This window comes from Micromonospora sp. S-DT3-3-22 (assembly GCF_015354745.1).
Lineage (GTDB): Bacteria > Actinomycetota > Actinomycetes > Mycobacteriales > Micromonosporaceae > Micromonospora > Micromonospora wenchangensis.
Genome location: NZ_JACGMO010000015.1, coordinates 1 through 55,890, shown reverse-complemented (window position 1 = coordinate 55,890; position 55,890 = coordinate 1). Strand labels below are relative to the sequence as shown.

General features: G+C 73.5%; 56 protein-coding genes, 1 tRNA gene and 2 pseudogenes (1 of these 59 only partly in view). 38 read left to right on the top strand and 21 right to left on the bottom strand.

The genetic code is table 11. The annotated features are described in order from the left end of the window. A protein-coding gene (locus tag H1A17_RS06745) for an ATP-dependent Clp protease ATP-binding subunit (RefSeq protein ID WP_088647575.1) crosses the window boundary here: on the top strand, positions 1–1,242 show its 3' portion. 1,284 nt of this gene lie to the left of the window's left edge; only the last 1,242 of its 2,526 coding nucleotides appear in the window; its start codon lies beyond the left edge, outside the window; it ends in the stop codon at positions 1,240–1,242. Positions 1,243–1,360: 118 nt separating this feature from the next. Here the strand turns inward: H1A17_RS06745 and H1A17_RS06740 are convergent, their stop codons facing one another. Then, positions 1,361–2,266, bottom strand: coding sequence for an A/G-specific adenine glycosylase (locus H1A17_RS06740; RefSeq protein ID WP_194821391.1), 906 nt, complete (start codon positions 2,264–2,266; stop codon positions 1,361–1,363). Between the two features lie 96 nt (positions 2,267–2,362). On the opposite strand from H1A17_RS06740, the gene H1A17_RS06735 reads away from it, so the two are divergent. The 3 genes from H1A17_RS06735 (at position 2,363) to H1A17_RS06725 (ending at position 4,494) form a co-directional block, all read left to right on the top strand. After that, complete coding sequence (locus tag H1A17_RS06735) at positions 2,363–2,875, top strand: glycine cleavage system protein R (protein ID WP_145922080.1); 513 nt, start codon at positions 2,363–2,365, stop codon at positions 2,873–2,875. Between the two features lie 175 nt (positions 2,876–3,050). Beyond that, a complete protein-coding gene (locus tag H1A17_RS06730) occupies positions 3,051–3,614 on the top strand; it encodes a peptide deformylase (protein WP_145922079.1) in 564 nt (187 codons plus the stop codon). 148 nt (positions 3,615–3,762) lie between these two features. Beyond that, positions 3,763–4,494: a hypothetical protein gene (locus H1A17_RS06725; protein WP_145922078.1), complete on the top strand. Its 732-nt coding sequence runs from the start codon at positions 3,763–3,765 to the stop codon at positions 4,492–4,494. Positions 4,495–4,505: 11 nt separating this feature from the next. Here the strand turns inward: H1A17_RS06725 and disA are convergent, their stop codons facing one another. The 4 genes from disA to H1A17_RS06705 form a co-directional block, all read right to left on the bottom strand. Then, entirely contained in the window at positions 4,506–5,687 is a 1,182-nt protein-coding gene (disA, locus tag H1A17_RS06720; RefSeq protein ID WP_145922077.1) for a DNA integrity scanning diadenylate cyclase DisA, read from the bottom strand. A 142-nt stretch (positions 5,688–5,829) separates the two neighbouring features. Continuing rightward, positions 5,830–7,281: a DNA repair protein RadA gene (gene radA / locus H1A17_RS06715; protein ID WP_194821390.1), complete on the bottom strand. Its 1,452-nt coding sequence runs from the start codon at positions 7,279–7,281 to the stop codon at positions 5,830–5,832. Positions 7,282–7,373: 92 nt separating this feature from the next. Next, on the bottom strand, positions 7,374–8,153 hold the full coding sequence (locus tag H1A17_RS06710) for a copper chaperone PCu(A)C (protein WP_145922075.1): 780 nt from the start codon (positions 8,151–8,153) through the stop codon (positions 7,374–7,376). Between the two features lie 142 nt (positions 8,154–8,295). Then, positions 8,296–9,138 (bottom strand): UbiA family prenyltransferase, encoded by an 843-nt coding sequence (locus H1A17_RS06705; RefSeq protein WP_194821389.1) that lies wholly within the window; start codon positions 9,136–9,138, stop codon positions 8,296–8,298. Between the two features lie 46 nt (positions 9,139–9,184). On the opposite strand from H1A17_RS06705, the gene H1A17_RS06700 reads away from it, so the two are divergent. The 4 genes from H1A17_RS06700 to H1A17_RS06685 all read left to right on the top strand — a co-directional run bounded on the left by H1A17_RS06700 (position 9,185) and on the right by H1A17_RS06685 (position 13,020). Next, positions 9,185–9,943: a bifunctional 2-polyprenyl-6-hydroxyphenol methylase/3-demethylubiquinol 3-O-methyltransferase UbiG gene (locus H1A17_RS06700; RefSeq protein ID WP_194821388.1), complete on the top strand. Its 759-nt coding sequence runs from the start codon at positions 9,185–9,187 to the stop codon at positions 9,941–9,943. A gap of 43 nt (positions 9,944–9,986) precedes the next feature. Further along, on the top strand, positions 9,987–11,153 hold the full coding sequence (locus H1A17_RS06695) for an acyl-CoA dehydrogenase family protein (RefSeq protein ID WP_194821387.1): 1,167 nt from the start codon (positions 9,987–9,989) through the stop codon (positions 11,151–11,153). 57 nt (positions 11,154–11,210) lie between these two features. Continuing rightward, positions 11,211–12,272 (top strand): type III polyketide synthase, encoded by a 1,062-nt coding sequence (locus H1A17_RS06690; RefSeq protein ID WP_194821386.1) that lies wholly within the window; start codon positions 11,211–11,213, stop codon positions 12,270–12,272. A gap of 184 nt (positions 12,273–12,456) precedes the next feature. Then, positions 12,457–13,020 (top strand): hypothetical protein, encoded by a 564-nt coding sequence (locus H1A17_RS06685; protein ID WP_145922070.1) that lies wholly within the window; start codon positions 12,457–12,459, stop codon positions 13,018–13,020. A 75-nt stretch (positions 13,021–13,095) separates the two neighbouring features. On the opposite strand, the gene H1A17_RS06680 is transcribed toward H1A17_RS06685, so the two are convergent. Continuing rightward, the gene (locus H1A17_RS06680; protein ID WP_145922069.1) at positions 13,096–13,827 is read right to left on the bottom strand and encodes a hypothetical protein; all 732 of its coding nucleotides are present in this window, start codon (positions 13,825–13,827) and stop codon (positions 13,096–13,098) included. A 328-nt stretch (positions 13,828–14,155) separates the two neighbouring features. Between H1A17_RS06680 and H1A17_RS06675 the strand changes: the two genes are divergently transcribed. The 5 genes and pseudogenes from H1A17_RS06675 to H1A17_RS35505 all read left to right on the top strand — a co-directional run. Then, entirely contained in the window at positions 14,156–14,641 is a 486-nt protein-coding gene (locus H1A17_RS06675; protein WP_007073334.1) for a CarD family transcriptional regulator, read from the top strand. 54 nt (positions 14,642–14,695) lie between these two features. Then, positions 14,696–15,391 (top strand): 2-C-methyl-D-erythritol 4-phosphate cytidylyltransferase, encoded by a 696-nt coding sequence (gene ispD / locus H1A17_RS06670; protein ID WP_145922068.1) that lies wholly within the window; start codon positions 14,696–14,698, stop codon positions 15,389–15,391. A 16-nt stretch (positions 15,392–15,407) separates the two neighbouring features. After that, a complete protein-coding gene (ispF, locus tag H1A17_RS06665) occupies positions 15,408–15,890 on the top strand; it encodes a 2-C-methyl-D-erythritol 2,4-cyclodiphosphate synthase (protein WP_088643252.1) in 483 nt (160 codons plus the stop codon). A gap of 7 nt (positions 15,891–15,897) precedes the next feature. After that, positions 15,898–16,086: pseudogene (locus H1A17_RS34250) on the top strand (tetratricopeptide repeat protein); the annotation flags it as partial. A 528-nt stretch (positions 16,087–16,614) separates the two neighbouring features. Further along, positions 16,615–17,451: pseudogene (locus H1A17_RS35505) on the top strand (hypothetical protein); the annotation flags it as partial. A 24-nt stretch (positions 17,452–17,475) separates the two neighbouring features. Here H1A17_RS35505 and H1A17_RS06655 read toward each other — a convergent pair. Then, positions 17,476–18,657, bottom strand: a complete 1,182-nt coding sequence (locus tag H1A17_RS06655; protein ID WP_194821385.1) for a homogentisate 1,2-dioxygenase — start codon at positions 18,655–18,657, stop codon at positions 17,476–17,478. A 95-nt stretch (positions 18,658–18,752) separates the two neighbouring features. Between H1A17_RS06655 and H1A17_RS06650 the strand changes: the two genes are divergently transcribed. The 5 genes from H1A17_RS06650 (at position 18,753) to H1A17_RS06630 (ending at position 23,112) form a co-directional block, all read left to right on the top strand. Continuing rightward, the gene (locus H1A17_RS06650; RefSeq protein WP_194821384.1) at positions 18,753–19,604 is read left to right on the top strand and encodes a hypothetical protein; all 852 of its coding nucleotides are present in this window, start codon (positions 18,753–18,755) and stop codon (positions 19,602–19,604) included. Then, positions 19,601–20,797 (top strand): fumarylacetoacetase, encoded by a 1,197-nt coding sequence (gene fahA, locus H1A17_RS06645; RefSeq protein ID WP_194821383.1) that lies wholly within the window; start codon positions 19,601–19,603, stop codon positions 20,795–20,797. The genes H1A17_RS06650 and fahA overlap by 4 nt, the downstream gene beginning before the upstream one ends. 156 nt (positions 20,798–20,953) lie before the next feature. Beyond that, positions 20,954–21,163 carry a DUF397 domain-containing protein gene (locus H1A17_RS06640; protein WP_145922064.1) on the top strand — a complete coding sequence of 70 codons (210 nt, stop codon included), beginning with the start codon at positions 20,954–20,956 and terminating at the stop codon, positions 21,161–21,163. 108 nt (positions 21,164–21,271) lie between these two features. Beyond that, complete coding sequence (locus tag H1A17_RS06635; RefSeq protein ID WP_145922063.1) at positions 21,272–21,754, top strand: SRPBCC family protein; 483 nt, start codon at positions 21,272–21,274, stop codon at positions 21,752–21,754. A 110-nt stretch (positions 21,755–21,864) separates the two neighbouring features. Further along, the gene (locus H1A17_RS06630) at positions 21,865–23,112 is read left to right on the top strand and encodes a PQQ-binding-like beta-propeller repeat protein (protein ID WP_194821382.1); all 1,248 of its coding nucleotides are present in this window, start codon (positions 21,865–21,867) and stop codon (positions 23,110–23,112) included. A gap of 53 nt (positions 23,113–23,165) precedes the next feature. Here H1A17_RS06630 and hisC read toward each other — a convergent pair whose 3' ends face one another. The 4 genes from hisC to hppD are packed head-to-tail and all read right to left on the bottom strand — an operon-like array spanning position 23,166 to position 27,280. Continuing rightward, positions 23,166–24,269: a histidinol-phosphate transaminase gene (gene hisC, locus H1A17_RS06625; RefSeq protein WP_145922061.1), complete on the bottom strand. Its 1,104-nt coding sequence runs from the start codon at positions 24,267–24,269 to the stop codon at positions 23,166–23,168. Next, positions 24,266–25,294 (bottom strand): RDD family protein, encoded by a 1,029-nt coding sequence (locus H1A17_RS06620; protein ID WP_145922060.1) that lies wholly within the window; start codon positions 25,292–25,294, stop codon positions 24,266–24,268. The genes hisC and H1A17_RS06620 overlap by 4 nt, the downstream gene beginning before the upstream one ends. Positions 25,295–25,334: 40 nt before the next feature. Further along, complete coding sequence (locus tag H1A17_RS06615) at positions 25,335–26,063, bottom strand: RDD family protein (protein WP_145922059.1); 729 nt, start codon at positions 26,061–26,063, stop codon at positions 25,335–25,337. Between the two features lie 11 nt (positions 26,064–26,074). Continuing rightward, positions 26,075–27,280 (bottom strand): 4-hydroxyphenylpyruvate dioxygenase, encoded by a 1,206-nt coding sequence (hppD, locus tag H1A17_RS06610; protein ID WP_145922058.1) that lies wholly within the window; start codon positions 27,278–27,280, stop codon positions 26,075–26,077. Positions 27,281–27,419: 139 nt separating this feature from the next. On the opposite strand from hppD, the gene H1A17_RS06605 reads away from it, so the two are divergent. The 5 genes from H1A17_RS06605 to H1A17_RS06585 all read left to right on the top strand — a co-directional run bounded on the left by H1A17_RS06605 (position 27,420) and on the right by H1A17_RS06585 (position 33,466). Beyond that, on the top strand, positions 27,420–27,908 hold the full coding sequence (locus tag H1A17_RS06605; protein WP_145922057.1) for an Lrp/AsnC family transcriptional regulator: 489 nt from the start codon (positions 27,420–27,422) through the stop codon (positions 27,906–27,908). A gap of 202 nt (positions 27,909–28,110) precedes the next feature. Beyond that, positions 28,111–29,523, top strand: a complete 1,413-nt coding sequence (locus tag H1A17_RS06600) for a PQQ-binding-like beta-propeller repeat protein (RefSeq protein WP_228543036.1) — start codon at positions 28,111–28,113, stop codon at positions 29,521–29,523. 67 nt (positions 29,524–29,590) lie between these two features. Next, positions 29,591–31,258: a fumarate hydratase gene (locus tag H1A17_RS06595; RefSeq protein WP_194821381.1), complete on the top strand. Its 1,668-nt coding sequence runs from the start codon at positions 29,591–29,593 to the stop codon at positions 31,256–31,258. Positions 31,259–31,296: 38 nt separating this feature from the next. Then, positions 31,297–31,908: a GNAT family N-acetyltransferase gene (locus H1A17_RS06590; RefSeq protein ID WP_145922054.1), complete on the top strand. Its 612-nt coding sequence runs from the start codon at positions 31,297–31,299 to the stop codon at positions 31,906–31,908. Positions 31,909–32,065: 157 nt separating this feature from the next. Beyond that, positions 32,066–33,466, top strand: coding sequence for a class II fumarate hydratase (locus H1A17_RS06585; protein ID WP_145922053.1), 1,401 nt, complete (start codon positions 32,066–32,068; stop codon positions 33,464–33,466). Positions 33,467–33,564: 98 nt separating this feature from the next. On the opposite strand, the gene H1A17_RS06580 is transcribed toward H1A17_RS06585, so the two are convergent. After that, positions 33,565–33,807 carry a hypothetical protein gene (locus H1A17_RS06580; RefSeq protein ID WP_145923081.1) on the bottom strand — a complete coding sequence of 81 codons (243 nt, stop codon included), beginning with the start codon at positions 33,805–33,807 and terminating at the stop codon, positions 33,565–33,567. A 617-nt stretch (positions 33,808–34,424) separates the two neighbouring features. On the opposite strand from H1A17_RS06580, the gene H1A17_RS06575 reads away from it, so the two are divergent. The 3 genes from H1A17_RS06575 (at position 34,425) to H1A17_RS06565 (ending at position 36,054) form a co-directional block, all read left to right on the top strand. Then, positions 34,425–35,237, top strand: coding sequence for a helix-turn-helix transcriptional regulator (locus H1A17_RS06575; RefSeq protein ID WP_194821379.1), 813 nt, complete (start codon positions 34,425–34,427; stop codon positions 35,235–35,237). After that, positions 35,228–35,407, top strand: coding sequence for a DUF397 domain-containing protein (locus H1A17_RS06570; RefSeq protein ID WP_194821378.1), 180 nt, complete (start codon positions 35,228–35,230; stop codon positions 35,405–35,407). The genes H1A17_RS06575 and H1A17_RS06570 overlap by 10 nt, the downstream gene beginning before the upstream one ends. A gap of 65 nt (positions 35,408–35,472) precedes the next feature. Further along, positions 35,473–36,054 carry a GNAT family N-acetyltransferase gene (locus H1A17_RS06565; protein ID WP_309236713.1) on the top strand — a complete coding sequence of 194 codons (582 nt, stop codon included), beginning with the start codon at positions 35,473–35,475 and terminating at the stop codon, positions 36,052–36,054. Here the strand turns inward: H1A17_RS06565 and H1A17_RS06560 are convergent. Continuing rightward, positions 36,011–36,574 carry a CGNR zinc finger domain-containing protein gene (locus H1A17_RS06560; RefSeq protein WP_145922050.1) on the bottom strand — a complete coding sequence of 188 codons (564 nt, stop codon included), beginning with the start codon at positions 36,572–36,574 and terminating at the stop codon, positions 36,011–36,013. The genes H1A17_RS06565 and H1A17_RS06560 overlap by 44 nt on opposite strands. Before the next feature lie 61 nt (positions 36,575–36,635). Here H1A17_RS06560 and H1A17_RS06555 point away from each other — a divergent pair, with 61 nt between their 5' ends. The 3 genes from H1A17_RS06555 to H1A17_RS06545 all read left to right on the top strand — a co-directional run bounded on the left by H1A17_RS06555 (position 36,636) and on the right by H1A17_RS06545 (position 40,156). Further along, entirely contained in the window at positions 36,636–37,598 is a 963-nt protein-coding gene (locus H1A17_RS06555) for a DMT family transporter (protein ID WP_194821376.1), read from the top strand. Between the two features lie 87 nt (positions 37,599–37,685). Continuing rightward, positions 37,686–38,375, top strand: a complete 690-nt coding sequence (locus H1A17_RS06550) for an HAD family hydrolase (RefSeq protein ID WP_145922048.1) — start codon at positions 37,686–37,688, stop codon at positions 38,373–38,375. A gap of 89 nt (positions 38,376–38,464) precedes the next feature. Beyond that, positions 38,465–40,156, top strand: a complete 1,692-nt coding sequence (locus H1A17_RS06545) for a S8 family serine peptidase (protein WP_168222572.1) — start codon at positions 38,465–38,467, stop codon at positions 40,154–40,156. A 197-nt stretch (positions 40,157–40,353) separates the two neighbouring features. Here H1A17_RS06545 and H1A17_RS06540 read toward each other — a convergent pair whose 3' ends face one another. From H1A17_RS06540 to H1A17_RS06530, 3 genes are all read right to left on the bottom strand, one after another. Then, entirely contained in the window at positions 40,354–40,890 is a 537-nt protein-coding gene (locus H1A17_RS06540; RefSeq protein ID WP_194821375.1) for an endonuclease domain-containing protein, read from the bottom strand. Between the two features lie 347 nt (positions 40,891–41,237). Then, positions 41,238–41,648, bottom strand: coding sequence for a hypothetical protein (locus H1A17_RS06535; RefSeq protein WP_194821374.1), 411 nt, complete (start codon positions 41,646–41,648; stop codon positions 41,238–41,240). Between the two features lie 289 nt (positions 41,649–41,937). Continuing rightward, a complete protein-coding gene (locus tag H1A17_RS06530; RefSeq protein ID WP_240762436.1) occupies positions 41,938–42,615 on the bottom strand; it encodes an IclR family transcriptional regulator in 678 nt (225 codons plus the stop codon). Between the two features lie 63 nt (positions 42,616–42,678). Here H1A17_RS06530 and cysS point away from each other — a divergent pair, with 63 nt between their 5' ends. After that, a complete protein-coding gene (gene cysS / locus H1A17_RS06525; RefSeq protein WP_145922045.1) occupies positions 42,679–44,094 on the top strand; it encodes a cysteine--tRNA ligase in 1,416 nt (471 codons plus the stop codon). Beyond that, the gene (gene rlmB / locus H1A17_RS06520; protein ID WP_194821373.1) at positions 44,094–45,239 is read left to right on the top strand and encodes a 23S rRNA (guanosine(2251)-2'-O)-methyltransferase RlmB; all 1,146 of its coding nucleotides are present in this window, start codon (positions 44,094–44,096) and stop codon (positions 45,237–45,239) included. Before cysS ends, rlmB begins: the two co-directional genes overlap by 1 nt. Positions 45,240–45,325: 86 nt before the next feature. Here the strand turns inward: rlmB and H1A17_RS06515 are convergent, their stop codons facing one another. Further along, a complete protein-coding gene (locus H1A17_RS06515; RefSeq protein WP_088643228.1) occupies positions 45,326–46,417 on the bottom strand; it encodes an ABC transporter ATP-binding protein in 1,092 nt (363 codons plus the stop codon). Positions 46,418–46,784: 367 nt separating this feature from the next. Between H1A17_RS06515 and H1A17_RS06510 the strand changes: the two genes are divergently transcribed. The 5 genes from H1A17_RS06510 (at position 46,785) to H1A17_RS06490 (ending at position 49,318) form a co-directional block, all read left to right on the top strand. After that, positions 46,785–46,861: transfer RNA gene (locus H1A17_RS06510), tRNA-Thr, on the top strand. A 331-nt stretch (positions 46,862–47,192) separates the two neighbouring features. After that, entirely contained in the window at positions 47,193–47,927 is a 735-nt protein-coding gene (locus tag H1A17_RS06505) for a hypothetical protein (protein ID WP_194821372.1), read from the top strand. 38 nt (positions 47,928–47,965) lie between these two features. After that, positions 47,966–48,370 carry a helix-turn-helix domain-containing protein gene (locus H1A17_RS06500; protein ID WP_194821371.1) on the top strand — a complete coding sequence of 135 codons (405 nt, stop codon included), beginning with the start codon at positions 47,966–47,968 and terminating at the stop codon, positions 48,368–48,370. A gap of 35 nt (positions 48,371–48,405) precedes the next feature. After that, positions 48,406–48,825 (top strand): VOC family protein, encoded by a 420-nt coding sequence (locus tag H1A17_RS06495; protein ID WP_145922041.1) that lies wholly within the window; start codon positions 48,406–48,408, stop codon positions 48,823–48,825. Positions 48,826–48,883: 58 nt separating this feature from the next. Then, a complete protein-coding gene (locus H1A17_RS06490) occupies positions 48,884–49,318 on the top strand; it encodes an ASCH domain-containing protein (protein ID WP_205789281.1) in 435 nt (144 codons plus the stop codon). A 20-nt stretch (positions 49,319–49,338) separates the two neighbouring features. Here the strand turns inward: H1A17_RS06490 and H1A17_RS06485 are convergent, their stop codons facing one another. Then, positions 49,339–49,968 (bottom strand): hypothetical protein, encoded by a 630-nt coding sequence (locus H1A17_RS06485; protein ID WP_194821370.1) that lies wholly within the window; start codon positions 49,966–49,968, stop codon positions 49,339–49,341. Positions 49,969–50,098: 130 nt separating this feature from the next. Continuing rightward, positions 50,099–50,632 (bottom strand): hypothetical protein, encoded by a 534-nt coding sequence (locus H1A17_RS06480; RefSeq protein WP_194821369.1) that lies wholly within the window; start codon positions 50,630–50,632, stop codon positions 50,099–50,101. 168 nt (positions 50,633–50,800) lie between these two features. On the opposite strand from H1A17_RS06480, the gene H1A17_RS06475 reads away from it, so the two are divergent. Next, positions 50,801–53,188, top strand: a complete 2,388-nt coding sequence (locus H1A17_RS06475) for a M4 family metallopeptidase (protein ID WP_194821368.1) — start codon at positions 50,801–50,803, stop codon at positions 53,186–53,188. A 105-nt stretch (positions 53,189–53,293) separates the two neighbouring features. Further along, the gene (locus H1A17_RS06470) at positions 53,294–54,058 is read left to right on the top strand and encodes an enoyl-CoA hydratase/isomerase family protein (RefSeq protein ID WP_194821367.1); all 765 of its coding nucleotides are present in this window, start codon (positions 53,294–53,296) and stop codon (positions 54,056–54,058) included. 149 nt (positions 54,059–54,207) lie between these two features. On the opposite strand, the gene H1A17_RS06465 is transcribed toward H1A17_RS06470, so the two are convergent. Both H1A17_RS06465 and H1A17_RS06460 read right to left on the bottom strand, forming a co-directional pair. Beyond that, complete coding sequence (locus tag H1A17_RS06465; RefSeq protein ID WP_145922035.1) at positions 54,208–54,651, bottom strand: HNH endonuclease; 444 nt, start codon at positions 54,649–54,651, stop codon at positions 54,208–54,210. A 423-nt stretch (positions 54,652–55,074) separates the two neighbouring features. Beyond that, entirely contained in the window at positions 55,075–55,713 is a 639-nt protein-coding gene (locus tag H1A17_RS06460; protein WP_194821366.1) for a hypothetical protein, read from the bottom strand. Between the last annotated feature and the right edge of the window lie 177 nt (positions 55,714–55,890).

Sequence of the window (55,890 nt, the reverse complement as noted above, 5' to 3'; positions counted from 1 at the left end):
CGCCGCGACAAGGAGTCCGCGATCGACGCGCAGGACTTCGAGCGGGCCGCCCAGCTGCGGGACAAGGAGAAGCAGCTGCTGGGTCAGAAGGCCCAGCGGGAGAAGGAGTGGAAGGCCGGTGACCTGGACGTCGTCAGCGAGGTCGACGACGAGCAGATCGCCGAGGTGCTCGGCAACTGGACCGGCATCCCCGTCTACAAGCTGACCGAGGAGGAGACCTCCCGGCTGCTGCGGATGGAGGACGAGCTGCACAAGCGCGTCATCGGCCAGGAGGACGCGGTCAAGGCGGTGTCGAAGGCGATCCGGCGTACCCGGGCCGGCCTGAAGGACCCGAAGCGGCCGTCCGGCTCGTTCATCTTCGCCGGCCCGTCCGGTGTCGGTAAGACCGAGCTGTCCAAGGCGCTCGCCGAGTTCCTGTTCGGCAGCGAGGACGCGCTCATCCAGTTGGACATGTCCGAGTTCCACGACCGCTACACGGTGTCCCGCCTGGTCGGTGCCCCGCCCGGTTACGTCGGTTACGACGAGGGTGGCCAGCTGACCGAGAAGGTCCGTCGTCGCCCGTTCTCGGTGGTGCTCTTCGACGAGATCGAGAAGGCCCACCCGGACGTGTTCAACACGCTGCTCCAGATCCTGGAGGACGGCCGGTTGACCGACGGTCAGGGTCGGATCGTGGACTTCAAGAACACGGTCATCATCCTGACCACCAACCTGGGCACCCGGGACGTCGCCAAGGCGGTGTCGTTGGGCTTCCAGCAGTCGGAGGACTCCGAGTCCACCTACGACCGGATGAAGCAGAAGGTCAACGACGAGCTGAAGCAGCACTTCCGGCCCGAGTTCCTCAACCGGATCGACGACACCATCGTCTTCCACCAGCTGCGGCAGAACGAGATCCTCTCGATCGTGGACATCATGATCCAGCGGATCGAGGGCCAGCTCCGCAACAAGGACATGGGTCTGGAGCTGACCGACAACGCCAAGAAGTACCTGTCCAAGAAGGGCTTCGACCCGGTGCTGGGCGCCCGTCCGCTGCGTCGGACGATCCAGCGCGACATCGAGGACAACCTCTCCGAGCGGATCCTGTTCAACGAGCTGACCCCCGGTCAGATCGTGGTGGTGGACTGCGAGGGGGACCCGGAGGACATCGACAAGTCGAAGCTGGTCTTCCACGGCTCCGACCGTCCGGCCGCAGTGCCGGACGCCGTCCCGGCCGACCTGGGTGGCGCCGCCACCACGGGCGAGTAGGCCCCGACGGGTCGGTAGGACATCGAGCACGAGGGCGGCGGCCCGGTGGCGTGAGCCACCGGGCCGCCGCCCTGTCTGTCGAGTCGGGCGCGGCCGGGCCGGCCGGATGCGGCCCCCGTCAGCCGGGAAGGGGCTGGGTGGCGGGGCCGTCCCCGATGAGCCGGAAGTGACCCTCGCCGACCGGCTCCACCATGCCGTCCTTGACCAGCGCGGCGAGTGCCCGGGCCCGCTGAACGTCGTCGTGCCACACCTGGTCGAGCCGCTGGTGCGGCACCGGGCCGGTGGCGTCCCGGAGCACCCCGAGCAGCAGCCCGCGTACCTGACGGTCGGTGCCGGCGTACCGCTGGATCTTGCGGGTCGGGCCGGCGGGTGCCACCTGGCCGGAGGCACGCCAGGCGCAGATCGACTCGACCGGACAACTCGTGCAGCGCGGCGAGCGGGCGGTGCAGACGATCGCCCCGAGTTCCATGAAGGCGGCGCTGGCCAGCGCGGCGGCGGCCGGCTGCACCGGCAGCAGCTCCGCGCAGGCGACCAGATCGGCGGGGGTGGTGGCCGGGCCCGCATCCGGTGCACCGGCGACGGCCCGGGAGACGACCCGCCGGACGTTCGTGTCGACCACCGGGTGCCGCTGGCCGTAGGCGAACGCGGCGACGGCCCGCGCCGTGTACGTCCCGATGCCGGGCAGCGCCAGCAACTGGTCCAGCTGGTCGGGCACCCGGCCGCCGTGCCGTTCCACGATCGCCACCGCGCACTCGCGCAGCCGTACCGCGCGGCGGGGATAGCCGAGCCGTCCCCACATCCGGATCGCCTCGGCCGGGGTGTCGGCGGCGAGGGCGGCGGGATCGGGCCAGCGGGCGAGCCAGGCGTGCCAGGCGGGCAGGACGCGTACCACCGGGGTCTGCTGGAGCATGACCTCGCTGACCAGGATCGGCCAGGCCCCGGTGCCGGGCACCCGCCAGGGCAGGTCGCGGGCGTTCTGCTCGTACCACCGGCTGACCAGGGTGGTGAAGGTGGGTTCAGTCATCGCGCCGACGATGATGTCACGCGATGCCTTCCCGCTGGTTGGGCGGGCCGGGCGGGGCGTCGCCGGGTCGCCGGGCGGATCGGGCAGAATGCCCGGATGAGCGAGCTCGCGATCACCGTCATCGGTCGGGACCGGCCCGGCATCGTGGCCGACGTCGCCGAGGTGCTCGCCGGGCTCGGCGCGAACCTCACCGACTCCACGATGACCCGGCTGCGTGGTCACTTCGCCATGACCCTGATCTGTGTCGGCCCCGCCGCCGCCGAGGTCGAGGCCGCCCTGACGCCGCTGGCCGCCGACGGACAACTCCTGGCCACCGTACGCGCGGTCACCCCGGACGGTACGGCGACGCCGGCTGGTGAGCCGTACGTGCTGGCGGTGCACGGGGCGGACCGGATGGGCATCGTGGCGGCGATGACCCGGGTGATCGCCGAGATGGGTGGCAACGTGACGGATCTGAGCACCCGGTTGGCCGGCACGCTCTACGTGGTGGTGGCCGAGGTGGACCTACCTGCGGGCCGCGCCGACGAGCTGGCCGGCCGGCTCTCCCGAACGGCCGCCGACCTGGGGGTCGGGGTCTCCCTGCGCCCCGCCGACCCGGACCTCCTGTGAGCGCGAGGAGTGAGCCGGGTTTGCGAGCCCCGCAGTCGCGAGCCGGGGTGGGGTCTGTGGGCGCGAGGAGTGAGCCGGGTTTGCGAGCCCCGCAGTCGCGAGCCGGGGTGGGGTCTGTGAGCGCGAGGAGTGAGCCGGGTTTGCGAGCCCCGCAGTCGCGAACCGAGGTAGGCCCGTGAGCGCGGAACCGTACGTCGGGCTCGGTGGCTGGACCCCGGCGGACCTGGGCGTACCGGGGGAGGTGCGCCGGGTGGTCTGTGCCCCCGAGGCGGTGCTGAGCCGGCCGGGGCCGGAGGTGGACCCGACCGCCGAGGAGACCGTCCGGCTCGCCGCCGACCTGGTCGCCACGATGCGGGTGTCGCCCGGCTGTGTGGGGTTGGCGGCGCCGCAGGTCGGGGTCGGTGCGCAGGTGTTCGCGGTGGACGTGACCGGGCATCCGAAGGCGGTGACGGTGCACGGCACCTTCGTGCTCTGCAACGCCCGGGTGGTGGAGGCGAGCCGGTGGAAGCCGGGTCGGGAGGGCTGCATGTCGGTGCCCGACCTGACCGGCGACGTGAAGCGGGCCAGCCGGTTGGTGGTGGAGGGGGTGCTGCCCGGCAGCGGTACGCCGGTCCGGCTGGTCACCGACGGGTTCGAGGCGCGGGCCCTGCAACACGAGATCGACCACTGTGCCGGGCTGCTGTTCCTGGACCGGGTGGCCGGCGCGCACGCGGTCTACCAACGCAAGGTCTACCTGTGACCGGGCCGGTCGGAACGTCGGCGACGCGGATTCCCGCCGGATCGGTCCGGCCGACTGTCGTCAGTGGAACGTCGTTCGCCGCCCGGTGGCCGATGCCCGGCGAGTCGTGGCCGGTCCACGTGCGCCGCGCCGCTACGGTGGGGGCATCATGCGTCTGACGGTCGGTCCCCTGCCTTCCGCCGTGTACTGGCGGCGTCGCGCCGTCGTACTCGGAGCGGGGCTTCTGCTCCTGGTTGTTCTGCTCTACTCGTGTGCCCGATCGGGGGACACCGGCACCACACCGGGTGCCGGGGCCTCGTCGTCGGCCCCCGCGCCGGGCGCGACCACACCGACGGCCGCCTCGCCGCCTGCCGGGTCCGCGTCCCCGTCGGGTGGGTCCGACGCGGCGGGCCCGCCGGCCGGGCCGACCGCCGATCCGGGTGCGAGCAACGTCCCGGCCGCCGATCCGCCCGCCCCGCCGACCAACCAGGCCCGGGTCGACGACGGCACCTGCACCGACAGCGAGATCGTGGTGACTCCGGTGGCGCTCCCCGCCGAGGTGGGCAGCGGTGCCCCGGTCGATCTCAGCCTCAAGATCAGGAACAAGTCACAGCGGACCTGCAACCGGGACGTCGGCGCGGACGCCCAGGAGCTGTTCATCAAGTCCGGGGCGGAGAAGGTCTGGTCGTCGGACACCTGCGGCACCGGCAGGGGGTCCGACGTGCAGACGTTCACCCCCGGCTTCGAGCGCTCCTACCAGCTCACCTGGAACGGCATGGACGCCAGCCGGTGCAAGCAGGGGGTGGCTGCGGGCCCCAACCCGCCGGCCGGCAACTACCAGGTCTTCGCCCGGGTGGGCACCAAGCTGAGCGAGCCGGTCAAGCTGGTCGTCACCGGCTGACCGGCCCCCGGTCAGACGTAACGTTCCAGGATGGACGCCTCGGCCAGCCGGGACAGCCCCTCGCGGACGCCCCGGGCCCGTGCGTCGCCGACGCCCTCGACGGCCTGGAGGTCCTCCACGGTCGCCCCGAGCAGCCGCTGGAGGCTGCCGAAGTGCAGCACCAGCCGGTCGACGATGGCCACCGGCAGCCGGGGCACCTTGGCCAGCAGCCGGAACCCGCGCGGGCTGACCGCCGCGTCGAGCGCGTCGGAGGCGGCCGGGTAGCCGATCGCCTTGGCGACCGCGACCAGGTCGATCAGCTCGGTCGCGCCGAGCAGGTCCAACTCGACCAGGGCCTCGTCGAGGGTGCGTGACTTGCGGCCGGCGGGCAGGTAGTCCCGGATGACCAGGGTACGGTCGGCGTCGACACCGGCCATCAGCTCGTCGAGTTGCAGGGCGAGCAGGCGGCCGTCGGTGCCCAGCTCGACCACGTACCCGGCGATCTCGTCGGCGATCCGGCGGACCATCTCCAGCCGCTGCACCACGGCGACCGCGTCGCGGACGGTGACCAGATCCTCGATCTCCAGCGCGGACAGGGTGCCGGAAACCTCGTCGAGGCGCAGCTTGTACCGCTCCAGGGTGGCCAGGGCCTGGTTGGCCCGGGAGAGGATCGCGGCCGAGTCGTCGAGCACGTGCCGCTGCCCGTTGACGTAGAGGCTGATGATCCGCATCGACTGGCTGACCGAGATGACCGGGTAGCCGGTCTGCCGGGCCACCCGCTCGGCGGTGCGGTGCCGGGTGCCGGACTCCTCCGTCGGGATGGACGGGTCGGGCATCAGGTGCACACCTGCCTGGACGATCCGGGTGCCGTCGCTGGAGAGCACCACCGCGCCGTCCATCTTGCACAGTTCACGGACCCGGGTCGCGGAGAACTCGACGTCCATCGGGAAGCCGCCGGTGCAGATCCCGTCGACGACCTTGTCGTAGCCGAGGACGATCAGCGCGCCCGTCCGACCGCGCAGGATGCGTTCGAGCCCGTCGCGCAACGCGGTGCCGGGCGCCATCAGGGCGAGGTTGGCCCGCAGCGGATCACCGGCGCTGCCGGTGGTCCCGGCCACGCTCACGCTGATCGGACGGGTGGGCGAGCCCACGGCGGCGGCGCGGGTGTGGGGCGTCGCGCCGGCAGGCTTGGCGGCGTCGCGGTCGGTCGGCACGCGCACAGTCTACGGACTGCCCTGCGGTGGGTGCTCTCGTGGTTACTGTGATGTGTCACGGCGTCGGATTCTTACCACCCGCCGGACCTGCCGGACGTCGACCGGTATGGCCCGACCGGTACCCCGCCGTCGCCACCCTCGGTCACTCCGCGGATGCGCGGGCGACCGCCTGGAGCGCCGACCGGACGTCCGTGACCTCGGTCACCCGCATGTTCTCCGGGCCGGCGCCGGTGCTCTCGGGGCCGCACCCGGGCGGCACCAGGGCCATCCGGAAGCCGAGCCGGGCCGCCTCGGCGAGCCGGCGGGGGACCGCGCCGACCCGGCGTACCTCCCCGGTCAGCCCGACCTCGCCGATCGCCACCAGGTGCGGCGCGATGGCCAGGTTGAGCCCGCCGGAGGCGACCGCCAGCGCGACCGCGAGGTCGGCGGCCGGCTCGACCACCCGGATGCCGCCGACGGTGGCCGCGAAGACCTCCCGGTCGTGCAGGGTCAGCCGTTCGGTACGGCGTTGCAGCACCGCCAGCACCATGGCCAGCCGGGCCCCGTCGAGCCCCGAGACGGTACGCCGGGGCGACCCGGCCACCGTCGCGCCGATCAGCGCCTGCACCTCGGTCAACAGCGCCCGCCGCCCCTCCATCGCCACGGTGACGCAGGTGCCCGGGACCGGCTCGGAGTATCGGGTGAGGAAGAGCCCGGACGGGTCGGCCAGGCTGCTGATGCCCCCCTCGTGCATTTCGAAGCAGCCGACCTCGTCGGCCGCGCCGAACCGGTTCTTGACCCCCCGGACCATCCGCAGCGAGGAGTGCTTGTCCCCCTCGAAGTGCAGCACCACGTCGACCAGGTGTTCCAGCACCCGGGGGCCGGCGACCTGACCGTCCTTGGTGACGTGACCGACCAGCACGGTGGCGATGCCGCGCTCCTTGGCGACCGCGACCAGGGCGGCGGTGACGGCCCGTACCTGGGTGACCCCGCCCTGCACCCCCTCGGCGCCGGTGGTGGAGATGGTCTGCACCGAGTCGAGGACGAGCAGGCCCGGCTTGACCGCGTCGAGGTGCCCGAGCACGGCGCTCAGGTCGCTCTCGGCGGCCAGCCAGAGCTGTTCGTGCAGGGCACCCATCCGCTCGGCGCGCAACCGGACCTGGCTGACCGACTCCTCGCCGCTGACCACCAGCGACGGGCTGCCGGCGGTGGCCGCCCACTGCTGTGCCACGTCGAGCAGCAGGGTGGACTTGCCGACCCCCGGCTCGCCGGCCAGCAGGACCACCGCGCCGGGGACCAGGCCGCCGCCGAGGACCCGGTCGAGTTCGCTGACCCCGGTGGGGCGGGCGCGGGCCGGTGCGGCGCTGATCGTGGCGATCGGCCGGGCCGGCTCGGCCGGCATCCGGGAGCTGACCACCCGGCCGGAGACGACCGGCCCGGTGACGGTGGACTCGACCACCGAACCCCACTCGCCGCACTCCGGGCACCGCCCGACCCACTTGGGCGGCTGGTGGCCGCAGGCGTCGCACTCGTAGGCGGGGCGGGGCTCACGGGCGGCCCGGCCCCGGGACGCGCCGGAGCCGCTCCGGGCGGGGGTCGATCGGGAGGTGGTCACCCCAGGACGCTAACCCCCACCGGTGACGAAAACACCGCCGGCGTGGTGGTCACCACGCCGACGGTGTCGTCGGTGTCTTCTGGTCCGGCCGGTCAGCCGCCGTGGCCGGAGGTGCCCTCCTGGCCGCTCTCCTCGCCACCCTCGCGGTGCACGATCGGGGAGGGCCGGGCGGCCGGGCTCAGCGGCACGCCGACCGGGACCGGGGTGCTGACGGTACGGCCGTCGCCGAAGTCGAAGGTCAGGTTGACCTGCTGACCGGTGCGCAGCGCCTCGTTCAGCCCGACGAGCTGGAGGTGCTGGCCGTTCTGCACGTTGAGCTGCACGTAACCGAGGGCCGGGATCTCGATCCGGGCCGGCTGACCGGCCGGCGCGGACGGGCTGGCCGACGGCGACGCCCCCTCGGACGGGGAGGCGCCCTCCGACGGCGAAGTGCCCTCGGAGGGGGATGCCCCCTCGGCCGGGGAGGCACTGCCCGAGGGCGACGCGCTCTCGGACGGCGACGCGCTCTCCGACGGGGAGGCGGAGCCGGAGGGGCTGGCCGAGCCGGCGGCCCCGGTGAGCACGATCTGCCGGGCGCTGTCGGTGGTGACGGTGACGGTGACCGGGTCCCGGGTGTCGTTGTAGATCACGGCGTTGAGCGCGGCGTTCGCCCCGGCGGTGAGACCGTCCGCGCCCGGGTAGTCGACGTAGAGGCCACGCACCTTGTACGCGTTGTCCGGCGTCTGGACGTTGACCCCCTGGACCGACGGCTGCTTGTTGGCGGTCTCGGAAACCTGGCCCGCCCCGCAGCCCGTCGCCAGCAGGGCGGTCGCCCCCGCCAGGCCGGACAGCAGCAGGGTGGCCCGCCGGGAACCCCTGATCGAGCGCGTCACGTCGGTCCTCCTCGTCACGATCCCCACCCGGTGCGTGCCCCGGGCGTGGGGTGGTCATACCCGCGCAGACCGCGCTCCAGGGTAGTTGGGGCTGATCGAGGGCCGCACGCGGACCCGGTGCCGCCACCCGGGCGGGTGCCGGTCAGACCACCCGACCGCTCGCCACCAGCAGCAGCACATCGATCAGGGCCACCACCAGCACCGCCCGGAAGGCGGCCACCGAACGGCCGTCGCCCCGGGCGGTGACGCGGCGGCCCGCGTACCAGCCGGCGGTGGGCACCGCGACGGCCGCCGCCACCGCCGACCAGCCGACCCACGACGGTGGCCCGGGTGGCCCGAGGACGAGGGCGACGGTCGCGGCGAGCAGCAGCCCGGCGGCGGCCAGCCGGCTGCCGGTGGCACCGAGCCGGTGCGGCAGCCCGCGTACCCCCGTCCGGGCGTCGTCGGCCAGGTCGGGCAGCACGTTGGCGAAGTGCGCCCCCGCGCCCAGGCAGGCCGCCGCGACGACCAGCCAGACCGGCGGCGCGGGCGCCCCCGGCAGGGCGAGCACCACGAAGGCGGGCAGCGAGCCGAAGGAGACCGCGTACGGCAGCACCGAGACCGGGGTGGACTTCAGCGGCCAGTCGTAGAGCAGCGCCGAGACCAGGCCGACGGTGTAGCAGAGCGCGGCGACCGGGTTGGTGGTCAGCGCCAGCAGCGGGGTGGCGACCGCGGCCAGCACGGCGGCCACCACCACCGTCCGGCGGCCCACCGCCCCGGCGGCGACCGGCTTGTCGGTACGTCCCACCGTGGCGTCCCGCCCGGCGTCCACCGCGTCGTTGGTCCAGCCGACGGCGAGCTGGCTGGACAGCACGGTGAGCACCACGGCGACCGTCCCGGCCGGACGGTGACCGACGGCGACGGCGAGCAGCCCGGCCACCGTGGTCACGGCCAGGCCCGGTTCCGGATGACTCGCTTTGACCAGCCCTAACACCGTCCGCGACATAAGGGAAGTCTGGTCGTTACCGGCCGGTCGTGCCACGCTCGATGCCATGGGTGACGGTCCGGTGTCCAACGGTGTACGGGTGCTGCCCCCCAACGACCCCCGCCAGTACGACGACCTGGCCGGCGAGTGGTGGCGGCCCGACGGCGCGTTCGCGATGCTGCACTGGCTGGCCCGGGCCCGCGCCGCCCTGGTGCCACCGGCGTCCCGGCCCGACGCGGTCCTGGTCGACCTCGGCTGCGGCGCCGGGCTGATGGCCCCCCACCTGGCCGGCAAGGGTTACCGGCACGTGGGGGTGGACCTCACCCGGTCGGCGCTGGAGCAGGCGGCGGCGCACGGCGTCACCGCGCTGGCCGGTGACGCCACGGCGGTGCCGCTCGCCGACGGGTGCGCCGACGTGGTGGCGGCCGGCGAGGTGCTGGAGCACGTGCCCGACTGGCGGGCGGCGGTCGCCGAGGCGTGCCGGCTGCTGCGCCCCGGCGGGCTGCTCGTGCTGGACACCCTCAACGACACGGTGCTCGCCCGGCTGATCGCGGTGGAGTTGGGCGAACGGCTGCCCACCGTGCCCCGGGGCATCCACGACCCACGGTTGTTCGTGGACGACCGGGCCCTGGTCGTCGAGTGCGCCCGGCACGGCGTCGCCCTGCGGGTACGGGGTGTCCGGCCGGCGCTGCGGGCGACGCTGGGCTGGCTGGTGCGCCGTACCCGTGGGGGTGCCGCCCGCGACGCGCCCGACGGCGGGCCCGCGATCCGTCCGACCTGGTCGACGGCGGTGCTCTACCAGGGCCGGGGGGTCCGGCACGGGTAGCCGCCCCGGTTCGGGGTACCAGGAACACCCAGGAAGGGGACCTATGACTGTGGACGCACCGGCGGTGGCCCGCCGGTTGGCACCGAGGTTCGCCGCACGGGCCGCCGGGCACGACCGGGACGGCACGTTCCCGGTCGACGACTTCGCCGACCTGCGGGAGTCCGGGCTCTTCGGGCTGATGGTCCCGGCCGCGCTGGGCGGCGCGGAAGCCTCCTTCGCCCGGTACGCGGCGGTCGCCACCGAACTGGCCCGGGGCAACGGCGCGACCGCGCTGGTGTTCAACATGCACGCCTCGGTCACCGGCGCGCTCGGCGCGGTCACCGAGGAGTTGGCCGAGGCGCTGGGCGTACCGGACGAGGCGCTGGCCGCCCGGGACCGGCTGCTGCGCGCGGCGGCCGAGGGCGCCTGGTACGCGGTGGCGATGAGCGAACGCGGCGCCGGGGCCCGGTTGTCCCGGCTCAGCACGGTCTACGAACCGGTCGACGGCGGCTGGCGGATCAAGGGGAGCAAGACCTTCTGCTCCGGGGCCGGGCACGCCGACGGCTACCTGGTGGCCGCCCGCAGCGCCGCCGACCCCTCGCTGGTCTCCCAGTTCCTGGTGCCCGCCGGTGCGGGGGTGACCGTGGAGCCGACCTGGGACGCCCTGGGCATGCGGGCCACCTCGTCGCACGACCTGCACCTGGACGTGACGGTGCCGGCGGACCGGCTGCTCGGTGGCGTGGAGGGGCTGGCCCTGGTGGTCGCCCAGCTGATGCCGCACTGGCTGGTGGCCAGCTACGCCGCCGTCTACGTGGGGGTCGCCCGGGCGGCGGTGGACGCCGCCGCCGAGCACCTCACCGCGCGGGACCTCGGCGGCCTGCCGGCGGTGCGGGCCCGGCTCGGCCGGGCGGACGCGGCGGTGGCGGCGGCGGAGCTGGTGGTGGCCGAGGCGGCCCGCCGGGTCGACGACGCCCCCGGCGACGCCGGGACGAACCGGTGGGTGTGGCGGGCCAAGCTGCTCGCCGGCACCACGGCGGCGGAGGTGGCGGCGTCCATGCTGGAGGCGGCCGGGACGTCGGCGACCCGCCGGGGGCATCCGCTGGAACGGCTCTACCGGGACGCCCGCTGCGGCTCGCTGCATCCGGCGACCTCGGACGTGTGCGCCGACTGGCTCGGGGTGGCGGTGCTCGGGGGTGACCCGGACCGCGACGGAACGGCCCCTCGTTGGTGAGGGTGACGGGGGTCGGGGCGACCGCCGGACGGGCAGTGCGGACGAGAGGTGGGACAGATGGCCGTGCCGTTGATCGCGGGTCTGGGGGCGGCACACCCGCCCGGCGCCGCCCAGGACGAACTCTGGACGGGCTACTTCGCGAAGCACTTCTCGGGGGCCACCCGGGCGCTCGCCGAGCGGATCTTCGCCAACTCGGGGGTGTCCCACCGGCAGGCGGCGGTCAACCCGCTGCTGGAGGACGTCTCCGACTGGCCGACCGACCGGCGGATGCGGCGCTACCAGGTGGAGGCGCTGCCGCTGGGCAAGGAGGCGATCGGCCGGGCGTTGACCGCCGCCGGCCTGGACGCCGGTGACCTCGGGCTGTTCGTGGTCTGCTCCTGCACCGGTTACGCCACCCCCGGGCTGGACATCCTCCTCGCCCGCGACCTGGGCATGGCCCCGGACTGCCAGCGGATGTTCGTCGGGCACATGGGCTGTTACGCGGCCCTGCCGGGGTTGGGCGCGGCGGGTGACTTCGTGACCGCGCGAGACCGGCCGGCGCTGCTGCTCTGCGCCGAGCTGACCAGCCTGCACATCCAGCCGTCCTCGGCCCGGATGGACACCCAGCAGATCATCTCGCACGCCCTCTTCTCCGATGCCGCGGTCGCCACCGTGCTGGTCCCCGGGACCGGCACCACCGGCCGGGGGTACGCGCTGCGTGAGGTCGCCTCGGTGACCGACACCTCCACCGCCGACCACATGACCTGGGACGTCACCGACACCGGTTTCCGGATGGGCCTGTCGCCGAAGGTGCCGCAGGTGCTCTCGGCGCACGTCCGGGGGCTGGTGGACGACCTGCTGGCCCGGCACGGCACGACGGTCGCCGAGGTGGACGGCTGGGCGGTGCACCCGGGCGGGCCGCGCATCCTCAACGTGGTGGAGCGGGAACTGGCCCTGCCCGCCGACGCGCTGGCGGCCTCCCGGGCGGTGCTGGACGCGCACGGCAACTGTTCGTCGCCCACGGTGCTGCTGATCCTGGAGCGGCTGCTGCGGGCGGTGGCACCGCCCCGCCGGATCGTGCTGCTCGCCTTCGGCCCGGGACTGACCCTCTACGCCGCGCTCCTCGAACGCCGCTCCTGAGCCGCCCGCCGGTCCACCCGCCACCGCACCCCGGCCCGAAACCGGGTCCGGCCCGGAATCCGGCCGGCCCGGACCCGTCGCCGGCCGGTCGGGAGCGCTCGGAGTGAGGTAGACGACCTGGTCAGGGTGGGTGGGGTCGGCGCTGCGCCGAGCGCAGCCGTCGGCTGCTGGTTACCCTCGCCGGGTGGGGATCGAGAGGGGCGGCGGTGATCGGCTGCGCGGTGCGGTGCTGGCCGGCGCGGCCCTGCTCGCCCTGGTCGGGGGCGGCTGGTGGTGGTCGGCCACCGCCCCGGCGGTCGACCCGGTCGGCTCGGCGGCGACGGTGTCACCGCAGCCGTCGGTCGGCACGGAGGCGACCCGGCGGGTGGTGGTGATCGACGCCCGTACCGGGCGGCTGCTGAGCGCGACCGAGCTGCCCGGGACCTCCGGTGACCCGGACGTGGGGCTGCCGACGTTCACCGACACCACCTGGCGGGAGCGGATGACGCTGGTGTCCGGCCGGCCGCCGGTGCGCCGGGAGTCGGCCCCGGACGGCGCACGCCACCTGTTCCAGTACCGCTGCTCGGGCGACGGGACGCTGCTGATCTCGGTGCTGCACGACGATCCGCCGCAGCACCGGCGGACGGCCTGCGACGGCGAACTGGTCGCCTGGGAGTTGCGCGGCCCGGACGGTGGCACCCGGTTGGAGTTCTCGGTGGTGGGGCCGGGCTCGGTCGAGCTGGAGGCGCAGGTCGTCGCGGTGCCCTGAGCGACCCGGTCGGTCAGCCGGGTCCGCGACCCGGACCGGTCGGACGGGCCGGCGGCAGCGACACCCCGGCCGGGGTCAGCCGGCGAGCCGGATCAGGTCGCCCCGGTAGTCGGCGGCGGCACCCAGCTCGGGCAGCACCCGGACGACCGTGCCGGCCCGGTCCACCAGCAGTGCCGGGGCGGCACCGGCCTGGGCGGGCAGGTGCACCGCGGCGCGTAGTTCACCGGCGGGGTCGGCGAGGGCGCGGACCGGTCCGCCGACCGGTGGCGCGGGGGTGACCTCCCGTCCGGCGGCGACGCTGACCACCTGCACCCCGTCGGGGGCGGCGCTGGCGGCGGCGGCCACCTGCTCGGCGCAGGCGCAGCCGTCGACCAGGATGATCATCGCGGGCAGCAGGCCGCGCAGCGGGACCGGCCGCTGGTCGACGTCGACCAGGTCCAGCGCGGGCAGCGACCGCCCGACCAGCGGCACCGGCGTGCCCGTCTGCGGCAGGACGGTGGGTCGTTCGGTGCCCCGGGACGACCGGGGCCAGGTGACGGTCACCAACCCGACGGTGGTGGCGAGCACCGCCACCAGGAGCATCAGCAGGGGCAGGCCGAGCGGTGGCCGCCCGTCGGGGCGGGCGGTCAACCCCCACCGGCGTCGCCACCGGCCGGACCGGGCCTGCCGGCGCAGCTCACGGCGGAGCTGGGCGGCCTCGTCGGCGAGTGCGGACGCGTCGTCCGGCACCACCACCCGCCCCCACTCCGGTGGCAGGTCGGGCAGTCCGTCGGTCGGACCGTGTCCCTCGGCGTCGGGCATGCCCATCGGACCCCCCGGTAAGCGGTGCGGCGAGCGGTGTGTGGTACCCCTCCAGCGTCCCGCACGGACCCTCCTGCCGCTAGACCTGGGCGGCCGGGACGCCGCCGGGCTACCATGGGAGAAGCGCACAGCTGGAGAAATCCGCGCTCCGATCACCCGTACCGGGTTGTCATCCGCTGCTCACGGAGCGTGTTTGAACCACTGGTTTGGCCGCCTGTCAAGCCGAAGCAACGCCTCTCACAGGGCCCCTGAGCTGCGCCAACGGTCAGGACGGCAGCGGGACATTGGTGCCTGAGCGTGTTACCCTAGACACAGCGAAAGGGGTTTCGAACCTATGGTTTTCAGCGTCGGCGAGACCGTTGTTTACCCCCACCACGGGGCCGCACTCATCGAGGCAATCGAGACTCGGGTCATCAAGGGCGAACCCAAGCAGTACCTCGTCCTGAGGGTCGCGCAGGGTGACCTGACGGTCCGGGTGCCGGCCGAGAACGCCGAGATCGTGGGTGTGCGTGAGGTGGTCGGCGAAGAGGGCCTGGGAAAGGTCTTCGACGTGCTCCGTGCACCGCACACCGAAGAGCCGACCAACTGGTCGCGGCGTTACAAGGCGAATCTGGAGAAGCTGGCCTCCGGCAACCCGCTGAAGGTCGCCGAGGTCGTCCGCGACCTGTGGCGTCGGGAGCGGGAGCGGGGCCTGTCCGCGGGTGAGAAGCGCATGCTCGCCAAGGCCCGCGACATTCTCGTCGGCGAGGTCGCGCTGGCTGAGAAGAGCACCAAGGACGAGGCGGAGACGCTGCTCGACAAGGTCCTCACCGAGGCCTGATCCCACCGCATCGTCGTACCCACCCCGCAGCGAAGAATTCCCGAGGACCGCGACGTGACCGCGCAGCTCAATCCGCGCGGTGACGTCGCGGTCCTCGTTCCTGCGGCCGGTGCCGGCGTACGTCTCGGACCGGGCGGTCCCAAGGCGCTCCGGCTCCTCGGCGGCGAGCCCCTGCTGGTGCACGTGGTACGCCGGATCGCCGCCGCCCCGTCGGTGCACACCGTCGTCGTCGCCGCCCCGGCCGCCGGGGTCGACGCCGTCCGGCAGCTGCTGACCCCGGTCGCCCCGGTCCTGGTGGTGGCGGGCGGTGCCGAACGCCAGGCGTCGGTGGCGAACGCGCTGGCGGCGGTGCCACCCGGCCCCGGCATCGTGCTGGTGCACGACGCCGCCCGGGCGCTCACCCCGCCCGCACTCGTCGAGGCGGTGGCGGCGGCCGTCCGGGCCGGCCACGACGCGGTGGTCCCGGTGCTCCCCGTCAGCGACACGATCAAGCGGGTGGACGCTGCCGGCGTCGTCCTCGCCACCGTCGACCGGTCCGCCCTGCGGGCCGTGCAGACCCCGCAGGGTTTCCGCCGGGAGGTGCTCGCCGCCGCGCACGCCGCCGCCGGTGACCCGCTCACCGACGACGCCGGCCTGGTCGAGCAGCAGGGGGTGCCGGTGTTCTGCGTCCCCGGCTCGGAGTACGCGCTGAAGGTCACCCGCCCGTTCGACCTGACCCTGGCCGAGCACCTGCTGGCCGCCGGGCACTGACGCGTACCCTCGATCCATGATCGTTCCCAGGGTCGCCGTCGGCACCGACATCCACGCCTTCGCGGCCGGCCGGCCGTGCTGGCTGGCTGGCCTGCACTGGCCGGGCGAGGACGGCCTGGCCGGACACTCCGACGCCGACGTGGTCGCCCACGCCGCCTGCAACGCGCTGCTCTCCGCCGCCGGGCTCGGTGATCTCGGGGCGAACTTCGGGGTGGACCAGCCGGAGTGGGCCGCCGCCTCCGGGGTCACGCTGCTCACCGAGTCCGCCCGCCGGGTCCGCGCGGCCGGGTACGCGATCGGCAACGTCTCGGTGCAGGTCGTCGGCAACCGGCCCCGGATCGGGCCGCGTCGCGACGAGGCGCAGCAGGTGCTCTCCGCAGCGGTCGGCGCACCGGTCACCGTCACCGCCGCCACCAGCGACGGCCTCGGTTTCACCGGGCGGGGCGAGGGCCTCGCCGGCATCGCGGTGGCCCTGGTCTACGACGCGTCGGCCGGGTAGGGCCGCGATGACCGACGACGAGTCGCCCCTGGACGGCTACCGGCAGCGGGCCCAGCTGCTGGCCGAGTTGGGCCGCCACGACGAGGCCACCGAGGAACTGGGCTTCGCGCTGGCCCTGGCCCCCACCGACCCGGCCGCGCTGACGCTGCTGGCCCGGCTGCACCTCGCCGCCGGCCGCCCCGGCGAGGCGCTCGCCGCCGCCGACGCGGCGATCACCCCACCCCGCCCCGGCGCCCCGCCGCTCCCCGCCCCGCCGCACCCGGCTGTGCCCCCGGAGCCGCCCACTCCCCCGGGATCGACTGTGCCCCCGGGATCGACTGTGCCTCCAGGGTCGCCGGTGCCGCCGGGAGCGGCGGTCGGCGGGGCGACCCCGGGCGCGGCGGGGTCGCCCTCGACGTCCCCGGACGTCGCCGGACCTCCGGCACCCCCGGGGGCGTCGGCGGCACCCGGATCACCGGCTGTGCCGTACCCGGCCGACCCGTCGGGTGCGCCGGCACCGGCCGGCCCTCCGGGACCATGGGCAGCGCCGGAACAGGCGGGCCCGCCGACGCCGCCCGGCCCGCCCGGATCGCCGCCGGAGTGGCCCGCACCGCCGGTCGACCCCGGCCGGCCGGGGACGCCCGCCTTCTCCGGCCCGGCCGGCGTGCCCGGCCCCTCCGGCCCCTCCGGCCCCTCCGGCCCCTCCGGCCCCTCCGGCCCCTCCGGCCCCTCCGGCCCCTCCGGCCCGGCCGGGGGAGCCGGTGCAGCTGGCACGGCCGGGGCGAGGGTGCCGACCGCCGCGCTGGTCGTCCGGGCGATCGCCCTCGCCGACCTGGGGGAGTACGCCGAGTCGGCGCGTACCGCCGATCGGATCCTGGCGGCCGGGCCGGGTGACGCGTACGCACAGCGGAGCGCCGCGGCGATCCTGGCCGAGGCGCGCAACGGCCAGCCGGCGCTGAACGCGGCCTGGCGCGGGGTGGAGTTGGCCCCCGAGGAGCCGCAGGCGCACCTGGTGCTGGCCCTGGTCGCCGGCCGGCTGGAGCTGTTCGACCTGGCCGAGCGGGCCTACCGGGAGGCGCTGCGGCTCGACCCGGAGCTGGCCGAGGCGCGGCACGACCCGGGGGTGCTGCGGCTGGAGCGGCGGCGCTGGGTGCTGGCGCTGGAACAGGTGGCCGCGTTGGCGCCGGTGCAGCCGGCCCGGGCCGAGAAACTGCCGCTCTGGGCCGGACTGCGCCGGCTCGTCCTGATCGGCAGCGGCTGGTCGCTGGTCGCCAGCCTGCTGCTCGCGTTCCTGGCGGCGGGTGGGGCGGGGGCGGGCCGGGTGGTGGCGGTGCTGGCGGCGGCCGGTGGCGCGCTGCTGGCCTGGCGGCTGTCCCGGCAGGTGCCCGAGCTGGGCCGGGTGGTCCTGCCGGCGCTGCGCCGGGAGGACCGGGCGTTGGCGTTCGCCGTGTACGCCGTCCCGGCCGGCCCGGCCCTGCTGCTGCTGTTCGCCCTGGTGGGCAGCCCGTGGCCGCTGGTGCTCGCGATCGCCGTCGCGGTGCCGTCGACCCTGATCGCCGCCACCCGCGCGGGCGTCTCCTAGCCTCCGGGCCGGTGGCCGGGTGTGTCAGGGGTGGCGGGACCAGGTCCAGGCGTAGCCCGGGTCCTCGCACTCGACGGCGGCGTCGCAGAGGTCGAGGGGGCGGAAGGTGTCGACCATGACGGCCAGCTCGTCGAAGAAGTCGACGCCGATCGAGCGTTCCGCCGCGCCGGGCTGCGGGCCGTGGGTGAAGCCGGACGGGTGCAGCGAGATCGAGCCCTGCCCGATGCCGGAGCCGCGCCGGGCCTCGTAGTTGCCGCCGGTGTAGAAGAGCATCTCGTCGGAGTCGACGTTGTGGTGGTGGTACGGCACCGGGATGGCGTCCGGGTGGTAGTCGACCTTGCGGGGCACGAACGAGCAGATCACGAAGTTGGGGCCCTGGAAGGTCTGGTGCACCGGTGGCGGCTGGTGCAGGCGGCCGGTGATCGGCTCGAAGTCGTGGATGGAGAACGCCCACGGGTACTGGTGCCCGTCCCAGCCGACCACGTCGAACGGGTGGTGGGCGTAGACGTGCCGGGTCCAGGCGGTGCCGGTGGCCCGGGACCGGTGGCGGACCAGCACCTCGACGTCGGTGCCGTCGACGAGCAGGGGCGCGTCCGGCCCCCGGACGTCCCGCTCGCAGTAGGGGGAGTGCTCCAGGAACTGGCCGCGTACGGACAGGTAGCGCTTGGGTGGGCCGATGTGCCCGGTGGCCTCGATGGTCAGCAGCCGGACCGGGGTGTCACCGGTGGGGACCAGCCGGTGGACCGTCGAGGTGGGGATCACCGCGTAGTCGCCGGCGACCAGGTCGAGCGCGCCGAAGGTGGACTCCAGCCGCAGCGTGCCCGCCTCGACGTAGAGGCACTCGTCGCCGGTGGCGTTGCGGTAAAGCGGGGACGGCCGGTCGGCCAGCACGTACCCGATCCGGACGTCGTCGTTGGCGAGCAGCTGACGCCGGCCGAGCACCGGGTCGGCCCCCGCGCCGTCGAGCTTGTGGGTCTGCAGGTGGCGCGGCTTGAGCGGGTGGTTCGGCAGCCGGGTGTACCCGGGCGGGGTGAACTCCTCGGCGGCGACGATCGCGGTCGGCGGGTGCCGGTGGTAGAGCAGGGACGAGTCGGCGGAGAACCCCTCCTGGCCCATCAGCTCCTCGGTGTAGAGGCTGCCGTCGGGCTGGCGGAACTGGGTGTGCCGCTTGCGGGGCACCTCGCCGACGCTGCGGTAGTACGGCATGTCGCCTCCCGTATTGTCCCGATATCCGGCCGGTGGCGTCCGATAACCGGACGTCGCTGTCCGTTCCTTGACAGCGTCCCGTAGATTCTTGTCTCGTGTCAACGCAGGTCCCCCGCCTCCTCGCCGGACTCGTCGACGACGCCGCCGTCTTCCCGCCCGGCAGCGCGTCGCTGCCCGACGCGATCGCGGCACACCGCGAACACCGCACCTCCTGGTACGCCGACCTGGTCGGCCCGCTGCTGGTGCCCGCCTCCGCCGTCGGCGAGCTGGACGGCCTGCCCGACGGCACGGTGACCGGGCTGATCGGCGACACCGGCGTCGCCGGGCTGCCCGCCGCGCTGGCCCGGCTCGCCACCGCCGGCATCACCGTCCGGCAGGTCGAGGTCGCCGTCGCCCGACGCGGCGAGGACCCCCAACCCGGCCTGGCCGCGCTGCGCGGCGTGCTCACCCGGCACCGTGACCTCGACTGGTACGCCGAACTGCCGCTGACCTTCGGGCTGACCGCCGCGCTGGACACCCTCGCCGAGGCCCGCGCGGCCGGCGAACCGGTCGCCGCGAAGTTCCGCACCGGCGGGCTGGCCGCCGAACTCTTCCCCACCCCCGTCGAACTGGCCGCGGTGATCTGCGCCTGCCGGGACAGGGCGCTGCCGTTCAAGCTGACCGCCGGGCTGCACCACGCGCTGCGCCAGATCGACCCGGAGACCGGCTTCACCCACCACGGCTTCGGCAACGTGCTGGCCGCCACCCTCGCCGCCGCAGGCGGTGCCGAGGTGGACGCCGTCGCCGCGCTGCTCGCCGACACCGATCCGCTGCGGGTGGTCGAGCCGGCCCGGGCGGCCCGGGACGACGACCGTCCGCTGTGGATCGGGTTCGGCTCGTGCAGCGTGCGGGAACCACTTACCGATCTGATCCGGCTGGGGCTGGTGAACGGGGGATTCGACCGATGAGCTGGGTGACGGGCGCGGACGGCTCGCCGTACGGGGTGACCAACCTGCCGTACGGGGTGTTCCGGCACGACGGGCGGCCACCCCGGATCGGCGTACGCGTCGCCGACCTGGTGTTCGACCTGGCGGCGGCGGAGGAGGCCGGGCTGGTGCTCGCCGCCGGGGCGTTGCGCCGGCCGACCCTCAACGACTTCATGGCGCTGGGCCGCCCGCAGTGGGCCTCGGTCCGGCAGCGCATCGTCGAGCTGCTCACCGACCCGGCGCACCGGGGGACCGTCGAGCCGCTGCTGCTGCCGCTGGCCGCGGTCGAGCTGCTGCTGCCGTTCGAGGTGGCCGACTACGTCGACTTCTACTCCTCCGAACACCACGCCGGCAACGTCGGGCAGATCTTCCGCCCCGGCCAGCCGCCGCTGCTGCCGAACTGGAAGCACCTGCCGATCGGCTACCACGGCCGGGCCGGCACGGTGGTGGTCTCCGGCACCCCGGTCGTCCGCCCGAGCGGGCAGCGCGCCACCGGCCAGGGCCCGACCGTCGGCCCGTCGGTACGCCTCGACATCGAGGCCGAGGTGGGCTTCGTGGTCGGCGTGCCGAGCGCGCTCGGCGACCGGGTGCCCACCGCCGACTTCGCCGACCACGTCTTCGGGGTGGTGCTGGTCAACGACTGGTCGGCCCGGGACATCCAGGCATGGGAGTACCAGCCGCTGGGGCCGTTCCTCGGCAAGTCCTTCGCCACCTCCGTCTCCGCCTGGGTGACCCCGCTGGACGCCCTGGCCGACGCGTTCGTGCCGGCCCCGCAGCAGGACCCGCCGGTGCAGGACTACCTGCGCCAGACCCCGCACCTGGGCCTCGACCTGCGGCTTGTGGTCGAGTGGAACGGTGAGCGGGTCACCGAGCCGCCGTTCGCCGGCATGTACTGGACCCCCGCCCAACAGTTGGCCCACCTCACCGTCAACGGCGCGTCCCTGCGTACCGGCGACCTGTACGCCTCGGGCACGGTCTCCGGCCCCGAACGCGGCCAGGTGGGCTCGTTCCTGGAACTGACCTGGGGCGGGGCCGAACCCGTCACCGTCGGCGGGGACACCCGCACGTTCCTCGCCGACGGCGACACCGTCACCCTGCGGGCCACCGCGCCCGGCCCGGACGGCTCCACCGTCGCCCTCGGCGAGGTCACCGGGCGCATCCTGCCCGCCCGCTGAGCCCGACGTCGGACGGTCGCACCCGCTGTCCGACCGCGCGACGCTCCTGCCGCGTTTCTCCCACCGGATTCCGCCGTACGCCCCGCGCCGCCGTCTCCCGTCGGCGGCGCGGGGCGCGTCGGCGTGGCACGTCCCAGTGGAGAGGGAGGTACGAGCATGAACGATCTCGTCGGCGCGGTGTGGCGCACCAGTAGCCGCTCGAACGACCAGGGGCTCTGTGTGGAGGTGGCGGACAACCTCGTCCGTACCCGGGCCGTGGTCGGGGTACGCGACTCCAAGGACCCGTCGGGCCCGGCCCTGGTCATCGGCCCACCGGGTTGGACGGCGTTCGTCGGCGCCGTCCGGCAGGGGGCCTTCCGCCCCTGACCCCCCCGTCACCGGCGTCCCACCCCGGGACGCCGGTGACGGAAATTTCACCGTACGGCCCCCCGTTGGTCGCTCACCCGCCGTACGGTGGACGACACGGGAGGTGCCATGTCGACGGTTGCGGTCACCGATGTCATCGAGGCGTCGGCCGTCGACGTGTGGGAACTCCTGACCGACCTGCCCGTCCGGGTCGACTGGCTCTGCACGGTCAGCGCCGCCGAGCTGCTCACCCCCGGGCCGTTCGGTCCGGGCACCGCGTGGCGGGAGACCCGTACCCGCCCGGACGGCGGCGACCAGGCGGAAGAGTTCCTCGTGCTGGCCGCCGAGCCACCGCACCGGCTGGTGCTCGCCTCCCCGGGCATCGGGGTGGACTACCGGATCACCTGGACCCTGCGCGCCGTGCACCGGCGTCGTCGCGCCTGCACCGCCGTCACGGTCGAACACCGGGCCCTGCCGACCGCCCCGTACGGGCGGGTGATGGCGCTGCTCTTCGGCGGCCTGGCCGCCCGGACGGTCGAGGGTGCGATCCGGCACGACCTGACCGCGCTGGCCGCCACCGTGCGCAGCACCGGCCGGGCCACCGCCGCCTGATCCGCGTCCGGGCACCGGCGACCCGCGGCCCAACTTCCTTCGCGCGACGCGACACGACCTGACCGGTCCCGAGGGGGGACGCCTGGGTAGGGTGCCGGGCGGAGGTGGGCATGGGATTCCCGAAGGGACGGCGACGACTCGTGGTCGCGGTCACCACGCTGCTCACCCTCGCGGCGGTCGCCGGCATCGGCTACCGGGTGCTCGCCCCCGCCGAGGTCGTCACGCCCGCCCGCGCCGCACCGCCGCCCGTCGGCACCCCGGCGATCGGGGTGGTGGGTCGGCTGCCGGTCGCGCCGCTGGTGGTGGCGGGGCGGCTGCGGGTCTACGCCGCCGAGCGTCAGCTCTACGCCGACCAGCCCGCCGACGGCCGCAACCGGGTCACCCCGTTCTGGTCGTACCGGCGCTGGCCGGCCACCCTCGACGGGGTGCTGGCGGCCGGTACGACGGTGCTCAGCCGCTGGTCGGACGGGAAGCTGGTCGCCCTGGACGCGCTCACCGGCACGGTCGCCTGGCGGGCCGACGGGCCGACGCCGTACGCCGTGGCCGCGGCCCGACGCACCGGGGCGGCCACCGTCTGGGACCCGCGCGGCATCTCCGTCGCCCCCGCCCCCGGGAGCCGGACGGTGCTGGTCGTCTCCGGCCGGGACGGTCTGCGCGGCTACGACCTCGCCGACGGGCGGGAGCTGTGGCGGGTCGACGGCGGTGGGGACTGCCGTACCGACCTGGGCACCACCGCCGCCGGGCAGGTCTTCTCCGTCGACTCCTGCGCCGGCCCGACGACGGTCGAGTTCCGCGCCGTCGCCACCGGCTCGGTGGACACCCGCTGGCGGCCCCCGGACGCACCCGAGCGGTTCACCGTCACCCCGGTCGGCTGCCTCACCCCCCGCTCGCAGTGCCGGGGGCTGCGTACCGACGGCGGTTCCGGTGGCCGGGGCTGGCAGGTCGGCCCGGGTGCGCCGATGGCCGCCCCCGCCCTGGACGCCGCCGACACCACCCTGGTCGGCGAGCTGGCCGTCGGCGACGACGGCGGGGTGCTCAAGGGCCGGGAGGCGCGCAGCGGCAAGGACCGCTGGCAGCGCGGTGACCTGGGGCCGGTGACGGTCCTCGCCACCGAGGCCGGCCGGCTCTACGTGCTGACCGAACGCCGGGAACTGGTCACCCTCGACCCGGTCACCGGCGCGCAGCGGTCCCGTTTCCCGATGACCCCCGGCCGGGACGGCATCGGCTGGAAACCCGGCCGGGCGTACGCGGCCGGCGGCTATGTCGCGGTGGAGCGGCTGCGGGAGCGCGCCGACCCGGACGACGACGACCAGGCGTACTTCCTGATGGCCGAGCCGGTGGTGCTCGCCGCGACCTGACCGGGCGTCCGGCCGCCCCGGCCGGTGGGCCGGGGTGGGGGCCGGGCGGTGGTTCAGGACAGGGCGGCCTCCGCCACGGCCAGGAAGGCGTCGTTCTCGGCCGGGGTGCCGATGGTGACCCGCACGCCGTCGCCGGGGAACGGGCGGACGATCACGCCGCGCGCCTCGCAGGCCCGGCCGAACTCCACGGACCGCTCGCCCAGCGGCAGCCAGACGAAGTTGGCCTGGCTGGACGGCACGTCGGGGACGAACTTGCGCAGCGCCGAGGTGACCCGCTCCCGTTCCGCCACGACCAGCGCGCAGCGGCGTTCGACCTCGTCGGCCTGGGCGAGCGCGGCCAGCGCCCCCGCCTGCGCCGCCATGCTGGTGGAGAACGGGGTGACCACCTTGCGCACCGCGGCGGCGACCTCCGGGGCGCCGACCAGCCAGCCGATCCGCAGCCCGGCCAGGCCCCACGCCTTGGACAGGGTGCGCAGCACCACCACGTTGGGCCGGTCGAGGTAGGTCAGGCCGTCGGGCACCTGCGGGTCGGTGACGAACTCCCGGTACGCCTCGTCGATGACGACCAGCACGTCGTCGCCGACGGCGTCGAGGAAGCGGTCCAGTTCCGGCTTGTGCACGGCCGTGCCGGTGGGGTTGTTGGGGTTGCAGACCAGCACCATCCGGGTCCGGTCGGTCACCGCCGCGGCCATCGCCGCCAGGTCGTGCCCGTGCCCGGCGTCGTTGGGCACCCGCACGCTGCTCGCGCCGCTGGTCGCCGCGATGATCGGGTACGCCTCGAACGAGCGCCACGAGTAGAGCAGCTCGTCGCCGGGCAGGCAGGTGGCCCGGACCAGGTGCTCGGCCAGCGCCACCGACCCGCAGCCGGTGGCGATCCGGTCCGGGTCCACGCCGTACCGCTCGGCGAGCGCGGCGCGCAGCGCCACCACGCCCATGTCCGGGTAGCGGTGCGAACCGGCGACCGCCTCGGTGACCGCCTCGACCACCCCGGGCAGCGGCCCGTACGGCACCTCGTTGCTGGCCAGCTTGATCGCCTCGGCCAGGCCCAGTTCGCGGGCCAGGTCGGCCGGGCTGCGTCCGGGGACGTAGTTCGGCAGGGCGTCCAGGTCGGCGCGGGTCAGTCGCAGCGGGGGCTGGTGCCGTCCGGTGTCGGTCATGGGGTGTCTCCCGGGGGCTCGGGGTCGGTGCGGTCGGTGGCGGTGCCGGGGTCGTCGGTGGGGGTGTCGGGGCGGTCGGTGCGTGGCACCTGCACCACGACCGTCTGGGCCCGCTTGTCGTGCAGCGCCTGCCGCAGCGGGTGGTCGAACAGCGCGGAGACCGCGTCGACGAACTGGAGCAGCAGGCCGAAGCCGCAGCAGAACCAGAGCAGGGTGGGCATGCCCATGGTGCTCCACCGCCGGGTGGCCCGGCCGAAGCCGAGCGGCTGGTCGGCGTCGACGGGCACCGCCCGGATGCGCAGCAGCCGCTTGCCGAGGGTCTGCCCGCCGGAGGCCATCGTCGGCACCTCGTAGGCGAACCAGAGCGCGGTCGCGATGACCAGGATGGCGATCTGGAGGCCGCTGGCCTGCTCACCGATGGTCGGCAGACCCTCCTGGGAGGAGTCGCCGGCCATCGCCCGACGGACCGCCTCGCGCAGGTAGGGTGCGGTCTCCTCGAAGTACCGCCAGACGAACCAGCCGTTGACCACCGCGTTGAGCGCGAAGACGACCCCGAAGTCGATCAGCCGGGCGAGCAGCCGGGCACCGTAGCCGGCCAGCGGCACGCCGTGCGGCCGGGGTTCCGGCGGACGCCCCGGCCAGGTCGGGTAGGGCCACCCGGGCGGCGGCCCGCCGGGCTGGCCCACCCCCGGCTGACCGGCCCAGGGCTGCCCTGCCGCCCCGGGCTGTCCTGCGCCCGGCTGGCCTGCCCCGGGTTGCCCGGCCCACGGCTGGCCGGCCCAGGGTGGGCCGGACGCGTCCGGCGTACCGGGAGTGGCCGGCGGGTGCGGGGCGGACGCCGTGGTGGCCCCGGCGGGGGAGGTCGGGGCGGGCGGCTCGGCGGCGGGCTCCGGCTCGGGCGGGGGCGGGCCGTCGGGTGGGGTGGCGTCGACGGGGATCGGGGCACCGATCCAGCCCTCGCCGTCCCACCACCGTCGGGTGGTCGGCTCGGCCGGGTCGACGTACCAACCTGGTTGTACGCTCACGGTCTCGCCCTGCGCTGTCCGGTGCGGTCGCTCTGCTGGCTCACCCGGCAACCTTAACGACGATGGTGCCGGCGAACTTGTCGTGGAGGCACTGCTGCCACGGCTTGTCCCAGAGCTGCCACAGCCCGTCGAGGTAGCTGAAGAGGGGAATCACCGCCCCGCCGATCTGGTAGGCGGCCCACCGCTTGGCCGCCGCCGTGCGGGTCAGCGTGGTGGCCGGGTCGAGCGGCACCACCTGGATCTTCATCGCCCGCTTGCCGATGGTCTGCCCGGTCTTGAACATCATCTCGACCTGGTAGACGTAGCTGAGGGCGAACGCCACCACGAAGATCACGCCCTGCAACACCAGCATCGGAATCAGGAAGTTGGTGAACGGGTCGGAGGTGGGCCGGCCGTTCGCGCCGGTGGTCAGGTCCGGCAGGACCATCTGGAAGAAGACGATGAAGGCCGGCACGATGAAGACCATGCTGGCCGCGGTGAGCACCGCCCCGTCGATGAGCAGGGCGAGCAGCCGGTCACCGAAGCTGGCCAACGGCAGCCCACGCGGCGACATCCCGGGCGGCGGCATGCCGGGGGCCGGCGGCGGGTACCCGGGCAGCCCGGCGTACGGGCCGGGCTGCCGGTACCCGCCGGGCGGGGCGGCGTAGGGGCCGGGTTGCGGCGGCACGGCGTACCCCTGCGGGTGTGGGCCGGCGGGCGGGGCGAAGCCGCCGGCGGCGGGCCTGGGCCCACCCGCCGGCGGTGTCGGGTAGCTCGGAGGTTGCGTCACGCGAGACAGTGTTACAAATTGCCGCGCGCTTCCTGCTCACGCTCGATGGCTTCGAACAGCGCCTTGAAGTTGCCCTTGCCGAAACCGAGCGAGCCGTGCCGCTCGATCAGCTCGAAGAAGACCGTCGGCCGGTCCTGCACGGGCTTGGTGAAGATCTGGAGCAGGTAGCCGTCCTCGTCCCGGTCGACCAGGATCTTGCGGGACTTCAGCTCCTCGATCGGCACCCGCACGTTGCCGATCCGGGCCCGCAGCTCCGGGTCGTCGTAGTACGAGTCGGGCGTGTCGAGGAACTCGACGCCGGCCGCCCGCATCGCGTCGACGCTGGCCAGGATGTCGTTGGTGGCGACCGCGATGTGCTGCGCGCCAGGGCCCTGGTAGAACTCCAGGTACTCGTCGATCTGCGACTTCTTGCGGGCCACCGCCGGCTCGTTGAGCGGGAACTTCACCTTCCGGGTGCCGCTGGCGACGACCTTGCTCATCAGTGCCGAGTAGTCGGTGGCGATGTCGTCGCCGATGAACTCCGCCATGTTGGAGAAGCCCATCACCCGCTTGTAGAACTCCACCCACTCGTCCATCCGGCCCAGCTCCACGTTGCCGACCACGTGGTCGACGGCCTGGAAGAAGCGCTTCGGCTGGAGGCCGGCGGCGATCATCGGCTGCCGGTCGACGATCGGGCCCCGGGCCACGAAGCCGGGCAGGAACGGGCCGCTGTAGCGGGACCGGTCGACCAGGCTGTGCCGGGTGTCGCCGTACGCGGCGATGGTGGCCAGCCGGACGGTGCCGTACGCGTCGGTCACGTCGTGCGGCTCGACCAGGCCGGTCGCGCCCTGGGCCACGGCGTGCGCGTACGCGGCGTCGACGTCCGGCACCTCCAGCGCGATGTCACTGACCCCGTCGGAGTGCTTCGCGACGTGGTCGGTGCCGGCCGCGTCGGGGCGGACCGCGCCGGTCAGCACGAACCGGGCCGAACCGCTGGTCAGCACGTACTCGGCGTGGTCCCGGTAGCCCTGCTCGGGCCCCCGGTAGGCCACGCAGGTCATGCCGAACGCGGTGGAGTAGTAGTGCGCGGCCTGCTTGGCGTTGCCGACCAGGAAGTGCACGTGGTCGAGGCCCTTGACCGGGAACGGGTCACGGGTGATGTCGTGGTCGACTGCGCCGACGAGCGTGTCGACGTCGATGTCCTCGGTCGACTGGGGTCGGTCGATCGCCTGGGTCACGGTGGCCTCCCTCGGTTGCGGCCGGCGTCGTGGGCCGGTGGTCCGTCAGCTCTTGCAGGCAGCATCGCGGGGGCCGGTCGACTGGGCAACACTCACGTTTTCCCCTGGTCAGGTTGCGCAATCGGTAGGGTGTCCAGCCATGAACGCTGGACAGGGTGTACAGCTCGACGAGCTGGACGGCAGGCTGGTCCAACTCCTCGCCGACGAACCCCGGATCGGGGTGCTGGAATGCTCCCGCCGGCTCGGGGTGGCCCGGGGCACCGTGCAGGCCCGGCTGGACAAGCTGGTCGACCGGGGGGTGATCGGCGGGTTCGGGCCGGAGATCCGCCCGGCGGCGATCGGGTTCGCGGTGACCAGCTTCGTCACCCTGGAGATCAGCCAGCGGCACGGCCACGACACGGTCACCGCCCACCTGGCGGCGATCCCCGAGGTGCTGGAGGCGCACACCATCACCGGGGCGAGTGACCTGCTCTGCCGGATCGTGGCCCGTTCCAACACCGACCTGCAACGGGTGATCGACCAGATCGTCTCGTCGGAGGCGATCCGCCGGGCCTCGACGATCATCGCGCTCGCCGAGCAGATCCCGTACCGCACGCTGCCGTTGCTGCGGTCCGCCGCCGGGTCGTGATCAATCCAATTGGGCTGATATAGCGGCATCCGAAGGCTCTGTTGGCGCTATACCGGCGATGTCGCGGCACGTCCGATCTGCCCGACGGATGCGCCGCCCGCCAGGGAGAAAGCGGGGCGACACTCCGGCGCGGGGGCTGGGCGGGGAGGTGATCGTCGCTACGGTGTCCGGTGTGAAGGGCCTTGGCGGGGTGCGGGGAGGGCTGCTGCTCGGGCTCGTCATCGTGATCGCGCTCGCCGTCACCGGAGTGTGGAACCCCTTCCCCGGGGTGTGGGACTGGGTCGACCGCAGCGAGCCGATCTCCGAACCGGACGTGCTGTGGCAGCAGCGGGTCGGCGGCACCCCGAAGAGCGTCACGATCGTCGGCGACACCGTCGTGGTCGAGCAGCGTACCCGCACGGAGGTGCGCAGCCTCGCCACCGGCGCGCCGCTGTGGGAACGCAAGGCGGACTGGTCGGCGGTGGCCGGCGGCGACCGCGACGCCGTCGTCGCCGTGGGCAAGCTCCTGGTCAAGGGGTACGAGGTGCTCGACCCCACCACCGGGGCGGTACGTCGACGCGACGGCGACGCGGTGGCCGTCTGGACGTACCGGAACATGCTGCTGGACGCCCGGTGCGTGGCCGCCACCGACTGCACGCTGAGCGCCTGGGACCCGCGCGGCACCAGCCCACTGTGGACGGCCTTCCTGCCCGGCGTCAGCAGCGGGCTGTTCGCCGACAACCCGGGACTGCTCGGCACCCGGCGGCTCACCGCGCAGCGGATCGACGAGGGGGTGGCCGGGCCGGAGGCGGTGCCGCCGCTGCTCGGCTTCCCCGTCGACGGCCGGGTGCACGTGGTGGACACCGCCACCGGCCGGGTGGTGCAGGACGTCGAACCGGGGCAGGACGAGCGGTTGTCGGTGGTCGGCGGCCGGATGCTCAAGATCCGCGCGGTGTCGGTCGACGGCAGCTGCCAGTACGCCGTCTCGGCCCGCGACCCGGCCACCGGGCAGGAGGTGTGGCGGCGCAGCGGGTTCAACCTGCGGACCGCCGACAGCGCCGGATGCGCGCAGCGGGAGGACCCGCAGGGGGCGCGCAGCGTGCTGATCGGCGTGGCCCCCGACGGGCGGGAGGCCGTCCTCGACGGCTACGACGGCCGGCTGCTCCTGGTGGACGCCGAGGGCGAGAAGCTGCTCGCCGTCGACGACAGGTACGCCCTGGTCCGCAGCGCCGACAGGGATTCGGTGATCGCCCGGGACCTGGGCACCGGCAAGGCCCGCTGGAACCGGCCGGCCGGTGCGAAGGCGGGCGCGGCGCTCACCCCGTACGCGGCGGTGCTGACCGGGGACAAGCCGAACCGGCTGGTCGCCGTCGACCCGCGTACCGGTCGGGAACTGGTGGTGTTGCGGACCAGCGCGAACGCGCTCGCCGTCGGGCCCAACGGGATGGTCGTCGGCGAGGGGCGGGAGATCGGGTACGTCCGGTTCGGCGCGGGTGCCGGTGCGCCCCCGCCCGCCGCGCCCCCGGCCGGGTCGGACGACGACGCCGGCCCCGGCCCGGGGCGGACCGGCGGCGCGCCGGAGCCCGAGAACAGCTGCGGGCCGAAACGGGAACTCTGCGCCAACGGCAACGGGTGAGAGCGGCGTCCCACGACCCACCCGGCGGGTGTCACCGATCGCCCGGTCTGCCCTAGGCTTTTCGGTCATGAGCAGTGCCGCCGCGTTCTCGTACGCCCCCTTGCTGCCGACCGGTCCGGATCAGACCGAATACCGCCTGGTCACCGACGAGGGCGTCGACGTCGTCCACGGCCCGGGGGGCCGCCGTTTCCTGACCGTGGAGCCGGCCGCGCTGACCGCGCTGACCGCCGAGGCGATGCACGACATCGCCCACTTCCTGCGCCCGGCGCACCTGGCCCAGCTCCGGTCGATCATCGACGATCCGGCGGCCTCGCCGAACGACCGGTTCGTCGCGCTGGACCTGCTGCGCAACGCCAACATCGCCGCCGGTGGCGTGCTGCCGATGTGCCAGGACACCGGCACCGCCATCGTGATGGGCAAGCGCGGCCGGCACGTGCTCACCGACGGCTCCGACGCCGAGGCGATCTCGCGCGGGGTCTACCAGGCGTACACGAAACTGAACCTGCGGTACTCGCAGCTCGCCCCGCTGACCATGTGGGACGAGCGGAACACCGGCAGCAACCTGCCCGCCCAGGTGGAGCTGTACGCCGAGGACCCGGACGGCCACCCGGACGCGTACAAGTTCCTGTTCATGGCCAAGGGCGGCGGCTCGGCCAACAAGTCGTACCTCTACCAGGAGACCAAGGCGCTGCTGAACCCGACCCGGATGATGCAGTTCCTGGAGGAGAAGCTGCGGCTGATCGGCACGTCGGCCTGCCCGCCGTACCACCTGGCGATCGTCATCGGCGGCACCTCCGCCGAGTACGCCCTCAAGACCGCCAAGTACGCCTCCGCGAAGTACCTCGACGCGCTGCCCACTTCGGGCTCGATGACCGCGCACGGCTTCCGTGACCTGGAGCTGGAGGCCGAGGTGCTGGAGCTGACCCGCAACTTCGGCATCGGCGCGCAGTTCGGCGGACGCTACTTCTGCCACGACGTACGGGTGGTCCGGCTGCCCCGGCACGGGGCGTCCTGCCCGGTGGCTATCGCCGTCTCCTGCTCGGCCGACCGGCAGGCGGTCGCCAAGATCACCCCGTCGGGGGTGTGGCTGGAGCGACTGGAGACCGACCCGGCGCGCTACCTGCCCGACGTCACCGACGAGACGCTCGACGCCGAGGAGGTCGTGCGCGTCGACCTCAACCGGCCGATGGACGAGATCCGGGCCGAGCTGTCGAAGTACCCGGTGAAGACCCGGCTGTCGCTGACCGGCCCGCTGGTCGTCGCCCGGGACATCGCCCACGCCAAGATCGCCGAGCGGCTCGACGCCGGTGAGCCGATGCCGCAATATCTGCGCGACCACGCCGTCTACTACGCCGGCCCGGCCAAGACCCCCGAGGGGTACGCCTCCGGCTCGTTCGGCCCGACCACCGCCGGCCGGATGGACGCGTACGTGGCGAAGTTCCAGGCGGCCGGCGGCTCCCAGGTGATGCTGGCCAAGGGGAACCGGTCCGGCCAGGTGACCCGCTCCTGCCAGCAGCACGGCGGGTTCTACCTCGGCTCGATCGGCGGCCCGGCGGCCCGGCTCGCCCAGGACTGCATCAAGCACGTCGAGGTCCTGGAGTACCCGGAGCTGGGCATGGAGGCGGTCTGGAAGATCGAGGTGGAGGACTTCCCGGCCTTCATCGTCGTCGACGACAAGGGCAACGACTTCTTCGCCGAGGTCACCAAGCCGGTGCTGACCGTGGGCCGCCGCTGAACAGCCAGTTCGCCACGCACACGCCTTAACATCGCTGGATGTTTCGACCGACGTACCCGATTCGCACTGCACGGCTCACCTTGCGCCCGGTCACGCTGGATGACCTCGATCATGTGTGCTCGTGGCAGCGCCGACCGGACGTCTTCCGCTGGACGCTCAGCGAGCCGCGTACTCGCGAGGAGTCGCGAACGTCGGTGATCGCCATGGCGGGTGAGGACGCGCTACGCGCTGAGGGAGACTGCTTGACTTTGGCTGTAGCCACCGACGCCGAGGTCATCGGGACGGTGGAGCTGGTCTGGCGCAGCCAGACCGACCGCACAGCTGAACTCGGGTACGTCTTCCATCCCGGCCATGGCGGGCGCGGGTTGGCTACGGAAGCCGCCACGGCGCTGATGGACTGGGGGTTCACCGAGTTCGGTCTGCACCGGATCTACGCCCGGTGTCACGGTCGCAATGCTGCGTCTGCCCGCCTGATGGCCCGACTCGGCATGCGTCAGGAGGCGCGCCACGTCGAAAGCTATCTGTTCAGGGGAGAGTGGGCCGACCAACTCGTCTTCGCCATCCTGGCCCGCGAATGGGCTACCACGGCATCCAGCCTTCATGACCAGCCGGACGGTGCCACCCCTCGCCCCCGAGCCGGCCGATCGTGATCTCGCGCTCACGCCCACCATGGGACCACCGCGTGGTGCCCGGCGTGGGCTGGCACGTCCCGGCCGGTGACCGGGGAGTCCTCACGCCTGAGCGATCTGTCCCACCTGAGCCGACGATCATCTGCGGGCCGGCGGTGAGCGGGGCAGGATGGGACGGGTGACGACTCCAGAGGCAGCGGGCTACCGGATCGAACGCGACTCGATGGGCGAGGTGGAGGTGCCCGCCGAGGCGTTGTGGCGGGCGCAGACCCAGCGCGCGGTGCAGAACTTCCCGATCTCGGGCCGGGGCATCGAACCGGCCCAGATCAAGGCGCTGGCCCAGATCAAGGGGGCCGCCGCGCTGGTCAACGGCGAGCTGGGGGTGATCGGCGCGGACGTCGCGGAGGCGATCGCCACCGCCGCCGCGCACGTGGCCGACGGCGGGTACGACGACCAGTTCCCGATCGACGTGTTCCAGACCGGCTCGGGCACCTCGTCGAACATGAACACCAACGAGGTGATCGCCACCCTGGCCACCCGGGAGTTGGGCCGGGACGTGCACCCGAACGACGACGTGAACGCCTCGCAGTCCAGCAACGACGTCTTCCCGTCCTCGATCCACCTGGCCGCCACCCAGTTCGTGGTGGAGGACCTGCTGCCGTCGCTGCGGCACCTGGCGGAGGCGTTGGAGGCGAAGGCGGCCGAGTTTGAGACGGTGGTCAAGGCGGGGCGTACCCACCTGATGGACGCCACGCCGGTCACCCTGGGGCAGGAGTTCGGCGGGTACGCCGCGCAGGTCCGCTACGGCGTCGAGCGGTTGGAGTCGGCGCTGCCCCGGCTGGCCGAGCTGCCGTTGGGCGGCACCGCCGTGGGCACCGGCATCAACACGCCGCTGGGCTTCGCCGGCAAGGTGATCGAGAAGCTGCGCGCCTCGACCGGGCTGCCGTTGACCGAGGCCCGCAACCACTTCGAGGCGCAGGGGGCGCGGGACGCGTTGGTCGAGACGTCCGGCCAGCTGCGTACCGTCGCGGTCGGGCTCTACAAGATCGCCAACGACGTACGGTGGATGGGGTCCGGCCCCCGGGCGGGCCTGCGGGAGCTGCGCATCCCCGACCTCCAGCCCGGCTCGTCGATCATGCCGGGCAAGGTGAACCCGGTGGTCGCCGAGGCGGTGCGGCAGGTCTGCGCGCAGGTGATCGGCAACGACGCGGCGGTCGCGTTCGCCGGCAGTCAGGGTGACTTCGAGCTGAACGTGATGCTCCCGGTGATGGGCCGCAACCTGCTCGAATCGATCAAGCTGCTCTCCGCGTCCAGCCGGCTCTTCGCCGACCGCCTGGTGGCCGGCCTGGTCGCGGACGCCGAGGTCTGCCTGGCGTACGCGGAAGGGTCGCCGTCGATCGTCACCCCGCTCAACCGCCACCTCGGGTACGACGAGGCCGCCTCGATCGCCAAGGAGGCGCTGGCGAAGCAGGTCAGCATCCGTGAGGTGGTGATCTCCCGGGGGCACGTCGACTCCGGCAAGCTCACCGAGACCCAGCTCGACGAGGCCCTCGACCTGCTCCGGATGACCCACCCCTGACCCGCCGCCCCGGCCCGCCCGGCTCGATCGACTCCTGTGGGCCGATGTAGCGGTGTCGGACCTGAGTCGATACCGCTACATCGGCCCACGGGAGTGGATCATTCGGGTGGGCGGGTGCGGGGGACCCAGGCGAGGAAGCGGGCGAAGAGGGCCGCCGGGTCGGGGCCGGTGTCGGGATGGAGCCGGTACAGGTCGGCGGCGGCGTCGTGCAGCACCGTACAGAGGTAGATGTTGAGCGCGACCCGATCGTGGGCGTACTCGGAGACGAGGGTGAGTCGGGCGGCCCCGCAGGGCCACGGCGCGGCGCACACCCGGCACAGCCAGAGCGGGCGCAGCGGCAGGTGCGGGCGCGGATTCGTCGGGCCCGGCCCACCGCGGCCGCCCGGGTCGGGTGGCCCACCGGTGCGGCGCGGCCCGTCCGAACCGGCCGCCGCGCTCACCGGCGTCCCCGGTTGGCGCGCCACTCCTGGGCCAACGTGAGCCAACCGACCCGCCCCACCCGGGGAAACGACACGGTGGTGTCCTCCCACCCGGGCGGCGTCGGTCCGGTACCCGGCCCGCCGGCCGGGGACGCCGCCGCTCCCGTGGCCGGGTGGGCGGTCTTTCCGGTGGACGGGGGAACGGGCTGGGCGGGTTCGGCCGCTGCGGGGAGCCGGGCCGGTCGGAATCTGCGGGCAAGCCGGTGTCGCCAGGTGAGCCGGGGCATCGCGTCGCCTCCATGGTGGGTCGGCTGGTCGTCTCCCCCGGCGGTGGGACCGCCGGCCGGGGAGCGGGCTGTCCCACCGCGACACCGGCACGCCCGGAGGGAGGGCGGTCGATGTCGCACTTCACAGTCTGCTGATGAAACCACTACCGTGTGAAGGGTTGTTGTCGGCTTCCGGTCTTGTCCTGTGTTTGCGGCGTCCCTGGTCGGCGTGGTGTCGGAGTCGATCGTCGGCGCGGTGGAGGGCGACTGGAGATGACGGACGGGCGGATGACGGCGGCGGCCTTCCTCGTCGCCGAGCTACGGCGGGCGCGGACCCGGCGGGGCTGGAGCCAGGACGATCTCGCCAAGACGGTCAACTACTCGGCGTCGATGGTCAGCGCGATCGAGCTGGGCCAGCAGCCGCCCACCGCGAAGTACCTCGAACTGGTCGACAAGGCCCTCGACACCGGCGGCATCTTCAGCCGGATGCTCATCCAACTGGTCGCGCTCGACCGGGCGCAGGTGTGGCTTCGTGGTTGGCGCGCGATTCTCGCGGACGCGTGGGCACTGCGGTGGTTCGACCCGCTCCATGTCCCAGGGCTGCTCCAGACCGAGGCATACGCGCGAGCGGTCTTCGAGTCTGATCCGATGCTCGATCCGGAAGAGGTCGAGCGCCGGCTGGCCGACAGGATGGACAGCCAACAGACGCTCTACACCGAACGACCCCCACGTCTCGTGGCGGTCCTGGACGAGGCCGTCCTGCACCGGCGGGTCGGTGGCCGCAAGGTCATGTGTGACCAGGCTCTGCACCTCGCGCGCATCGCCACGGAGCATCCGCAAATCCGACTACACGTGGTCCCTTCGTCGGCCGACGAGTATCCGGGCCTGAACGGGCCGTTCATCCTGGCGAGTCTGCCGGGCGACGTTGAGTTGGCGTTTCTCGGCGGTCAGATCGGCGGGCAGGAACTGGACGATCCGGCTGACCTCCGGCGTCTTCAGCGCACCTGGGAAGCTACCCTCGGCGTGGCCTTGCCACCGCAGGAGTCGATCGAGCGGCTAAGGGAATTGTCTGAGTCATGGAGTTGACCGGGGCTTGTTGGCGAAAGAGCCGCCGGAGTGGTTCTAACGATCAATGTGTCGAGGTGGCGAATCTGGGCGGGGTGGTCGGGGTGCGGGACAGCAAGGACCCGGCGGGCCCGGTGCTCACCTTTCCGGCGTACTCCTGGCGGGTCTTCCTGGCCGCGCCGCCGCGCTGACGGGACCGGCCGGCGGCGGGATAACCGGTCGACCGGACGGTCGGCGGCCCGGCATGATCCGGGGCGTGACCGGCTCGGACGAGGTGCTGCTGACGACGGCCCGGCTGCGGCTGCGCCGCTTCACCGGCGACGACGTGCCGCGACTGGTCGAGTTGGACGGTGACCCGGAGGTGATGCGGTTTCTCACCGGCGGGCGGCCGACCCCGCCGGCCACCGTGCGGGACGAGCAGCTGCCCCGGATTCTCGCCGGCTACGACCGCTACCCGGGGCTGGGCCGGTGGGCGGCCGAGGATGCCGTCGGCGGCACCTTCCTGGGGTGGTTCGCGCTCGATCCGTCGGACGACGGTGCCGGGCCGGAGCTGGGTTACCGGCTGCGCCGGGCGGCCTGGGGGCGGGGCCTGGCCACCGAGGGCGCCCGCGCGCTGGTCGGGCACGCCTTCACCCTGGCGGGGGTACGCCGGGTGTGGGCGCAGACGATGGCGGTGAACGTGCGTTCCCGGGCGGTGCTGGCGAAGGCCGGCCTGCGGTACGTCCGTACCTTCCACCTCGACTGGGCCGATCCGATCGCCGGATCGGAGCACGGCGAGGTGGAGTACGAGCTGCTCAGGGGCGACTACCGGCCGCCTTCCGGGCCCGGTAGGCGTTGACCGCGACCCGGTTGCCGCAGCCGGCGTCGCAGAACCGGCGGGACCGGTTCCTGGACAGGTCCACCAGCACGTTGTCGCACTCCGGGTGGGCGCAGTGCCGCAGCCGCCCCAACTCGTCGCCCCGGACCAGGTCGGCGACGGCCATCGCCGCCTCGACGGCCATCCGGGTGGCCAGCGGGGCGTCCCGGGGCACCGCGTGCACGTGGTACGGCTCGTCGTCGTGCCGGATGAGCTGCGGCAGCGCCCGGCCCTCCCGGAGCAGGTCGTTGACCACGGTGACGACGGTGTCGGGGTCGTCGTCCCAGAGCCGGCGCAGCCGGGGGCGCAGGGCCCGGACGGCGCGCAGCTCGGCCTCGGTGCGTTCGTGCCGGCCGGTCCACCGGTTCGCGGCGACGAAGCGGTCCAGCGCGGCGATGTCGGCCAGCCCCTCGCCGTCCCGGCCTTCGGTGTTGACCAGTGCGGCGGCGGCGGTCAGCCCGCACTCCGTGTCATGGGCGAAAAGCAACTTGACCCCTGTCATCCTCGGCCGCTAGCGTCACCGGCGTAATGCTACTTTGCTGATGTCACGCCGGAGGAACCCGATGCCGCACCGATCCACCGCCGGCACCGGCCTGGCACTCGCCCTGCTCTCCGCCGTCACGTTCGCCACCTCCGGCACCTTCGCCCGGTCGTTGATCGAGGCCGGCTGGTCGGCCGAGGCCGTCGTGGTCGCCCGGGTCGGCCTGGCCGCCCTGGTGCTGGCCGTCCCCGCCGTGCTCGCGCTGCGCGGCCGGGCCGGGGTGCTACGCCGCAATCTCGGCCCGGTCACCGTCTTCGGCCTGCTCGGCGTCGCCACCGCCCAGGCCTGCTTCTTCAACGCCGTCCGCTACCTGCCGGTCGGGGTGGCCCTGCTGCTGGAATACCTCGGCATCATCCTCGTGGTCGGCTGGATGTGGCTGGTGCACGGGCAGCGCCCCCGCCGGCTCACCGTGGTCGGTTCGCTGGCCGCCCTGGTCGGGCTCGTGCTGGTGCTCGACCTGACCGGCACGGGCCGGCTCGACCCGGTCGGCGTGCTCTGGGGCCTCGGTGCGGCCGTCGGGCTGGCCGGCTACTTCGTCCTCGCCGCCCGGGTCGACGCCGACCTGCCCTCGGTCACCATGGCCAGCGGCGGGATGGCCGTCGGCGCGGCCGTGCTCGCCCTGCTCGGCCTGGTCGGGGTGCTGCCGCTGCGGGCCACCTTCGGCGCGGTCGACTTCGCCGGGCAGCGCACCAGCTGGCTCGTCCCGATCGTCGGGCTGTCGCTGGTCGCCGCCGTGGTGGCGTACCTGACCGGGATCGCCGCGACGCGCCTGCTCGGCGCCCGGCTGTCGTCGTTCGTCGGGCTGACCGAGGTGATGTTCGCGGTGCTCATCGCCTGGCTGGTGCTCGGCGAGCTACCGGTGCCCGTGCAGCTCGCCGGGGGTGTGCTGATCGTCGCCGGGGTGGCCCTGGTCCGCCTCGACGAGCTGCGCGCGGGCCGCACCGAACAGACGACGGTCCGGACGGACGAGCCGGCACTGACCTGAGCCGACGTGACGGCGGCCCGGCCGGCGCGGGCGGGTGCCGGCCCGGCCCGCGTGGCCGGGTGGGGCGAACGTGAGAGGGTGTCGGGCATGCTCAGCGTGGTGGTGTTCGACGCCGACGAGACCCTGATCGACCTGCGCCCGGCGGTCACCGGGGCCCTGGTGGCCGTACTGGAGGAGATGCGTCGCCGGACGCCGGTGGCGGCCGGGGTGACCTTCGCCGAGGTGGAGTCCGACTGGCAGGCGGTGTTCGGGTCGATGACCGCCGCGCCGGTGATGGAGATCCGCCGGGCCGCGCTCGCCCGGTCGCTCGACCGGGCCGGGCTGGCCGGTCAGCTCGACGAGTTCGCCGAACTCTTCTTCACCAGGCGCTACGCGCTCAGCCACCCCTACCCCGACGCCCTGCCGGCGTTGGCCGCGCTGCGGGCCGACTTCACCCTCGGCTACGCCACCAACGGCAACAGCCGCGCCGAACGCTGCGGCCTGCCCGGGGAGTTCGCCTTCGAGTTGTACGCCCACGAGGGCGGCCTGCCCAAGAAGCCCGACCCGGCGTTCTACGCGGCGATCGTCGCCGCCGCCGGGGTGCCGGCGGAGCGGATCGCGTACGTCGGCGACTCGATCGCCCACGACGTGCTCGGCCCCCAGCAGGCCGGGATGCTCGGCATCTGGCTCAACCGGCCCGGGCTCCCCCTCCCCGCCGGGGTACGCCCCGACGCGGAGGTGGGCACGCTCACCGACCTGCCGGCGGCGCTGCGCAGCCTGCAACCGACGAATGCCTGATGCGGGACCAATTCGGATTTGTATCTGGCGGAATCGTCGCCGGTGCTATGGGATGGCTGCCACGTCCCTCAACGAGAGGATCTGATGTGGTGAGCAAGCGCTTCACCGCCGGAGCCGTCGCGACCGCGGCGGCCCTGGCACTTACGGTGACCGGCCTGACCGTCCCGGCGAACGCCGGGCCGACCACCAGCCGGACGTTCACCGTGGTGGCCGAGGACGGCGTTTCGGCGGACGCGGCGATCGCCGCGATCCGTGCCGCCGGTGGCACCGTCGTGTCCCGTACGGACGACGTCGGTCTCTACCAGGTCACCAGCGACCGGGCCGACTTCGCCGGCCGGGTCACCGCCGCTTCCGCGCTGGTCGGCGCGGCCGAGCAGCGGGCCATCGGCCGCAAGCCCAAGCTGGACCGGGTCGCGCAGGAGAACCTGCTGACCGAGACCAGGAAGGCGGCCAAGGCGGCGGCCAACGCCAAGGGCAAGAAGCTGGACCCGCTCGACGACAAGCTCTGGGGCCTCACCATGATCGGGGCCGACAAGGCCCGCAAGGTCATGCCGGGCGACAAGCGGGTCACCGTCGGCATCCTGGACACCGGCGTCGACGCCAGCCAGCCCGACCTCGCGCCCAACTTCAACTGGGCGCTGTCGCGCAACTTCGCCCCGGACATCGCCGAGGTCGACGGCCCGTGCGAGGTGCCGAGCTGCCTCGACCCGGTCGGCACCGACGACGGCGGGCACGGCACCCACGTCGCCGGCACCATCGGCGCCGCCGCCAACGGCTTCGGCCTGTCCGGCGTGGCCCCGAACGTCTCGCTGGTGGAGCTCAAGGGCGGCCAGGACTCCGGGTACTTCTTCCTCAACCCGGTCGTCAACGCCCTGGTGCACGCCGGCAAGTCCGGCCTCGACGTGGTGAACATGTCGTTCTACGTCGACCCGTGGCTCTACAACTGCACCGCCAACCCGGCCGACTCGCCCGAGTCGCAGGCCGAGCAGCGCGCCGTCATCAAGGCGATGAAGCGGGCCCTGAACTTCGCCCACAACAAGGGCGTCACCCTGGTCGGCTCGCTCGGCAACAACCACGAGGACCTCGGCGCGCCGCGCACCGACGTGTCCAGCCCGGACTACGGCGCCGACCCGTACCCGCGCCCGATCGACAACGAGAGCTGCTGGGACTTCCCGGTGGAGGGCCCGCACGTGATCGGCGTGTCCGCCATCGGCCCGTCCGGCAAGAAGGCCGACTACTCCAACTACGGCACCGAGCAGATCTCGGTCGCCGCGCCGGGTGGCTGGTTCCGCGACGGCTTCGGCACCGACACCTACCGCACCGACGCCAACATGATCCTCTCGACGTACCCGAAGAAGGTGCTCCAGGAGGAGGGGTCGGTCGACGAGAACGGCAACGTCGTGCCGGGCTTCGAGAACTCGGTGTTCAAGCAGTGCACCACCGCCGGTGAGTGTGGCTACTACACCTACCTCCAGGGCACCTCGATGGCGTCGCCGCACGTCAGCGGGGTCGCCGCGCTGATCGTCAGCAAGTGGGGCAAGAAGGAGGGTAAGGACGGCTACGGCCTGGCACCGGCCAAGGTGGAGCAGCACCTCTACCGGACCGCCACCGAGCACGCCTGCCCGGAGCCGCGCCTGCAGAGCTACGCCAACGAGGGCCGGTCGACCGAGTTCGACGCGTACTGCGCCGGGTCGCTGAACTTCAACGGCTTCTACGGGTACGGCATCGTGGACGCCAACGCGGCGGTCCGCAGCCCGCTCAAGCCGAACGTCACCCCCTGACGCGCGGCACCCCGGCTGACGCCCGACACCTGGGCTGACGCTCGACGTTCCCAGGAGGGGCCCGGACGACGGAGGTCGTCCGGGCCCCTCCGCGTCCCGCCCTGGCCGGTCGTGGTCCGTCGATGATCGACTCAAGGGGGGCGATATTGCGGTGTCGGGGTGGGCGGGATACCGCAACATCGGCCCAAGGGAGTGGATCATCGGCGCCAACCCCGTTGGGCGAGGACGTCGCGCACCTCGCGGAGCACGGCGGGGAAGTCGTCCCGCAGGCGACGGCTGGTCACATGCAGCACGACCCAGCCGGCAGCGACCAACTGGTTGAGCCGGCGGCGGTCCCGGTGCATCTGGTCCGGGTCGGTGTGCCAGTGGCCGTCGTACTCCACCGCCACCCCGAACTCCGGCCACGCCAGATCGGGATGCAACACCAGACCGGACGGCAGCCGTACGGGATGCTGCGCGACGGGCCGGGGCAGGCCGGCCAGTACGAGCCGGACCCGCAGGTGCGACTCGGGTGGCGACTGTGCGGCCGGGTCGGCCAGGGCGAAGACCCGGCTGGCCCGTCGACCGCCCCGCCGGTCGGCGAACCGCTGCGCGATCTCGGCGAGCGCGGCCGGGCTGGTCAGGCCGCCACCGAGCAGTGCGTCGACGATCCCCACCGCGCGGACCGGCTCCAGCCACGCCGCTGTCTCCCAGGCGGCGAGCGCAGGAGACGACCGGGGCGGGCTGAGCGGCATCAGAGGCGGACCGAGCGTGGTGGCCGCAGGCAGCCCGGGTGGGACGGCTGCAGAGCGGTCGAGCCTGGTGGTCCCAGGGAGGTCGAGCCTGGTGGTCCGAGGGAGGTCGGGTCGGGTGGTCTGAGGGGGGTCGTGCCTGGCGGTCCCGGGGAGGTCGTGCCGGGTGGTCGCATGGAGGTCGGGCCGGGCGGTTCCGGGTAGGTCGGGTCGGGTGGTCGCCTGGAGGTCGGGCCGGGCGGTTCCGGGTAGGTCCAACCTGGCGGTTCCGGGGAGGTCGAGTGGGGTGGCTTCAGGGTGATGGTCGGACGGGGGCGGTCGCCGGGACCCGGCCGGTCCGCCGGGGTCGGCTACCGAGTGCACCCGGATACCACCCGGGGAGCCGAGCCGGACCCACCGGCGGAGCGGAGCCGGGCGCCACCGGGGGAGGTGACCGTGGTGGCTCCCTGGGAGCCGACCCGCGCCGCCCGGGGCACGAGCACGTGCACCTCGTCACCGAAGCCGGCGGCGTGCTCCACCCCGTGCAGGTACGCCGCCGACGGGCCGGCGATGACCGATCCGGCGGGCATCCGGAGGATGGCGGCGCGGCAGATCAGGGCGTGGTCCCGGTCGAGGCGGGCGTCGGCGTACACGTCGTGACCGAGGCGGAGCCAGGCTGCCCCGCGTAGTTGGTGTCGGGTGAGCAGGCCGCGCCGGATCGCGTCCGAGCCGCGGAACACCTGCCAGGCGAGGGCCTCCGGCCGATGCGGTTGAGGTGGCATGACACCAGCCTCGGGCCGCCTGGCCGTCCGGCGACACCCCTGTGGACAACCGCGCCCGCCCGCGCCCCCCGCCCCTGTGGACAAGCCCCCTCACACCGTGCCATGTGGTAAGGCGGCGCAACCGATCCGCCGCCCACGATCCAGCCGCCCCCTTCCGTCGCGCGGACAGGTGGGCGGCCGGCGATGGCGCGTCTTGATCGACTCACCTGGGCCGAAGTTGCGGGGTGCGACTCGGCGGGAGACCGCTACCAAGGCCCACGTGAGTCGATCATCCCCGGGGCCGGGAGGGTCAGGACAGGGCGGTGGCGATGGTCCGGGCGGCGGCGGTGACCTGCGGGCCGACCGTGTCGACCGGCAGCGGGGCCAGCGAGATCACCCCGACGCTCGCCTCCAGGCCGGGCACCCCGAGCACCGGCGCGGCCACCCCGTACGCCCCGGCCTGGAGTTCCCCGGCGGTGCTCACCGGGCCCGCGTGGCCGGCCCGCCCGGCGAGGACGGCCCGCCCGGCGGCCCCGCGTTCCAGCGGGTGCCGGGCCCCCGGCCGGTACGCCACGTGGAACGACGTCCAGCTCGGCTCGACCACGGCCAGGGCGACCCCCTCGCCGCCCTCCACCACGGTCAGGTGCGCGGTCGCCCCGGTCTGTTCGGCGAGCCGGCGCAGGGCGGGCAGGGCCCCCTCGGCCAGCAGCGGCTGGGCGCGTCGGGCCAGGTGCAGCACGCCGACGCCGAGGCGCAGCCGGCCGTCGCCGCCCCGACGCAGCATCCCGTGTCCGGTCAGCGCGCTCACCAGCCGGTAGACGGCGGCCCGGCCGATGCCGAGCCGGTGGGCGGCCTCGGTGATGGTCAATCCGGCCGACGCGTCGGCCACCAGGTGCAGCAGGCGCAGGCCCCGGTCCAGGGTCTGCGCCGTCTCGCCACCCGCAGGCACCTGGTTGCCCGGCTCGCCGGGGGCCGCCGTCGTCTCCACAGCAGGCAGCGTACGACCCGGCTCGGGCCGACCCGGGAAAGCACGGACAGCTACCCTGGTACGGTGACGCTACGCCTGTATGACACCGCCGCCCGATCGGTGCGGGACTTCGTTCCGCGGGAAACCGGCAAGGTGGGGGTCTACCTGTGTGGTCTCACCCTCCAGGCGCCGCCGCACATCGGTCACCTTCGCTCCGGCGTCAACTACGACGTGTTGCGGCGTTGGCTGTCGGCCGCCGGCTTCGAGGTCACCTTCATCCGCAACGTGACCGACATCGACGACAAGATCCTCGTCAAGGCGCAGGAGCAGGGCCGCCCGTTCTGGTCCATCGCGTACGCCAACGAGCTGGTCCTGGCCCGGTCCTACCGGGCGTTGAACGTGCTGCCGCCGACGTACGAGCCGAGGGCGACCGGGCACATCCCGGAGATGCACGAGCTGATCGCCCGGCTGATCGAAACCGGTCACGCCTACCCGGCCACCGACGGGTCCGGTGACGTCTACTTCGACGTGGCCTCCTGGCCGGCGTACGGGTCGCTGTCCGGCCAGTCGCCGGACGACATGCAGTCCGCCGGGGACGCCCCGGAGCGCGGCAAGCGGGACCCCCGGGACTTCGCGCTGTGGAAGGGCGTCAAGCCGGACGAGCCGGCCGACGCCTACTGGCCCTCCCCGTGGGGCCGGGGCCGTCCCGGCTGGCACATCGAGTGCTCGGCGATGTGCCTGCGTTACCTCGGCGCGGAGTTCGACATCCACGGCGGCGGGCTCGACCTGACCTTCCCGCACCACGAGAACGAGATCGCCCAGTCGCAGGCCGCCGGGCTGCCCTTCGCCCGCTGGTGGGTGCACCACGGGCTGCTCAGCATCGGCGGCGCCAAGATGGGCAAGTCGCTCGGCAACGCCCTCGACCTCGACTACGTCGACTCGCTCGGGGTGCGCCCGGTGGAGCTGCGCTACTACTACGCGGCGGCGCACTACCGGTCCCGGATCGACTACTCGGAGGACGCGCTGCGCGAGGCCGCGGTGGCGTACCGGCGGATCGAGGGGTTCGTCCAGCGGGCCGTGGAGCGGGTCGGCGCGGGGCAGCTCGGGGAACTGCCCGCCGGGTTCGTGGCCGCGATGGACGACGACCTGAACACCTCCGCCGCGCTCGCCGTCCTCCAGGCCACGCTGCGTGACGGCAACACCGCGTTGGCCGACGGCGACGATGTGACGGTCCGCACCACCCTCGCCGCCACCCGGGCGATGCTGGATATCCTCGGCGTCGACCCCCTCGACCCGGCCTGGACCGGCGGCGGGCGCGTCGACGACCTGCGGGGCGTGGTGGACTCCCTGGTCGCGCTGGCCCTGGAGCAGCGCGCGCAGGCCCGCAGCCGCAAGGACTGGACCGCTGCGGACGCCGTACGCGACCAGCTCAAACAGGCCGGCGTGGTGGTCGAGGACACCCCGCAGGGCCCCCGTTGGACTATTGGAGAGCAGGACTGATGGCCGGCAACTCGCAGCGCCGTGGCCGGCGACTGACGTCGAAGGCGGGTGCCCCCAAGGGCTCCGGCGGCAAGAACAAGGATTCCCTCGCGGGCCGGGGCAAGACCCTGCCCGCCGACGAGCGTCCCTGGCACAAGGCGTACTCGGGGACCGAGAAGCTGCCCCAGCGCACCGCCTGGAAGCAGGACAAGGAGCGCCGGGCGGCGGCCGAGGAGGGCCGCGCTCCCAAGATCGGCCAGCCGGGCACCAAGGACACCACCTGGGGCAGGGGCACCCGGGGCGTCGCCCCCGTCCGGGCCGGCGGTGGTGGCCGAGGCGGCGCGGCCGGCCGGGGTGGCACGGGCGCGGGCCGCGGTGGCCCCCGGGTCGCGCCGGGGCGCAAGTCGAACCCGTCGCGGGACAGCCCGGAGCTGCTGGTGGGCCGCAACCCGGTGCTGGAGTCGCTGCGTGCCCAGGTGCCGGCGACCGCCCTCTACACCGCGCAGGGCATCGACGCCGACGACCGGGTCAACGAGATCACCCGGACGGCCGCCGACCGGGGCATCGCCATCCTGGAGATCAGCCGGGCCGAGCTGGACCGGATGACCGGCGGTGTGCTGCACCAGGGTGTCGGTCTCCAGGTGCCGCCGTTCGCCTACGAACTGTTCGAGGACCTGCTGGCGGCCTCCCTGGAGCAGCCCGCCCCGCTGCTGGTCGCGCTGGACGGGGTGACCGACCCGCGCAACCTGGGTGCGGTGATCCGGTCGGCCGCCGCGTTCGGCGCGCAGGGTGTGTTCGTACCGGAGCGGCGGGCCGCCGGGATCACCGCGACCGCCTGGCGGACCAGTGCCGGCGCGGCGGCGCGGGTGCCGGTCGCCCAGGTCACCAACCTGACCCGGTCGTTGAAGGCGTGTCAGGACGCCGGTTTCATGGTGGTCGGCCTGGATGCCGACGGCGACACCGGCCTGTACGACCTGGAGGCCGCCGTCGGTCCGCTGGTCGTGGTGGTCGGCTCCGAGGGGCGCGGGCTGTCCCGGCTGGTCGGGGAGACCTGTGACCTGACCGTCAGCATCCCGATGATCTCGGACGTGGAGTCGTTGAACGCCAGCGTCGCCGCCGCCGTCACCCTCGCCGAGGTGGCCCGCCGCCGCGCCGTGGAGGGCTGACCGGCTGCCGGCGTCGGCAGGTGCCGGGAACGACGTACGACGAAAGGGGCGGCCCGCCGAAGCGGACCGCCCCTTTCGCAGGTGGATCAGATGCGGTGGCCGGTGGCCGCGTTGAAGACGTGGCTGCGGCCGGCGCGCGGCTTGACGAACACGGTGTCACCCATGTTCGGCATGTTCCGCCGGTCGGTGCGGACCACGAAACGCTCCTCGTGGCCCTCCAGCGCGGCGTGGCCGTAGACGTTGGCGTCCGAGCCGAGGTCCTCGACCAGCTCGACCACGACCGGCATGCCGCCCTCGGTCGGGCTGACCAGGTCGCAGTCCTCCGGGCGGAAACCGACGGTGACCCGGTTGTCGCCACCCTCGCTGCGGGCCGCCTCGACCTGCTCGCGGGTCAGCGGGATGTGCATCTCGGCGAAGGCCGCACCCCGCTCGTTGAGCGGCACGGTCTTGATGTTCATGGCGGGGGAGCCCATGAAGCCGGCGACGAACACGTTGGCCGGGGTGTCGTAGAGCGCCCGCGGGGTGTCCACCTGCTGGAGGACGCCGTCGAGCATGACCGCCACCCGGTGGCCCATGGTCATGGCCTCGACCTGGTCGTGGGTGACGTAGACCGTGGTGATGCCCAGCTTCGCCTGGAGCGAGGCGATCTGGGTACGGGTCTGCACGCGGAGCTTGGCGTCGAGGTTCGACAGCGGCTCGTCCATGAGGAAGACCTGCGGCTCGCGGACGATCGCCCGGCCCATCGCGACCCGCTGGCGCTGACCACCGGAGAGCGCCTTCGGCTTGCGGCTGAGGTACTCCTCCAGTTGGAGCAGGCCGGCCGCTTCCTTGACCCGCCGGTCGATCTCGGCCTTCGGGGTCTTGCGCAGCTTGAGGGCGAACGCCATGTTCTCGTACACCGACATGTGCGGGTAGAGGGCGTAGTTCTGGAAGACCATCGCGATGTCGCGGGCCTTCGGCGGGAGGTGGGTGACGTCCCGGTCGTCGATGTAGATCGCGCCGTCGTCGACGTCCTCCAGGCCGGCGAGCATCCGCAGGCTGGTGGACTTGCCGCAACCCGACGGGCCGACCAGGACGAGGAACTCCCCGTCGCCGATCTGGAGGTCGAGCTGGTTGACGGCGGGGCGTTCGGTGCCCGGGTAGATCCGGGACGCCTTCGCGTAGGTGACCGTAGCCATGGTGGTGCGCTTCCTTTCACCGGCAGGAACGTGCCGGACGATCCGAGTGAAGGAGCTGTCGGCACCCACGGTGCCGACCCCGCGGACCACATCCGGAGGGCAGCCGTGGCCGACCCCGGGTGTCATCCGTGTCACTGCACGGTAAACGGGATTTCCATCCCTGCCAAGACGGGATACACCGAGTGGGACGGACGGCATACGCATTTCGGTCAGGCGGGCACGGCCGGGCATCAATCCCCTCGCCTGACGGGGGTCCGGCGCGTCAATTCGTCGGCGGTGCGGGCGTGAGATTGACGTTTTCCATGCTCGGGGACCCTGCCGGCCGGGATTTCCCGACGTCAGTCGCTATGCTGACCTCGCACCACGCGCCCCTGTAGCTCAGCTGGCCAGAGCACTCGCCTTGTAAGCGAGATGTCGCCGGTTCGATCCCGGCCGGGGGCTCCAATTCCACAGCACGGCCGCCACTGGCGTTGCCGCTTGTCGATCCGTCGACAGCGGCCGGGCGTACGCTCCCGCCGCCGCTTGCGTGACCGACCGGTCACTTCCGGTATGCGGATCGAGCTGGTTGAGTGGGAGGACCCAGCGTCGGCACCGGCCGGCGGGCCACCGATCAGGGGCAGGAGTCGCTGCTGCTGCGGTGGGACGGCCCGCGCGTCACCGTGTTGACGAGATCACCCGGTCTGCTCGTGGCCGTCAACCGGGACGGCGTCCCGGTCGGCGACGGTTCCACGAGCACCGGCAACCGACCGTGGCGCTACCGGGACGGCCGGGTGGAGTGGCCGTCCCTGCCGCCGAACGGGATCGTCGGCTATGTCACGGCCGTCAACAGCCGAGGGACATCGTCGGCTACGGCGGTTACCTGGAGGAACCGGTGACCCTGCGCTGGCCGGTCGACCGGCCGGACACCGTCGAGGTTCTTGAGCCCGGCGGCATACCGGTGGCGGTCCTCGACGACGGCACCATCGTCGGTGAGGTCCCCGCCGAGGAGGACCGCTCGTCGCACGGTGCCGGGGCGCGTGGTGCCGCCGGGCGCGGGGTCACCCCGCCGCCCGTCGCCTGGGTGCGTCGTCCCGACGGGCGGATCGACCGGCTCACCGCGCCCGGGGCCGTGAAGTCGACGGTGCGGGCGGCCCGGGGGAACTGGGCGATCGGCCAGGTGGCCGACACGGCGGACGGCGAGTACAGGCAGATGGTGCGGTGGGACCTGCGCACCGGGGTAGCGACCCCGGTCAGGCCGGGACTGACCGCCATGACGGGCGTCAAAGCCGCCGGTGGCCTGCTCTCCGACTCGGTGGTCGATCACCTTGATCGCCGGGTTCCGCTGCGCAGTGCCGTCTCGGGCCCGGTGACCCGCGTCGTCCCCGAGGCGATCGCCGACAACGGTCTGGTCGTCGGCAGGGCCGCCGGCCCGCAGGTCTCCGGTGGAGCGGTTGCTGAGCCTTCCGGATCCCCGCAGGGCCCACCGGTCGCCGGTCGCGGCGGGACCCCGCCGGTCGGTCCGGCTGGGTAGCCTGGTCGGCGCGGAGCTAGGACGACGGGCGGGGGCCGATGAGTCGTGCGGTGGAGCAGTCGAACCGGGCCATGCTGCGGGCCCGGGACGCGATGGACCGGGCGTACGCCGAACCGCTGGACATCCCGGCGCTGGCCCGGATCGCGCTGGTGTCCGAGGCGCACTTCATCCGTACCTTCCGGGCCACCTTCGGCGAGACACCGCACCGCTACCTGCAACGACGTCGGGTGGAACGGGCGATGTCGATGCTGGTGGAGACCGGCCGGGACGTCACCGACATCTGTTTCGCCGTCGGGTTCAGCAGTCTCGGCTCGTTCAGCCGCACCTTCCGGCAGATCGTCGGCGAGTCACCGAGCGAGTACCGCAGCCGCCGGTCGGCCGGCGACACGACGGTGCCGAGCTGCTTCACCAAAGCCTGGACCAGGCCCAGCAGTTTTGGATAAGCAGCAGGTCAGGGGCCTGGCATAGCGTTCCGGGCATGACGATGAACGCGATCACCCGCTCCCAGATCTACGTCCTCGACCAGGACGAGGCGCTCGACTTCTACGTCGGCAAGCTGGGCTTCGAGGTCAACACCGACCAGGATCTGGGCTTCATGCGGTGGCTGACCGTCAACGTGCCCGGCGACCCGCAGCGCGAGGTGCTGCTGGAGAAGCCCGGCCCGCCCGCGCTGGACCCGGCGACCGCCGAGCAGGTCCGGGAGCTGCTGACCAAGGGCGCGATCGGCGGGTGGCTGAGCATCACCACCGACGACGCGCACAAGACGTACGAGGATCTGGTCGCCAAGGGCGTCGACATCACCGACGAGCCGACCGAGCGGCCGTACGGCATCGACTTCGGCATCCGTGACCCGTTCGGCAACCGGATCCGGATCGGCCAGATGTTCCCCCGGGCCTGACCCGGCGACGTCGGTATTGCGGGTGTGGGCGGCGTGGTCGCCGGGCTACCGTCGCCCGGTGACCACGCCGAGTTTTCCCGACCTGCCGAAGTGCGAGTTCGCCTTTCCCGGTCCGTTGCGTGACCAACTGGTCGCCGCCGTGCTCGGCGGGGCGAAGACCACCACCACGGGCCTGCTCCAGGACTACGAGCGTGACGGCGAGCCGTTGCCGGCGGTGGGTGACCGGGCGGTGGTGGTCGACTCCGCCGACCGCCCGGTCGCGGTGATCGAGGTGACCGGGGTGCGGGTGGTCCGGCTCGGGGACGTCGACCTCGACCACGCCCGCGACGAGGGGGAGGGGTACGACTCGGTGGCGGCCTGGCGGGCCGGCCACGAGGACTACTGGCACGGGTCGGACTACCTGGGCTGGCTGGGTGATCCCGGGTTCCGGGTGGACGACGACACCCTCGCCGTCGCCGAACGCTTCCGGGTGGTGCCGGGCGTCACCGGCTGACCCGGAGCCCGGGAGGGTGGTCAGCCGGCAGGCTGTTCCAGCTCGTCCCGGATGGTGAGGAAGTCCTCCTTGCGGTCCGGCTGCCTGGTGGCGGTCAGGAAGACCACCACCCCGGCGACCTCCGGATCGGCCCAGGCGCAGGCGGTGAGGTGGCCCTCGTCGGCGGTCCGTCCGCGCCCGCACCGGGCCTCGCCGCCGTATCTGCCGAACTCCACCGACCGGGGCTTCGGAATCCGGTACGGCTTGAGCAGCCGGGCCAGCGTGGCCTGCGGGTCGGCGACGGTGCCCGAGACGGCGCTCACCACGATCGTCTCCGGGGTGGGTCGACCCCGCCCGTAGACCCCCTCGACGGTGCTGGTGGCCGGGGTGGCCTCGCGGGTCAGCTCGTTGAGCCGGAACCGGGGCAGTCCGGCGGGCAGCGGCGTGCCCGAGCGGGGCAGCCCCAGCAGGGTGTCCGGGGTCCGTAACGTCCGCGCCACCGGTGTCGGGGTGGGCGGCGTCGGTCGTTCGACGTCGGCGACCGCGCACCCCGTGGCCAGGACGGTGGCGACGACCGCCGGCAGCACCGCGACCGGTCCGGGCCGGCGGCGCGGGCCGGCCGGGCGCGGGTCGTGCGGGTGGCCGGGACCGGCGGGTCGTCTCTTGGGCACAACGCTCCTCGCGGGATTCTCCAGCGGGTAGGTTATCCGACAGGTGTCACCCCGGATCGCCGTCCGGCCGGGCAGGCCGGGTGAGCCACGCCACCGGTCGACGCGACCGCTGGTCGGGTGCGGATCACGGTCAGCCGGTCGTGGTGGTCTTCAGCAGCAGGGCGGCGAGTTCCTGCGCGGCGGCCGGTGGTTGCGGGCCGGTCGGGCAGTCGGTCCAGTCGACCCGGCGTGCCCCGACGGTGAGCTGGTAGAGGTAGGTGTCGGCGCAGCCGTCGTCGGCTGGGCCGCCGGCGTCCGCGCGGGTGGCCGGGCCGGTGAGCGTCCGCAGCCGGTCGAGCGCCGTCGCGTCGAGCCGCCCGGTCCGCCGTGCGCCCGCCCGGTCGGTCGTCGTCCACCGGCCGTCGGGCTCGACGGTCACCGTGTCCCGGTTGCCGGCGAAGCCGCCGAAGCGGGTCAGGGTGACCCGGTCGACGCCGGTGGACCCGGCGTCCGGGGCGTCGGGGTCGTCCGGGCTGGCCCCGGCCCCGGTCGGGGTGCTACCGGTGGGGGTGGGCGCGGTCGTGGCCGCTGGTGGCGCGGGGGTTCCCGGCTCGGCCGCTGAGCAGCCGGTCAGTAGCGCGGCGGCGGCCGTGACGGCCGCCAGGACCAGGGCGGATGATCTCATGCCGATCGGACGCGCATCGACGTCAATCGGTTCCCCCGGTGAGAACCGTCCTCCGTTCGGCCAGTGTCGTGTCATGGAACCGCGCCACCCCTTCTCTTTTCCCGGATGTATCGCTATATCTACATGCGTGACTACCCCCGTCACATCTTTCCCTTGCCAGGAGGGCACGTGAAAAGACCCCTCGCCGCCGTCAGCGCAGCTCTGCTCACCAGCGGAATGCTGACCTGCGTCGCCACCGCAGCGCACGCGGCTCCCCCCGCCCCCGCCCCCGATGCCGCCCCCGCCGCCCGCGCCGAGAGCCTGCTGCGCAGCAACCCGGGCGCGGTCCAGGGCACCAGCGCGGAGGCGTACCAGGCGGTCCGCACCAAGGTCGATGCCAACGGCGCCGCGCACACCCGCTACACCCGTACCTACCAGGGGCTGCGGGTGTACGGCGGTGACTTCGTCATCCACACCGCGCCCAACGGCACCCTCGCCGGCACCTCGGTCGGCCTGGCCGCCCCGCTGACCCTCGGCACCACCGCCAAGATCAGCCCGGCGGCGGCCGGCGCGACGGCCCGCAAGGCGTTCTCCGGCACGATCACCGAGGTGGGTACGCCGGAACTCTTCGTCGACGCCACCTCCGGCAAGGGTCGGCTCGCCTGGGAGACCGTGCTGTCCGGCTGGAAGGCCGACCAGCAGACCCCGTCGAAGCTGCACGTGATCACCGACGCCGTCACCGGCCGGGTCATCGGCGCGCACGACGAGATCGAGTCGGTGGTCGGCAGCGGGCAGGGCATCTACACCGGCTCGGTCAGCATCGACACCACGCTCTCCGGCAGCACCTACCAGATGATCGACCCGTCGCACGGCAACGGCCGCACCTGCGACATGAACAACGGCACCACCACCTGCACCACGTTCACCGACGCCGACAACGCCTGGGGCGACGGCACCAACGCCAACCGGCAGTCCGCCGGCGTCGACGCCCACTTCGGCGCGGCCAAGACGTTCGACTACTTCAAGAACGTGCACGGCCGCAACGGCATCTTCGGCAACGGCGCGGGCGTGCCGAGCCGGGTGCACTACGGCCGCAACTACATCAACGCCTTCTGGGACGGCGCCCAGATGACCTACGGCGACGGCGCCAGCAACTCCCGGCCGCTGGTCTCCCTCGACGTGGCCGGCCACGAGATGAGCCACGGCGTCACCGAGGCCGTCTCCGGCCTGGTCTACTCCGGCGAGTCGGGCGGCCTCAACGAGTCCACCAGCGACATCTTCGGCAACATGGTCGAGTTCTACGCCGCCGCGCCGAGCGACCCGGGCGACTACCAGGTCGGCGAGAAGATCAACATCAACGGCAACGGCACCCCGCTGCGCTACATGTACAACCCGTCGCTGGACGGCTCGTCCGACTCCTGCTGGACCACCAGCACCAAGAACAAGGACGTGCACTACTCCTCCGGCGTCGGCAACCACTTCTTCTTCAACCTCGCCGAGGGCACCGGCGCGACGTCGTACGGCACCTCGCCGGTCTGCGGCTCCGCCCCGGCGGTCACCGGCATCGGCCGGGAGAAGGCCGAGAAGATCTGGTTCCGCGCCCTGGACGTGTACTTCACCTCCAACACGTCGTACGTCAACACCAGCACCCCGGCCAACACCGCCCGCGCGTACAGCCTCAAGGCGGCGACCGACCTGTACGGCAGCTGCTCCACCGAGTACAAGGCCGTCCAGGCGGCGTGGACCGCGGTGGCCGTCTCCGGCAGCGACGCCCCCTGCTCCTCGACCGGTAACGACTTCTCCGTCACGCTCTCCCCGACCTCCGGCTCGGTGACCGCGGGCGGTTCGGTCGCCACCACCGTCACCACCGCGACCACCAGCGGCACCGCGCAGACCGTGACGTTCTCCGCGTCCGGCCTGCCGACCGGCGCGACCGCGACGTTCAGCCCCGCCTCGGTGACCTCGGGCGCCGCGTCGACCCTGACCATCGCCACCTCGGCCGGCACCCCGGCCGGCAGCTACACGGTGACGGTCACCGGCACCGGCGCGGTGGCCCACTCGGCCAGCTACGCGCTGACCGTGAGCAGCGTCGGTGGCAGCTGCACCGCCGGCCAGCTGCTGGGCAACCCCGGCTTCGAGTCCGGCAACACGGTCTGGTCGGCCAGCACGGGCGTCATCGGGCAGAACGGCGCCAGCCAGCCCACCCACGGGGGCACCTGGAACGCCTGGCTGGGCGGCACCGGTGGCACCCTGACCGAGACGCTCTCCCAGTCGGTGAGCCTGCCGGCCGGCTGCGCGACGTACAACTTCAGCTTCTGGCTGCACATCGACTCGCGGGAGGTCACCACGACCACCGCGTACGACAAGCTGACCGTGCAGGTGCTGAACTCCTCCGGCACCGTGCTGGCGACCCTGGCGACCTACTCGAACCTGAACAAGGCCACCGGGTACACCCAGCGTTCGTTCTCGCTGGCCGCGTACGCCGGCCAGAGCGTGACCCTGAAGTTCACCGGCACCGAGGACGCCTCGCTGCGGACGTCCTTCGTGGTCGACGACACCGCGCTCGACGTGTCCTGACCTGACCCCTGCGTCGGTGGGCCCGGCGGCCACCCCTCCCGGGTGGTCGTCGGGCCCGCGCCGTTATGGTCGCCGCACCGGTGACACGACGAGAGGGGTGCGACGGTGTCGGACGCGGAGTTGACCGTCGGGGTGACCGGCGCGGTGGCGACGGTGACGATCCGTAACCCCGGCCGGCGCAACGCGATGACGCCGGCCATGTGGCGGCGGCTGCCCGTGCTGCTGGACGGGCTGGAGGCCGACCCGGCCGTGCGCGCCCTGGTGCTCACCGGCGCCGACGGGGCGTTCTGCGCCGGTGCCGATCTCGGTGACCTCGACGAACTGCTGGACGCGAACGGGGACGCGGGCATCGCGGTCGCCGCCGAGGAACGGTTGGCCGCGTTCGCCAAGCCCACCGTCGCGGCGGTGCAGGGCCCCTGCGTCGGCGGTGGCTGCCTGCTCGCGGTCGCCTGCGACCTGCGGATCGCCGCCCCGGACGCCCGGTTCGGGGTGCCGCCGGCCCGGCTCGGGCTGGTCTACCCGGCACCGGCCACCCGGCGGCTGACCCGGCTCGTCGGCCCGTCCACGGCCAAGTTCCTGATCTTCACCGCCGAACTGATCGACGCCGAACGGGCGCTGCGGGTCGGCCTGGCCGACGAGGTGGTCGACGACCTGCCCGGCCGGGTCTCCGCGATCACCGCCGCCATCGCCGCCCGCTCCCAGCTCAGCATCGCCGCCGCCAAGGAGATCATCGACGACCGGGCCGGGCCGGCCCGGATCGCCTGGTGGCACCGGAAGGTGCAGGACAGCGGCGAGGCCCGCGAGGGGGTCGCCGCCCACCACGAACGGCGTCCGCCCGACTTTCCCTGGTCCCCGTCCGGTGGTCAGTGACCCGGCCGCACCGGCGGTGACGTAGCGGTATCCGAGCCAGCGGATACCGCTACCTCGGCGACAGTGAGTCGATCATGAGGGCGGTGGGGCCGGCGGGCGTCGCACCGGGCGTACCCGACGCGACCCCCTGTGCCCGCCGGCCGGTCCGGTCACCGCCCGGCGAGGCTCGCCCAACTCGGCGTCGCCGGTTCCCGCCGCAGCGGCATGTCCGCCTCGGCCGGGGTCCGGTCACCCTTGCGCTGGTTGCACGGGTAACAGGCGGCGGTGGTGTTCCGCCAGGTGTTGCCGCCGCCGCGTGAACGGGGCAGCACGTGGTCGACGGTGCTGGCCGGAGCGCCGCAGTACCCGCACCGCCCACCGTCGCGGCGCAGCACCCCCGCCCGGGACCAGGCCGGGCCGGCGCTGAACCGCCAGCGGGTGACGACGTACCGGACGAGGCGGACCACCCGGGGGACGGGGAAGATCCCGATCACCCGGTCCGGCTCGGCCTCGTGGATCTCGGCGACCCGACGGCACAGCATCCGGATCGCGTGTTGGACGGTGACCCGGTGCAGCGGGCCGAGGTCGGCGTTGATGACGAGGACGGCGTCCACCGGGCTCTCCCTTCGCGGTCGGTGGGTCGATCGGGCCGGCGGGCGGAGTCACCCGTCCGGAGTGCGGCCGGCCCGGACGAGTCCGCCGCCGGAGGTCGGCCCGGACGACGAAGGCCGCCCGGTCCTCGGGTGGGACGGGGCGGCCGGCGCGTACGGGCACGCGTCAGTCGGGATTCCCGTCCCGGGGATGTTCGGCTCGATCACCGTCGACGGGTAGCGTCGGCCACGCGCTGGTGAGGTGCGGCGACGTCATGGCGTGCTCCCGGTTCGACTGGTTGACCTTGCGCGGATCACGCTATGCGCGGCGGTGCGAGCGGGCAACGCATTTCGATGCCACCCGCCACCGCCCGTACCCCTGCACGACCGTGACGGGAGGCGGGCCGCTCCCCGCCACGACCCACGGGACCGGGAGGCGGTGGTCGGTCAGGAGCGGACCGACCAGACGGTGACGTCGACCGAGGCCGGCGTCGCCTGGTAGCGGTTGCGGTCGATCCGGACGTAGTTGACCACCGTCGGGTCGCCCGGGTCGGGCTGGCAGTAGGTGACCGGGGTGGGTTCGAGCTGTTCGAGGTCGATGCTCGGATACCGCTGCGCCTTCGGATTCCGGCAGCCCTCGTAGCTGAGGTCGGTCGGGTCGTCGGTCCAGTTGTAGAGGGCGAGCTGGTGGTGCTGCGCCTGGAAGATCAGGGTGCCCGCGCCGGTGCCCCGCGCTACCCGGGGCCTCGGCAGGAAATAGACCGAGTCCTCGGCGAGCAGGGTCCAGTGCGGTGCGCCCGCCGGCGGCACCCAGTCCGGCCCCACCGGCCCCCTGGTCGGCGTCGGTCCGGGCGTGGGGGTGGGCGCGGGGCCGGCCGTCGGCCCGTCCGGACCCGGGTCCGGGGTCGCCGGGGTGGTGGTGGGCGTCGCCCCGGACGGACCGACGGTGGGCGTGGACCCGACCGGGGTCGACGTGCCGGTGGGGCCGCCCGACGCGGCGTCGACGGAGGTCGTCGGGGAGGCACCTTGCGCGTCCGGCGTACGGTCCGTCGGCCAGGAGAGCACGGCCACCGTACCGACGATCACCAGCAGCAGTACGGCGATCCCCGCCGGCAGCCCCCAGCGTCGCCAGCCGCGGCGCGAACCCGGGCCGGCCGGCGGGGCGGGCCGACGGGGGAGATCGGAAGACCGGGGGGCAGGGGAAGGGTGTAGACCTCGGTGGCCGCCCGATGACTAAAAATCACCTGGCAGCTCGGCCCCGAC

Bases quoted from the DNA above. Each gene is read 5' to 3' on its own strand.
- H1A17_RS06740 (WP_194821391.1), bottom strand. From the start codon at position 2,266: ATGACTGAACCCACCTTCACCACCCTGGTCAGCCGGTGGTACGAGCAG.
- H1A17_RS06735 (WP_145922080.1), top strand. From the start codon at position 2,363: ATGAGCGAGCTCGCGATCACCGTCATCGGTCGGGACCGGCCCGGCATC.
- H1A17_RS06725 (WP_145922078.1), top strand. From the start codon at position 3,763: ATGCGTCTGACGGTCGGTCCCCTGCCTTCCGCCGTGTACTGGCGGCGT.
- H1A17_RS06705 (WP_194821389.1), bottom strand. From the start codon at position 9,138: ATGTCGCGGACGGTGTTAGGGCTGGTCAAAGCGAGTCATCCGGAACCG.
- H1A17_RS06700 (WP_194821388.1), top strand. From the start codon at position 9,185: ATGGGTGACGGTCCGGTGTCCAACGGTGTACGGGTGCTGCCCCCCAAC.
- H1A17_RS06695 (WP_194821387.1), top strand. From the start codon at position 9,987: ATGACTGTGGACGCACCGGCGGTGGCCCGCCGGTTGGCACCGAGGTTC.
- H1A17_RS06690 (WP_194821386.1), top strand. From the start codon at position 11,211: ATGGCCGTGCCGTTGATCGCGGGTCTGGGGGCGGCACACCCGCCCGGC.
- H1A17_RS06680 (WP_145922069.1), bottom strand. From the start codon at position 13,827: ATGGGCATGCCCGACGCCGAGGGACACGGTCCGACCGACGGACTGCCC.
- H1A17_RS06675 (WP_007073334.1), top strand. From the start codon at position 14,156: ATGGTTTTCAGCGTCGGCGAGACCGTTGTTTACCCCCACCACGGGGCC.
- ispF (WP_088643252.1), top strand. From the start codon at position 15,408: ATGATCGTTCCCAGGGTCGCCGTCGGCACCGACATCCACGCCTTCGCG.
- H1A17_RS06655 (WP_194821385.1), bottom strand. From the start codon at position 18,657: ATGCCGTACTACCGCAGCGTCGGCGAGGTGCCCCGCAAGCGGCACACC.
- fahA (WP_194821383.1), top strand. From the start codon at position 19,601: ATGAGCTGGGTGACGGGCGCGGACGGCTCGCCGTACGGGGTGACCAAC.
- H1A17_RS06640 (WP_145922064.1), top strand. From the start codon at position 20,954: ATGAACGATCTCGTCGGCGCGGTGTGGCGCACCAGTAGCCGCTCGAAC.
- H1A17_RS06635 (WP_145922063.1), top strand. From the start codon at position 21,272: ATGTCGACGGTTGCGGTCACCGATGTCATCGAGGCGTCGGCCGTCGAC.
- H1A17_RS06630 (WP_194821382.1), top strand. From the start codon at position 21,865: ATGGGATTCCCGAAGGGACGGCGACGACTCGTGGTCGCGGTCACCACG.
- hisC (WP_145922061.1), bottom strand. From the start codon at position 24,269: ATGACCGACACCGGACGGCACCAGCCCCCGCTGCGACTGACCCGCGCC.
- H1A17_RS06605 (WP_145922057.1), top strand. From the start codon at position 27,420: ATGAACGCTGGACAGGGTGTACAGCTCGACGAGCTGGACGGCAGGCTG.
- H1A17_RS06595 (WP_194821381.1), top strand. From the start codon at position 29,591: ATGAGCAGTGCCGCCGCGTTCTCGTACGCCCCCTTGCTGCCGACCGGT.
- H1A17_RS06590 (WP_145922054.1), top strand. From the start codon at position 31,297: ATGTTTCGACCGACGTACCCGATTCGCACTGCACGGCTCACCTTGCGC.
- H1A17_RS06575 (WP_194821379.1), top strand. From the start codon at position 34,425: ATGACGGACGGGCGGATGACGGCGGCGGCCTTCCTCGTCGCCGAGCTA.
- H1A17_RS06570 (WP_194821378.1), top strand. From the start codon at position 35,228: ATGGAGTTGACCGGGGCTTGTTGGCGAAAGAGCCGCCGGAGTGGTTCT.
- H1A17_RS06560 (WP_145922050.1), bottom strand. From the start codon at position 36,574: ATGACAGGGGTCAAGTTGCTTTTCGCCCATGACACGGAGTGCGGGCTG.
- H1A17_RS06555 (WP_194821376.1), top strand. From the start codon at position 36,636: ATGCCGCACCGATCCACCGCCGGCACCGGCCTGGCACTCGCCCTGCTC.
- H1A17_RS06550 (WP_145922048.1), top strand. From the start codon at position 37,686: ATGCTCAGCGTGGTGGTGTTCGACGCCGACGAGACCCTGATCGACCTG.
- H1A17_RS06540 (WP_194821375.1), bottom strand. From the start codon at position 40,890: ATGCCGCTCAGCCCGCCCCGGTCGTCTCCTGCGCTCGCCGCCTGGGAG.
- H1A17_RS06535 (WP_194821374.1), bottom strand. From the start codon at position 41,648: ATGCCACCTCAACCGCATCGGCCGGAGGCCCTCGCCTGGCAGGTGTTC.
- rlmB (WP_194821373.1), top strand. From the start codon at position 44,094: ATGGCCGGCAACTCGCAGCGCCGTGGCCGGCGACTGACGTCGAAGGCG.
- H1A17_RS06515 (WP_088643228.1), bottom strand. From the start codon at position 46,417: ATGGCTACGGTCACCTACGCGAAGGCGTCCCGGATCTACCCGGGCACC.
- H1A17_RS06500 (WP_194821371.1), top strand. From the start codon at position 47,966: ATGAGTCGTGCGGTGGAGCAGTCGAACCGGGCCATGCTGCGGGCCCGG.
- H1A17_RS06495 (WP_145922041.1), top strand. From the start codon at position 48,406: ATGACGATGAACGCGATCACCCGCTCCCAGATCTACGTCCTCGACCAG.
- H1A17_RS06480 (WP_194821369.1), bottom strand. From the start codon at position 50,632: ATGAGATCATCCGCCCTGGTCCTGGCGGCCGTCACGGCCGCCGCCGCG.